This is a genomic window from Priestia megaterium (assembly GCF_023824195.1).
Taxonomy (GTDB): domain Bacteria; phylum Bacillota; class Bacilli; order Bacillales; family Bacillaceae_H; genus Priestia; species Priestia megaterium_D.
Map to the genome: position 1 here is coordinate 640,687 of NZ_CP085442.1, position 57,671 is coordinate 698,357.

Sequence of the window (57,671 nt, forward strand, 5' to 3'; positions counted from 1 at the left end):
GAAGTTGCGTCACTGCTTGCTTTATTTTCAAAATGTTCATGCTGCTTTAGCTGGAACTTCGTTCTGTATTGGAAAGGAAGGTGAGAATAGTGAATAACATCTTCGTCCATCACCAAGTTCATTGCACCTTCAATAATGTGTTCTAATTCCCGTACGTTCCCTGGCCAGTCATAAGAGAGAAAAGAAGACATGACTTGGTGATCTACGGTTTTTACATTCATCTGAAACAAATCATTGTATTTTTTGATGAAAAACTTTGTTAATTCAATAATATCTTCTTTTCGTTCACGAAGAGGAGGAATAAAAAGCGTCACGACGCCAAGTCGATAATATAAGTCTTTGCGTAATCGGTTTTCTGCAATTGCATCGATTGGATCTTCATTCATGTTCGCGATCACTCGAACGTTAACCGGTTTGTCCACTGTATCCCCAATTCTTCGTACGGTTTTTTCCTGCAGCACTCGAAGAAGCTTAGCCTGAAGATTTGGGTTTAACGAGTTGATTTCATCTAGCAGTAATGTGCCTCCTTGCGCTTGTTCGAAAAGACCAGGATTATCCATTGCACCTGTAAAAGCTCCGCGTTTCGTACCGAACAAAAGGCTTTCAATTAAATTATCCGGTAGCGCAGCACAGTTTTGTGAAATAAAAGGAGCAGAAGAGCGGCTGCTGCCATTATGTATGCTTTGAGCAAACAGTTCTTTTCCCGTGCCTGTTTCTCCAATAATTAAGACATAAGAAGGAGTTCTAGTAGCGCGCTTGGCGTCTTCAATCACATCGTGAACCGCTTGACTGTTTCCGATGATGCTATCAAACGTAAAGCGTGTATTTCCTTTTTGCCTAATGTTTTGCCGGATTAGACGCTCTAGTTTCGTCACGTCCTGAGCAATTTCAACCGCTCCTTGAATGACCCCGTCTTTTAAAATAGGGAAGGTATTATTAATCGTCGTGATTTCTTGTCCTTGATTGTTGAAATACGTTTGCTTGACGTTAACCGTTTCTTTTCCTTTTTGCAGCGCCTGTACAAGTGTGCTTTGCTGATTTTCTTTGAACATAAACACATCTAACAAGTTTTTATGTAAAACGTCTTGTTCATCCATCAGCTCCATCTTTGTCATCTTTTCATTATAAATAATAGTTTTTCCTGTTTCATCGACCGCATGGATACCGGCATCGACTTTATTTAAAATGGTTTCATATATATGTTTAAGAGTGCTTAATGTATCGGTCATTCAAATACTCTCCTTTAGCGGTGTTCATATCTCTATTTAAACAAAAATAACTGAATTCTGATAGTGTTTCCACATAAAAATAAATGAATGACCGAAGAGAAATGTTATCCGTTTACAATGGATCCCCCATTAATGTGCAGAACTTGCCCGGACATATAAGAAGAATCAGAGCTTGCCAAGTATACATAGGCCGGTCCGAGCTCAGAAGGCTGTCCTGCCCGTTTCATAGGTGTATTAGACCCAAATGTCGCAACTTGCTGTTCGTCGAACGTAGACGGAATAAGAGGTGTCCAAATGGGTCCCGGAGCTACGCCGTTTACGCGAATGCCTTTTGTTGCGAGCGAAGCTGATAAAGAACGTGTAAAAGCAACGATAGCACCTTTGGTTGAAGAGTAATCAATCAGCTGATCATGCCCATGGTAAGCTGTCACAGACGTTGTATTAATAATAGCGCTTCCTTGTTTTAAATGAGGCAATGCAGCTTTGGTGAGATGAAAAATTGAAAAAATATTCGTTTGAAACGTACGAGTAAGCTGTTCAGTCGTAATATCCGTAATACTTTTTTGAGGATGCTGTTCAGCTGCATTATTGACTAAGATGTCTATTTTTCCGAAAGTCTGAATGGCCTTTGAGACGACTTCTTGACAAAAATGCTCATCTCCTATATCACCAGCAAGCAATAAACAAGAAGCTTCCATCCGTTCAACTTGTTTTTTGGTTTCATTTGCATCATCATGTTCATTAAGATAGGTTATGACAACATTTGCGCCTTCTTTAGCGTAATGATAAGCGACGGAACGTCCAATGCCGCTGTCTCCTCCGGTGATAATGGCTACTTTGTTCTGTAATTTTCCGCTTGCCTTATAGTCTGGAGCGATAGAGGTAGGGATTGGATGCATATCTTTCTCAATACCTGGCTGAGTTTGCTGATGCTGAGGAAGGAAGTTTTGTTTTTGATTTTGATTCATTGGTATACACTCCTTAATTAATATGAGTATGTAAGCGTATACTAGTATTTGTTAAGAAAGTGTATCTATGCATAGGAATAAGCCTGAACGAATAAAAAAAGGCTTTAAAAGAAAAAATGAATGCCGGGGCATCCATTTTTTTAGCGGTAATTAATAAATTGTACGTCAATAGGTAAATCAGCGCTGCGAATAGCTGAAATAATTTGCTGCAGGTCATCACGATTTTTACCGCTTACGCGAAGCTGATCATCTTGGATCTGGCTTTTTACTTTTAAACCAGTATTTTTAATAATTGTATTTAGCTTTTTAGCGTTGTCTTTGTCGATACCTTGAATTAGCTTGGCGCGTTGTCTAACCGTTCCTCCAGAGGCGTTCTCAATTTTTCCATATGAGATATTGCGTGTAGGTACGCCGCGTTTAATAAGCTTAGAGATCAGTACGTCTTTTAACTGTTCAAGCTTAAATTCATCATCAGAAATAAGAACAAGCTCTTCGTTTTCAAGCGAGATTTCGCTTTTACTACCTTTAAAATCGTAGCGGGTTTTAATTTCTTTTGTTGCCATGGTAATGCCGTTTGTTACCTCTGATAAATCGACTTGTGACACAATGTCAAATGAACTATCTTTAGCCATAATAACCTCCATATGTAAAGAGTTTGTTCTTTTATTATAAATAAAACACAAACTGTATACAACTGATATTGAATAGAGAGCCGGTAATTGATACAATACAAGTTATGCTTTTTGTTGTAAGCTATAGAAGCAGCTTTTTTAAACAATGCATGCATTTAAGTTGATTTGAAATTTAAAATGCTGTTCGATGCAAAGTGAGAAGGTATGTGGTGACGGAATAGTCACTACTAATTTATATAAAGGATGGATAGAACGATGAATGTAGAAGCTGGGATGAAAGCGTATTTAACAGTAAACCGGGAAACGCCGATTGGTTATATGTTAGCAGAAGGTGAAGAAGAAATTTTGCTACATAAAAATGAAACAACAAGAGAACTTGCTGAAGGAGAAGAAGTAGAAGTTTTTCTATACCTTGATCAGCATGACCGTTTAACGGCAACGATGCACTTACCTCTTGTTGAAGAAGGTGTTTATGAGTGGGTCGAGGTCGTAGATGTTAATCCAGGTTTGGGCGTGTTTGTAAATATCGGCATGAACAAAGATATGTTAATTGGTTCAACAGACTTACCTGCGCTAGAAGATCTGTGGCCAGAAGTCGGAAACAAGGTTTACTGTACAATGAAGATTTCAAAGCGCGGTAAGATGTACGGAAAAATTGCTACAGACGATGTGATGAAAGCAATGGCATTAGATGCTCCGCCCGAACTTTTTAATCGTGAAGTGAGCGGATACATCTATCGCGTACTGCGCGTAGGTTCATTTATTATGACAGATGAAGGATATGTTGGATTTATTCATGAAAGCGAGAGACGCAAAGAACCAAAGCTTGGTACGTATGTAACAGGCCGCGTAATTAATGTAAAAGAAGACGGAACGCTAAACGTATCGCTTCTTCCGCGCAAGCAAGAAAGCATGGATGAAGATGCACAAGTACTATACGATTACATGGAAAGCCGCGGTGGCGTTATGCCATTTTGGGATAAAAGCTATCCGGAAGATATTCGTGAGCGCTTTAATATGAGTAAAGCTGCGTTCAAACGTGCGCTTGGTAAACTGATGAAAGAAGGAAAAGTTTATCAAGAAGAAGGATGGACATATTTTAAAAAAGAAGAAAACTAAAAGGAGAAGCCGCTGAAAATTCAGCGGCTTCTTTTTATAAGTGATCAGTTTTTTTAGAAAATGAATGTTTTCCAAGCTCACGGTTATGCTTAGCTTGCAGATTCTTTTCGTGAAGCTTTGCGTTATTATCTTTTGCTTTTTTATCGTTATCGCTCGTTTTTGGCATTGTGATACACCCCTTTTTGATCGTACCTTTAGAATGCCCTGACCTCTTTAAATTATTCGATGGTTTCGTTCAAAAAGAAGACTGCAATCGTCCCTGGGCCAGAGTGAGAACCTATGGCTGCACCAATAATATTAATAATAAAATGTTTGGTCCCAAAACGTTCTTGAATCATCTCTTTCAGCTGAAGAGCTGTTTCTAAATCATCTCCATGGCTAATTCCAATGATTTGAGAAGAGAGGTTTTTTCCTCGCTCTTCCATTACATCAAGCATGCGCTTAAATACTTTTTTACGGCCGCGGATTTTTTCGATTGGAATCAATTTTCCATCTTCCACATGAAGCAGCGGCTTAATATTAAGCAGACCTCCTACAAAAGCAGAAGCTTTGCTCACGCGTCCTCCTTGAGCAAGAAAATCTAAGTCATCGACCGTAAAAATATGTTCCATATGCAGCGCGTATTGTTTTATTTTTTCTGTCATCTCTACTAGTGAGAGGTTTTGTTGTAGTAATTGTGCTGCATAATAAGTAACTACTCCCTGGCCAAGAGATGCACATTTCGTATCGATTATCTCTAATTGGAAATCGGGATACTTTTCTAGGAGTTCTTCTCGAATCATCATTGCTGTTTGATATGTACCGGATAATTCTGAAGAAAAAGCTAAATAAACGCACGAATCACCTGATTTAGCTATGTCCTCAAAGACTTCATACATAGTAGTTGGAGCCGCTTGAGATGTTTTTGGCATCTTGCCTTTACGGATGGCTTCGTAGACAGAAGCTGGCTCAATCGTTTGTAGATCTAAAAATTCTTGATTATCCAGGCTTACGCGAAGCGGTAAAAAACCAACGTTATTTTCTTGAAAAAAGGATAAAGGCAAATCGCTTGCACTATCGGTTAAAAGTTTAATTGACATAAATGTCACCTTCCTAATTGCATTTATAAAATATTAAATGAATTTGATGTATAAACATTGAGAAGCGTTATATACGACATAGTATTAGTGTATAAGCACTTTGAGGAAAATACAATTTTTGAATAAGTTTTTTTAATTCTGCCAAATCGTACATACTATATGTACTAACTATTTTAAAGATGCTGACTTTATTCATTTTATAAATGGGTATAGGAGAGTAAGAAGTTTTAAAAAAGCGGAGGTCGGTCATTTGAATATGTGGCTTGAAACAAAAAAAGCGATAGTCGTCTTGGTAGGAGCATTATTGAATGCGCTTGCGCTCAACTTGTTTTTGATACCTGCTAATGTATATTCGAGCGGCTTTACAGGAGTAGCGCAGCTTGTTTCGAGTATCGTGACAGATTACACCCCTTTTACTATTTCCACTGGAGTGCTGCTGTTGTTGTTAAATATTCCTGTAACTATTTTAGGGTGGAAAAAAGTTGGGAAGTCATTTACTGTTTACAGCTTTATCAGCGTTGCTGCAACAACTTTGTTTCTTGGAATTATTCCTATTCAAGCACTTTCTAAAGACATCATCCTTAACGCAGTTTTTGGAGGCGTTATTTTAGCGGTAGGGGTAGGAATTACGTTAAAATTTGGAGCTTCAACTGGTGGGCTCGATATTATTGCCCTGATTTTGTCTCGAGTAAAAGACCGACCAATTGGCACTTATATGTTCATATTAAATGCAATTATTATCGTGCTAGCAGGTCTTTTATATGGTGCTGAGAAGTCACTCTATACGCTTGTGACGCTTTATACGACCACTCGCGTCATTGATGTTATTCATACGCGTCATGTCAAACTCACAGCAATGATCGTAACGAAAAAAGGAGTGGAGCTAAGAAAGGCAATTCACGCCAAACTCGTGCGAGGGATTACGGCGGTACCGGCTAAAGGCGGCTTTACAAACGAAGATAAAGAAATGCTAATGATTGTTTTGACTAGATATGAATTATTTGACTTGGAACGAGTAATTAAAGAGGTAGATCCTAAGGCATTTACCAATATCGTTCAGACAACGGGAATCTTTGGTTTATTTCGCAAGGATTAAAAAAGGTCCAGGTATTAATTACCTGGACCCTTTGTATTAATGTGTACCTTTTAAGTCCTTAGAAAGCTCTTGAAGCTGAGCTTGTTCTTCAGGTGAAGCATTTTGCTGCGCATGAGATAGCATATCAGCTGCAATGTTTTCATCAGAAGCTGCAGACGTATGAGCCTGAGAGGGCTGCTGATTTTGACCAGCAGCTCCCAATGTATTCTGAAGCTGCTGAAGCTGATTTTGTTCTTCAGGTGAAGCATTTTGCTGTGCATGAGACAATATATCAGCTGCAACGCTCTCACTGGACGTGTGAGCTTCACCGTGATCGTGAGAATGACCGCCTTCTAAAGTGTTTTGAAGCTGTTCTAGCTGAGCCTTCTCTTCTGGAGAAGCATTCTGAACGATATGAGACAGCGTATCCGACGTAATATCTGCGCTTTTCTCTTGTGAATGTGATTCTCCATCTGTATCATACGCTTGATGTAATGAATTTTGGAATTGCTTCAGCTGTTCTTGCTCCTCTGGAGAAGCGTTAGAAGCAATACTATTTAATACGCCTTCTGAAATATCAAGCTCACCATTGCTGTGCTTTTGACGGTGAAGCTGATCTTCTGAATGGCCGGATACTGCATTTCGAATCGCATCTTTTACTTGGCCAAAAAGTGAATTTTTCATAAGTTACTGTCCTCCATGAGGAGTTTGGCGCTGCTGAGCTTGAAATGCTTCTGCCTCCGCCATAGTCATATGATAAGGAATTCGTTCATCATGTTTTTGAACTGCGTCTGCACCTTGTTTCACAAAACGTTTTGATCGATTGCCTCTGCCCATCATAAATTCCTCCTCGTAATATAAATAAAACCGACACCTTAAGAAGTGTCGGTTATAGTGTGTGCTAAATAAAAAAAATGATAGCGATAAAAATTTACCTTGCTTTTCAAAAAAAGCTAAGTTATAAATTTAACGTTTTTTCCAAATAATAAGCAATACCATCATTTTCATTCGATTTTGTTACTTCACGCGCTAGCTGTTTTAATTCGCTAATACCATTTTCCATGGCGATACCGTGACCTGCAAATTTAATCATTTCAAAATCATTATCTTCATCTCCAAACGCAATAATTCGTTCGCGTGGAATTTGATAATGATTAGCTACGCGCTCAAGACCTACCGCTTTATTAAGTCCTTTTTTTACAATTTCAACAACATGCCAAGGTGCTCCCCAGCGTCTGTGCTCTAGTACTTCTGCATGAACATCTGAAAGGTGAGAGCGTATATCTTGTACATGTTCTTCATCTGCATGAATTAAAATAGACGTTGGATCGTGCTGCAGCGTGTGTCGCAAATCACCTGTTTGTAATTTAGGATCCCCTAGGCTAAGTACATCCATTAATTTTCGATCTTCAAAATGAAGATACACATCATCTTGTACTTCCGCCATGATGTTGTTGATGCGATAGTCTTGCATAGCCGTCACAATCTCGTGAACAGTGTTTCGGTTTAAAGGTTCGTGATGCGTGCCAAAATTAGGCTGAAGGGGATGATGGACAAGCGCTCCATTAAAGTTTACGATAGGCGTGGATAAATCTAATTCGCTGTAGTACATAGCACTGGAACGATATGGCCTTCCAGTCGCAATCATCACAACATGGCCTTTTTGTTTGGCTTTTTCTAATACTCGTTTTGTTTTAGGTGAAATGGTTTTTTCATTCGTTAATAATGTTCCATCTAGATCTAATGCAATTAAGTGCTGATCGTTTCTCATATAGGCTCCTTTTAAATTGAAGTAGTTATACGATTATATTGAATTCTACCAATATTCATGCTTCTATTCCCATATTTTACACAACTTTTCCTTATGAGAAAAGCAGAACGATTGACATGTAAAAACGGTCTTGTTACGGTGTAAGTCATAGTTATTATTGATTGCTTATGATAAATTGCTTCAGGGTATATTTAATACGTGAAGATAATTACGGAAGTAAAAGAAAGGAGAATGAATGTGGAGAAACAGTTAGAAGATAAAATCATGGAATCACTAGAAGAAGTGATTGATCCAGAGCTTGGCGTTGATATCGTAAATTTAGGCTTAGTGTACGGTGTAGAAATGGAAGAGAACAACACGGTCATCGTTACGATGACGTTAACTTCCATCGGCTGCCCGCTAGCTGGTGTGATTGGCGAACAAGTGAAAAAACAATTAATTTCGCTTGAAGAAGTAGAAAATGTAGAAGTGAATATCACATTTAATCCGCCATGGGATAAAGATCGCATGACGCGCTACGCTAAAATTGCATTAGGTGTTCAATAAGAAAAAAGCCATCAACGATGGCTTTTTTCTTATTCAATTCTGCACAATTCTACAGGGCAGTCCTCGCAGTCTATTTCTTTCTTTAAGAAAGAGAGCTTATGAATGATAATTTTTCCATCTGCCATTGAAATTACTTCATTTTTTCGCAACTCAGCGAGCATGCGATTGACCACTTCTCGGGATGTTCCGCATAGATTAGCGATTTCTTGATTGGTCAAAGTTACGTTTAATAAAATACCATTTGGCTTCATTACCCCAAAACTATTGGACATGCGAATAAGAGTGGAATAGAGAGCTCCTTTTTTTCCATTTAGAATCAAGTCTCTAAATTTTGTCTGCATTCGCTTAATTTGTAGTCCCATCCACTTCATGTACTCCATAGAAAGAGCAGGGTATTGTGCTAGTTCGTTTTCTAACACCCGTTTTTGAATACTGATTGCCGTACAAGGTTCAATAGCTTTTGCTTGAAGCATATGGGGAGTAGATCCGCAAAACAGCATGACTTCCCCGACTAAGTCTCCTGAACTCGCCAGCTGAAGCGTCAGCTCGCGTCCTTCCGGCGTCACTTTACCTACTTGCACGGCCCCTGACGTAATAAAAAATAAATGAGTTGAAGTCGAACCTTCTTGAAAGAGAAAGTCACCTTTTTTAAACGAAATTTTATGATCAAAGTTCATAAAAAATTGCTGCAGCTCATTTGAAAAAGAATCCGTTGTGATGTTCATCATGTTATCACCTTTTAATTAAAATTTTTGCGACTGTTACTTATTAATCTATTAAGTTAGAACAGTCTGTATATGCTGTACGTCCACTAGCCGTATGAAAAAAATCATACGGATGATTTTTATCGATATTCTCATTATACACAAAAACAACCAGTGTTTTCCAAAACTATCTGTGAACAATTTCTAAACAAAAATAGAAAGGTAGTTATAAAAATAAAAACTTATGAATAAATAAAAATGTTTAAAAATATAGAATAAAGTGTTGGATTTTTTAAATATTCATTTGATTTTATTTTTATACGGTATTATAATGATAAATAATTCAATAGATACGTGGAAAAGGAGTTTTAAAATGAAAGAATATAAGGTAGGAATTGTTGGAGCAACAGGGTATGGAGGAGTAGAACTGATTCGTTTGTTAGCGAATCACCCACATTTTCATGTTTATGCAGTTTATTCATCCTCCCAGGATGGGATGGAACTAGCAGAAGTTTATCCTCACCTTTCTAATACTGTATATACACTGCAAGATATAAACCCTAAGAACATGGCTGAAGAATTAGATTTAGTGTTTACAGCAACTCCGTCCGGTGTTTCTAGCAAACTTGTACCTCAATTAATAGAAGAAGGAATAAAAGTGGTAGATCTATCTGGAGATTTTAGATTAAAAACAGAAACGCTTTATGAAAAATGGTACAAAAAGCCTGCTGCAGCCGAAGCGTTTTTACAACAGTCTGTGTATGGATTATCAGAATGGTTTGCAGACGAAGTCGAAAGCAGTACGTTCGTTGCGAACCCGGGTTGTTATCCAACAGCTACACTGCTTGGGCTAGCTCCCCTTGTTAGTAAACAAATGGTGAAATCAAACTCTATTATCATTGATGCAAAGTCCGGAATTTCAGGAGCAGGACGCGGTCTTTCGCAAATGGCTCATTACGCTGAAATCAATGAAAATATGAAAATATACAAAGTTAATCAACATCAGCATATCCCAGAAATCGAATCTATTTTAGAAAAGTGGGATGAGGAAATTGGCTATGTTACGTTCAGTACGCACTTAGTTCCAATGACGCGGGGGATTATGAGTACGATATACGCTGAACTTTCTGAAGAGAGCTCAGTACAAGAGCTTCATCAGCTATATGTAGGTACATATCAAAACTCCCCGTTCGTTCGCGTTCGAAAAGCTGGTGAATTTCCGTCTACTAAAGAAGTAAGTGCATCAAATTATTGCGATATTGGTATTGCATTTGACGAACGAACAAAGCGTGTCACGATTGTTTCTGTCATTGATAACTTAGTTAAAGGGGCAGCCGGTCAGGCCATTCAAAATGCCAATATCATGATGGGATTTGAACAGCAAACGGGTATTGGACTACTGCCTGTCTTCCCATAAAAACACAGCATCACTAATCACGATAAAAGCAGGAGGGAACGTATAGTGATTACGGTTAAACAAACGAAAGAAAAGATAAAGAAAATAGAGAACGGTACGATTGTAACGCCGCTAGGTTTTTCAGCAGATGGCGTTCACGCTGGTTTACGTTATGCTAAAAAAGATTTAGGAGTTATTGTAAGCGATGTGCCAGCTAATTGCGCAGCTGTTTACACGCTTAATGCCTTTCAAGCAGCGCCTTTAGCTGTTACAAAAGAAAGTGTAGCGGTGGAGCAGAAGCTGCAAGCGATCGTTGTGAACAGCGCATGTGCAAATGCATGTACTGGAGAACAAGGATTAAAAGATGCATACCAAATGCGAAATACATGTGCAGAAAAGCTTAATATCCTACCTCATCATGTAGCGGTAGCTTCTACAGGTGTAATTGGAGAGCTTCTAGATATGGAAAAAATCGTGAAAGGCATTGGGTTATTAAGTCCTTCGTCGAACAAAGAAAAAGCAGAAGAATTTCAAACGGCTATTTTAACAACAGATACAGTGATGAAGTCAGCTTGCTATGAAACAAAAATTGACGGCAAAACGGTTACAATTGGCGGCACAGCGAAAGGATCAGGCATGATTCACCCAAATATGGCTACGATGCTTAGCTTTATAACAACGGATGCTAAAGTTGAAGCTTCAGTGCTACAAGATGCGCTGGGTTCTATTACAAATAAAAGCTTTAATCAAATTACAGTGGATGGTGATACGTCAACCAACGATATGGTCGTTGTTTTAGCAAATGGCAAAGCTGATCACAAATCGCTTACACCAGTTCATCCTGAATGGAATTCGTTTTATGAAGCACTGCGCTTGACGTGTGAAGATTTAGCCAAACAAATTGCACGCGACGGTGAAGGAGCAACAAAACTAATTGAAGTAAACGTATCTGGTGCTCATACAAACGAAGAAGCAAATGTGATTGCTAAACAAATTGTGGGCTCGAACCTAGTGAAAACGGCAATGTATGGAGCCGATGCTAATTGGGGACGAATTATTTGTTCAGTTGGGTACAGCGGAGTAGCGCTTAATCCAGAAACAGTGAATGTTTCGTTAGGCAATATCCAGATGTTAGAAAACAGTCAGCCTGTTTCATTTAGTGAAGAAGAAGCAAAGGCTTATTTAGAAAATGATACGGTCGAAGTCTATGTTGACTTGCAGCAGGGAAGTGGAATTGGCAAGGCGTGGGGCTGCGATTTGACTTACGATTATGTCAAAATCAACGCCAGTTATCGAACGTAAGGAGAGAGTGAAATGAGCAATGAAAAAATCGTCGTTGTAAAATGCGGAGGCAGCATTGTCAATCAGTTAAAAAGCGCTTTTTTTGAAAGTATTCAGCAGTTAAAAGCGAGTGGATATCAGATCATTGTTGTGCACGGAGGCGGGCCTGATATTCAAGATACGCTTACCAAACTTCACATTGAAACGGAATTTGTAGATGGGCTTCGAAAAACGTCCAAAGAAGCATTAGAAGTTGTGACTATGGTATTAGCAGGCAAGGTTAATAAGCAGCTTGTAAAAGATCTACAAAAAGCGAATTTAAAAGCGGTAGGACTATCAGGAATTGATGGATTATTGCTTAAAGCAGAGGCTATTGATGTGGAACGTCTAGGTTACGTTGGAGAAGTAAAAGGCGTAAACGATACATTATTAAAACAACTAACTGACAGTCAGTATATTCCAGTTATTTCTTCCATTGGAGCAGATGAAGAAGGTAATAGCTATAATATTAACGCTGACGTGGCAGCCGGAGCCGTTGCACAAGCAGTAAATGCTGAAAAGCTGATGTTTGTAACGGATGTAAAAGGAGTGCTAAAGGATGGAACATTGCTTCCTGAACTTACAAAGTCAGAGATTGATGGACTTATTGAAAAAAAAGTAATTTACGGCGGAATGATTCCGAAAGTGACATCAGCGGTAAATGCGTTATCTCCTTTACTTGAAGAAGTTCATATTATTAGCGGAATTGACGGATTTTTAGACAAGGAAGGAAAGATGATTGGTACAGCAATTAAATATAGTGGAAAAGGTGGAGAAGGTAGCGATGAGTGCATTGTTTCCAACATATCAACGGTTTGATATTCATGTGGAAGAGGCGCAAGGAACAAAATTAATAGATAACAAAGGAAATGAGTATTTAGATTTTATTTCAGGTATCGCTGTTTGTAACGTAGGTCATCGTCATCCTGATGTTCAAAAAGCGGTCGAAGAGCAGTTAAATAAAGTATGGCACGTGTCAAATTTATTTCATCAATCGATTCAAGAAGACGTAGCAGGTAAGCTTGTGGAACATTCAAATGGTGATGCAGTATTTTTTTGTAACAGCGGTGCAGAAGCCAACGAAGCGGCGATTAAATTAGCGCGCAAGTACACGCAAAAACATAAAATCATTACGTTTACAAAATCATTTCATGGACGTACATTTGCTACAATGACAGCTACAGGGCAGGCAAAAATTCATGATGGCTTCGGTCCTCTTGTTAATGAGTTTGTTTATGTGCCATACAATGATGAAGAAGCATTAAAACAGGAAATGGATGACAGCGTAGCAGCAATTATGGTTGAAGTCATTCAAGGAGAAGGCGGAGTGGTTCCAGGAACCGAAGCATTTTTATTAACCATTCAAGAGCTGTGTAAAAAGCACGAAGCACTGTTTATAGTCGATGAAGTGCAAACTGGAATCGGCAGAACAGGAAAACCGTTCGCTTATCAGCATTTTAACCTGTCACCAGATATTATTACAGCAGCCAAAGGGTTAGGAAGCGGAATGCCGGTTGGTGCGATGATTGGAAAAGGCTATCTCAAAGAAGCGTTTGGACCTGGTACTCACGGAACAACCTTTGGAGGAAACCCAATTGCATTAGCTTCAGCCAAAGCAACCTTAAACATTATTTTTAATGAAGCATTTTTGGCAGAGGTTACAGAAAAAAGCCTTTATTTTACCAATGCTTTGAAAAATAGCGTAGCAGATTATTCATTTGTAACGGATGTTCGCGGAAAAGGTTTTATGATTGGAATTGAATGCGGAGAACATCAGTCGGCATTGCTTGCAGCTATGCGTGAAAAAGGGTTGCTAGCACTGGGAGCAGGACCGCATGTAGTACGATTGCTGCCGCCTTTAACTGTAACCAGAGAAGAGTTGGACCAAGCGATTCATATCATTGAAGAAGCGTTTAGCCAAACAAAAATTACTTCATAATACAAATTTTTTTGAATATGTTTGTATAAAAATTCTGTTTTATAAATAATTATTCGAAGAGGGATGCACAATGAACGGATATTTACACTTAGCAAACGGCGATTCGTTTGCCGGACACATTGAACATACAGCAACGCACCAGGCAGAAGGAGAAATTGTTTTCTTTACTGGAATGACTGGTTATCAAGAAGTTGTGACTGATCCATCTTACAAAGATCAAATTATCGTCTTTACGTACCCTTTGATTGGGAACTATGGTATCAATGAAAAAGATTATGAGAGCAAAAAGCCTCACGTAGCAGGCGTTGTCGTATACGAATGTTCAGATGAAGGGTTCCATTACGAAGCGATGTACAGCTTTAAACAATATTTAAAGAAATGGAACATTCCGCTTATTACACATGTGGATACGAGAGCGGTCGTAAAACGAATTCGAAAAGAAGGTACGATGCAATCTGCCTTTTCGGCATCTGCTGAGCCGCCAGCGTTTACTGCTGAATGCGATGGATATGTAGTAAAAGAAGTATCAACAAAAGAACCTGTTACTTATGGTAACGGTGAGAAACACGTTGTATTAATGGACTTTGGCTATAAAAAATCAATTTTACAAGAGCTGTTAAATCGAGAGTGCAAAGTAACGGTTGTTCCTTATTCTACAAGCCCTTCAAAAGTAAAAGAGCTGCAGCCGGATGGCATTGTCTTATCAAACGGACCTGGAGATCCAACTCAAGTGAGCAGTCAGCTGGATGAATTAAAAGAAATTATTTCAGCTTATCCAACTTTGGGAATTTGCTTTGGCCATCAGTTAATTGGGCTCGCTTTTGGAGCACAAACCAAAAAGCTGGCGTTCGGTCACCGAGGAGCTAATCAGCCTGTAATTGATTTAACGACTAACAAAGTGTGTATGACGTCTCAAAACCATAGCTATGTAGTAGACGAACAGACGATTGCGTCTACGCCTTTAAGCGTTCGGTTTAAAAATGTGAATGACGGATCGGTTGAAGGTTTAATGCATAAAGATCTTCCTGTTATGTCGGTTCAATATCATCCAGAAGCACATCCTGGACCAAGTGACAGCACGTATATCTTTGATGAATTTATGACGAAAGTACAGCAAGTAGGGAGCGGAAAAGTATATGCCTAAAGACCAAACGTTAAAAAAGATTTTAGTAATCGGATCAGGACCAATCGTAATTGGGCAAGCAGCAGAATTTGATTATTCAGGAACTCAGGCATGCTTGTCATTAAAAGAAGAAGGTTATGAAGTTATCTTAATCAATAATAATCCAGCTACGATTATGACAGACACTCACGTAGCAGATCGAATCTATTTTGAACCATTAACAGTAGACTGCGTAGAGAAAATTATTGCAAAAGAAAAGCCGGATGGTTTGTTAGCCACATTAGGCGGACAGACGGGTTTAAACTTAGCTCTTGAGCTTCACGAACAGAACATTTTACCAAAATACGATGTGAAACTTTTAGGAACACCGATTGAATCAATCAAAAAAGGTGAAAGCCGTGAAGAGTTCCGCGCATTGATGAATGAACTGAATGAACCGGTGCCGGAAAGTGAAGTTGTCACAAAAGTAGAAGAAGCGTTAGCTTTTGCCAAGAAAATTGGTTTTCCTGTTATTGTACGTCCGGCTTATACGTTAGGCGGAACGGGCGGAGGAATTGCTCATTCTATGGAAGAGCTTGAAAAACTTTCGGCGTCAGGTTTGCGTGAAAGTGCTATTACTCAATGCTTAATTGAAAAAAGTATCGCCGGATTTAAAGAAGTTGAGTACGAGGTTATGCGTGACGTAAACAATACGTGCATTACCATTTGTAATATGGAAAACATTGATCCGGTAGGTGTTCATACTGGAGATTCGGTAGTTGTTGCGCCTTCTCAAACGTTAACAGACGTGGAATATCAAATGCTTCGTTCTGCTTCAGTTAAAATTATTTCATCGCTTGGCATTATTGGGGGTTGCAACATTCAGTTTGCGCTTGATCCAAAAAGCAAGCAATACTATTTAATTGAAGTAAATCCACGTGTGAGCCGTTCGTCTGCTCTTGCATCAAAAGCAACTGGCTATCCGATTGCTAAAATTGCTGCAAAGCTATCGGTAGGCTACACGCTTCATGAGTTATTAAATCCTGTGACAGGAGACACATATGCAAGCTTTGAACCAGCTCTTGACTATGTAGTAGTGAAATTTCCAAGATGGCCGTTTGACAAGTTTTTCTACGCTGAGAGAACGCTTGGTACACAAATGAAAGCAACTGGAGAAGTAATGGCTATTGACCGTAACTTTACACGTAGCTTCCAAAAAGCATTGTCTTCTTTAGAAATTGACTTACAGGGATTAGAAGTAGAAGAGCTGCAAGAACTTTCAACGGATGAATTAAAAAGCAAGCTTGGCGAACAGAGCGATGAGCGTATTTTTGTTATCTTTGAGCTTTTACGCCGCGGCACAACACCTGAGTATATTCATGAAGTAACGCAAATTGATTATTTCTATTTAACACACTTTACACAGTTGATTAAAATGGAAGCCTCTTTGAAGGAAGTACGTTTTGATTCCATTACAGCTGAACAATTCAAGCAAGTGAAGGAGCATGGGTTTACAGATGCTTATCTAGCACACGTATGGCATGTGCCGGAGCTTGACGTAAGAGCGAAACGTAAAGCACTACATATTACGCCGAGTTATAAAATGGTGGATACATGTGCAGCGGAGTTTGAATCTTCTACGGCTTATTTCTATTCCAGTTATTACGGGGAGAGCGAAATTGAACCATCAACAAATAAAAAAGTTGCTATTATCGGTTCCGGACCAATTCGTATCGGGCAAGGAGTAGAATTTGACTACAGCTCTGTACACGGTGTGCTTGCTCTTGAAAAAGAAGGGTACGAAACGATTTTAATTAACAACAATCCAGAAACGGTAAGTACGGACTTTGAAGTAGCAGACCGCTTATATTTTGAACCTGTAACAGTAGAAGATGTATTAAATGTTCTTGATGCTGAAAATGTGACGGATGTAATTGTTCAATACGGAGGTCAAACGGCTATTTCGCTTGTTAAAGGTCTAGAAGAAGCTGGCGTTAATTTATTAGGTATTACAAATGATGTCATTGATGCACTTGAAGATCGTGACCTGTTTTATAAGCTCTTAGATGACTGTGATATTCCGCATATCCCAGGTGAAATGGCAAAAGATGAGCAAGAACTTGTACAAAAAGCAAAAGATATGGGCTTCCCATTACTTATTCGTCCTTCTTACGTGATTGGCGGAAAAGGAATGCTGACAATTCAAAACGAAACGGAGCTGCAGGCTTGTTTACCGGCTATTAAAGCCTCCCATTTTCCAATGCTTATTGATGCTTACTTACCTGGAAAAGAAGCAGAAATTGATGTTGTAGCAGATGGAAAAGATGTGTTGATTCCGACAATCGTTGAACATATTGAAAAAGCCGGCGTTCATTCAGGAGACAGCTATGCGCTTTTACCAGCAAAAACAGTAGAAAAAGCACATAAAGAAAAAATGGTGAGCTACGCTCAAAAAATTGTAAACAAACTTCAATATAAAGGGATTATGAATATCCAATATGTTATTTATAACGATGAAGTCTACATGCTGGAAGTTAATCCGCGTGCCAGCCGTACAGTGCCTGTAGTAAGCAAAGTGTGCAACACACCGCTTGTTTCGATATCAACTCAAATATTGCTTGGGAAATCATTGTCGGAAATTAGTGAAAAGCTAGGTTTATTGCCAGATCCAGCTTACACAACCATTAAGTTTCCAGTATTTTCGACAAGTAAATTATCAGGAGTCGATCCTCTTGTTGGACCAGAAATGAAGTCAACTGGTGAAGGAATTGCGATTTCTTCAACGATTGAAGAAGCAGCAAAAAAAGTATTCCATCAGTATGTGTTAAGTAAAAAAGGTGCCGCGGAAGTGTATATCAACGGAGAAGCGCAAGGTCTTGAAGCACTTGTGCAAAGCGCGGGCTTAACTCTTGTTAAAGGTAAAGAAGTTAGTGAATGGGTGAAAACGAAAGAAGCTTTATTATACGTAAGCTTACAGCCTGAAGATAAAGAAAGCCGTATGTCAGCATTAAAACACGGTTTGATGGTCATGACGGAGGCAGAAACGGCTTCGCTATTTTTCCAATCGTTCCAAGTCGATGAATATCAGGTTTCATCACTACAAGAATGGTTTCAAAAAACTAAAAAGGAAGTGACAGTATCATGAGTACGGTATCGGTAAATACCAATTTAAAAGGAAAAGATTTGCTTACGCTTAAAGATTTATCATCAGACGATATTATGTCACTTTTGGAGAGCGCCATCGAGCTGAAAGAAAAGCATAAAAATGGTGAAATCGTAACATCGTTAAAAGGAAAAACGCTGGGGCTCATTTTTGAAAAATCTTCAACAAGAACAAGAGTCTCATTTGAAGCAGGAATGATGCAGCTTGGAGGAAACGCCCTCTTTTTAAGCAGCCAAGATTTACAGATTGGACGCGGAGAAACGATTGCTGATACAGCACGCGTACTATCTGAATTCATCGATGCTATAATGATTCGTACGTTTGAACATAGCAAGATCGAAGAGCTTGCAGATTACGCATCCATTCCCGTTATTAATGGTTTGACAGATGATTATCATCCTTGTCAGGCTCTAGCTGATTTATTAACGATTTACGAGCACAAGAAATCATTTGAAGGGCTAAAAGTAGCTTATGTTGGAGACGGAAATAATGTAGCGCATTCGTTAATGATTGCATGTGCAAAAATGGGGATAGATATTTCAATTGGATGCCCTGATGGTTATGAGCCAAAAGACTTTGTAACAGCTTATGTTAATGAAATAGCTGCTACAACAGGTGCGAAGATTACGATTACAAAAGATCCTGTAGAGGCTGTAAAAAATGCTGATGCTATTTATGCAGACGTATGGACAAGTATGGGACAGGAAGAAGAAGCACAGCAGCGCTTGAAAATATTTGCTCCTTATCAAGTAAATGAAGAACTAGTTGCTTATGCTAAGTCAGACTATTTATTTCTGCACTGTTTGCCTGCGCATCGTGAAGAAGAAGTAACAGCAAGCATTATTGACGGACCAAATTCTGTTGTCTTTCAGCAGGCTGGAAATCGTATGCATGTACAAAAAGCTTTGCTGCAAGCCATTTTAGCTTAAGAGAAAAACCCTTTCTGAGAATATCAGAAGGGGTTTTTTGTTTAAAGGGAATTAATTGAGGGAACACCCATTGTATACTAAACAGAACGAAAGGTGATTTATGATGAAAGTATTAGTTGTTGGAGCAAACGGAACAACGGGAAAACAAGTGGTAGAAAAAGTTGCAAACAGCAAACAGCACGAAGCTTATGCGATGATTCGCGACGAAAAGCAAGCAGACGCGTTAAAGAAGCTAGGTGCCAACGTTGTGCTTGCTGACTTGGAGCAAGATGTTTCAGATGCTTTAAGAGGTATGGACGCTGTCATATTTGCAGCAGGTTCTGGAGGACATACCGGAGACGAAAAGACAATCGCTGTAGATCAAAATGGTGCTAAAAATATCATTGATGAAGCAAAAAACCAAGGTGTAAAGCGTTTTGTTATGTTAAGTTCAATGGGAACAGACGCACCTGAACAAGGACCAGAAGGCTTACAGCTTTACCTCCGTGCTAAAGCGATAGCGGATGAATACCTAAAGCAGTCTAATCTACAGTATACAATTGTACGACCAGGAACTTTATCGAATGATCAAGCTACTGGGAAAATTGATATCAATAATGATATTCAAGATAAATCTCAGACAATTCCCCGAGCAGATGTAGCAACCGTGCTTGTAGAATGTCTAAACGAAGAAGCTACGATAGGAAAAATGTTTGAAATGTTAGCTGGAGAAACTGAAATCGAACAAGCTATTAAATTTACTCATTAATATAAAAGGGCGGATCTAAAGGTCTGCTCTTTTTCTCTGCCTAATATGAAAACATCTCCATTATGAAACAGAAATCTTAAGGGAATAGTATAGGAGAACATTTCATTTCAGGAATGAGGAGGCAGGACAATGGGACAAAATCGTCATTTCACACCGGGTCAAAAAGCTCCTAATAACGGAGTGTATATTGAAATTGGTGAAACAGGAAGCAACGTAAATAATCCTCAAAAGGTTAAATTAAAAGCAGGAGAGCGTTTTCCAGAGACGGCCAACGATGATCGCCACTGGACGTACATGCGCAAGCCTTAAATAGTAAAAAATAAAGAAGCCATTCTAAATTGAATGGCTTTACTTGTTTTCCTATTGCTGGGTATAATGAAATAAAGGTCAATAAAGGTCAAATGTATCGAAGGAGGATGTTCAATGGATATAAATAAAATGACCCAAAAATTGCAAGAAGGCGTGATGGAAGCGCAGTCCGAAGCTATTAAACGAAATCAGCAGGAAGTGGATATTGCTCATTTGCTTTATACGCTCATTCATCAGCAAGATGGTATTGCTCCTCGCATATTAGATCATTTACATATAGATCATCAATCTTTTCAGCAGCAGGTAAATCAATTGCTTGCGAAAAAACCAGCCGTTACAGGAAGTGGTGCTGAAGCAGGGAAGGTTTATATTACGAATAAACTTCAGCAGCTGTTTGTTAAAGCTCAAGAAGAAGCATCTCGTCTGCAAGATGATTATGTTTCAGTTGAGCACATCTTTTTAGCATTAGCACAGGAACCGTCTTCTAGTGAATATGGCAAGTTATTTTCAAGTCACGGTATCACAAAAAAGGCTCTGCAAGATGTGCTTACCAGCCTTCGAGGAAATCAGCGGATTACAAGTCAAAATCCGGAAGTCACATATGAAGCGTTAGCTAAATATGGAAGAGACTTAGTAGCAGAAGTACGAGCAGGGAACATTGATCCAGTCATTGGACGAGACGGAGAAATTCGCCGCGTTATCCGCATTTTATCGCGAAAAACAAAAAACAATCCAGTTTTGATCGGAGAACCTGGCGTTGGTAAAACAGCGATTGTTGAAGGTCTAGCACAGCGGATTGTTCGTCGAGATGTGCCTGAAGGATTAAAAGATAAAACCATCTTTTCATTAGATATGGGAGCTTTAGTAGCAGGAGCGAAGTTCAGGGGAGAATTTGAAGAGCGTTTAAAAGCTGTTCTTCAAGAAGTTAAGAAAAGCAACGGTCAAATTCTTTTATTCATTGACGAGCTTCATACAATCGTTGGAGCAGGCCGTACGGACGGAGCGATGGATGCAGGGAATATTTTAAAACCAATGCTTGCTAGAGGAGAACTTCACTGTATAGGAGCTACAACTCTTGATGAGTACCGTCAGTATATTGAAAAAGATCCAGCGCTTGAAAGACGTTTTCAACAGGTGCTGGTTGAAGAACCTTCAGTAGAAGATACAATCTCTATTTTACGTGGTTTAAAAGAACGATTTGAAATTCATCACGGTGTAAACATTCATGACCGAGCGATTGTTTCAGCAGCGGTTATGTCTGATCGTTATATCTCAGATCGCTTTTTACCTGATAAAGCAATTGATTTGATTGATGAAGCATGCGCAACCATTCGAACAGAAATTGATTCGATGCCATCAGAATTAGATGAAGTAACACGACGTGTCATGCAGCTTGAAATTGAAGAAGCGGCATTAAGTAAAGAAACAGATCAAGCAAGCATCACAAGGTTAGAGGCAATTCGAAAAGAAGTCTCTGATTTAAAAGAACGTGCAGATACAATGAAGCTGCAGTGGGAAAAAGAAAAGCAGTCGATTCAAACGGTGCAAGATGTCCGGGAGCAGCTTGAAAAAGCGAAGCGAGACCTAGAAGAAGCTGAAGGGAAATATGATTTAAATAAAGCAGCTGAACTTCGCCATGGACGCATTCCAGCTCTTGAAAAAGAACTAAAACAGCTGGAAGAAACAGCTGCTGAAAAAGCACAAGAAAACCGTTTGTTAAGAGAAGAAGTAACAGAAGAAGAAATTGCTGAAATTGTAGGAAGATGGACGGGAATTCCGGTATCAAAACTAGTTGAAGGGGAAAGAGAAAAGCTGTTGAAGCTTGAGTCAATTTTACAGCAGCGTGTGATTGGACAAGACGAAGCCGTATCCTTAGTGACGGATGCTGTGATTCGCGCACGGGCAGGCATTAAAGACCCGAACCGTCCGATTGGATCATTTATTTTCCTAGGACCTACCGGAGTAGGAAAAACGGAGCTAGCCAAAACGTTGGCACATTCTTTATTTGACAGTGAAGAACAAATGGTTCGTATTGATATGTCTGAGTACATGGAAAAGCATGCGGTCTCTAGGCTTATAGGAGCGCCTCCTGGCTATGTAGGATATGAAGAAGGCGGCCAGCTAACAGAAGCGGTGAGACGCAAGCCTTATTCAGTCGTTTTGTTGGATGAAATTGAAAAAGCCCATCCCGAAGTATTTAATGTGCTCCTTCAAATACTAGATGATGGAAGAGCAACAGATTCAAAAGGAAAAGTCATTGATTTTAAAAATACAGTCATTATTATGACGTCGAATATCGGTTCTCAATTTTTATTAGACGGTTTAACAAGTGAAGGCGAGATTACTGAAAAAGCCAGAGAGCAAGTGATGGCTCAATTAAGACAGCATTTTCGCCCAGAATTCTTAAATCGAGTAGACGACACGATTTTATTCAAACCGCTAACTGTTCATGAAGCAAAAGGGATTATTGATAAGCTATTGCTTCAGCTTGAAAAGCGTTTATCCGATCGTCATATTTCGTTAACGTTAACAGAAGAAGCAAAAAATTATATTGCAGCCTCCGGGTTTGATCCGGTATACGGAGCTCGCCCTTTAAAAAGGTTTATTCAAAAATATATTGAAACAAAAATTGCCAGAGAATTAATTGCAGGGCAAATTGAAGATTATAGTCAAGTGACAGTTGATGTAAAAGATGATGAGTTTGTTGTCAGCGTATAAGTTTTCTAAAAAGGCCATTCATGATAAATTGAATGGTCTTTTTTTGCTATTAAAAGCAGCTCTCTTTTTAAAATAAATAAAAAGAAATGAAAGAAAATACGTGAGAGCTAAGCGTAAAAACTTATACAGTTTTAGGTTGTAGAATATATCTAATTCATTTATGATAATACAAAATGGGCAAAGGAGCATGAATGAGCACATGAAGGACCGTATAGAGCTTATATATGACGAAGCATACGATTTTATAGATCAGGCATTAACTAAAATAAGAGCGCTGGATAAAAATGATCTTCAAGCTGAAAATGAAGAAGTGCAGGAAAAGGCAGAACGGACAGAGTTTGCACTTCAAGCTGCACGAGATATTTTAGAAAATATGATTATCCCGGGTAAAAAATTGACTTTTATTTACGAAAAAGGTTCTGTGGTAGTAGAAATTCCCGATAAAAAATAAAAACGACTTCCTTTTATGGAAGTCGTTTTTATTTTGGCAATGCAAAGTGCTCATCAATGGATGCATCACTTTTTCGATACTGCCCGGGTGTCATATTGGTTGTTTTGCGAAATACTTTTGTTAAATAATTGGCATTTGCATAGCCGACGTTTTCAGCAATTTCTTCGATTGAATACTTGGTTTGATGCAATAGCTCGGCCGCTTTTTGAATGCGAAGCTTCGTTAAATATTGAATCGGAGTAATCCCAGTTGTTTGTTTGAATAACCGGCTAAAATGATAGCGTGATAAATGAGCTGCATCTGCCATTTCATCCGGACCGATTTCTTCATGATAATGATTACGGGCAAATAAAATAGAGCTAATGATACTTTCAGGCCAATCTTCTGTAAAACTGTCCATGCTTTTAATATATTGATACAGCTCCATTACAAAGCGGTAAGATAAGCTTGAGGCATGAAATGGATCTGCTATATGTTTTTCACTTGCCCGCTTATATATTTGAGCAAGCAGCTGAACAGGTGCTGATTCAGGATGAAACCTAATTACAGGGGAGTGGGTTGACTGAATATAATCCCAGCATTTTTGTACTTCATCTCCGTATAATGTAAGAAAAATAAACTCCCAGTTTTCACTTTCCTTTGGTAAGTAATAGCGATAATTTCCAGGTATATTGACGATGAATGCTTTACCAGCATCCACTTTATATTCTTGTCCATCTATTTCAATCATCCCGTACCCAGAAACCGTGTATTGAAAAATATATTTCCCTACGTCTTTTCGCTGATTTCCGCTCCAGTTATAAAGGGGAGAGAAAACTTCATCCCACCCAACCGACCATAGCTGCGCAACTTCGTTTGTGCGGGATTCTAAAAACCTGTATGCGTACGTTGAATATTCTTGAGCTTGGAAATGTGAGAGCAAATTTTCACCTTCTTTTTGAAATAAAGTAGTACTTAATTCTTACTTTAACGTAATCGCTTTCATTTTTCTATAATTTTTTGAAAATATCGTGATTATTTTTAGGGAATGTCTCTAGATCTATTATTTTCTTATAATTTGCAAGTCACGGCTCACATGAAGATAACACCCTTTTGGCGCAAGAGTAGTTCATCGTCAATTCAAAAGAATCATTTTTAAAGTGATAAGCAAAAAAGTACCGATTATTGATAGTAATTTTACCATTGAGGCAAGGGAAATTGGACTTTACAATGTACATATGAATCCGTTTCCAAAAAACTACTTAAAATAGGTGATAATAAATGCTGGAAAAATTAATCGAAGAGTTCAAACAAATATTTCATTCGTCAGAAGCTATTCGCTGCTTTTTTGCGCCAGGACGTGTCAATTTAATTGGAGAACATACTGATTATAACGGAGGGCATGTTTTTCCTTGTTCATTGAGTATAGGAACGTATGCGGTAGTACAAAAACGTCATGATCGAAAAATACGTATGTACTCTAAAAACTTCTCTGAAGCAGGCGTTATTGAATCTTCTTTAGAGCAATTAACGTACAAAACCGAGGATGATTGGGCTAATTATCCAAAAGGAGTAATGGACACCTTTAAAAAGCACGGATATGATCTTCCTTTTGGTTTTGATATCTTGTTTTTTGGCAACATTCCTAACGGAGCAGGGCTTTCATCGTCGGCATCAATTGAGTTAGTCACATGCGTACTTTTAAATAAAATTCTTGAATTGAATATTGATATGATGGACCTTGTAAAAATGGCGCAGCAAGCTGAAAATGAATTTATCGGCGTAAGCTGCGGGATTATGGATCAGTTTGCAATTGGAATGGGAAAGGAAAATCAAGCCGTATTGTTAAACTGTCAAACTCTTGAATACCAGTATAGCCCGCTGCAATTAACAGATGCTGTGCTCGTTATTTCTAATACAAATAAGCGAAGAGGGCTGGCAGACTCAAAATATAATGAACGCCGAATGGAGTGTGAAAGAGCGCTGTCAGATTTGCAAACTTCACTTTCCATTAATTCGCTTGGTGATTTAACCAAAGAGCAATTTGAAAAGCACAAATCTTTGATACAAAACGAAGTAGATTGTAAGCGCGCTAAACATGCGGTATATGAAAATGAACGCACAAAAGAAGCGGTTGCTAAATTGCAAAACGGTGATTTAAAAGGGTTTGGTCAATTGATGAATGAATCGCACTGCTCACTGCGAGATGACTATGAAGTAAGTGGGAAAGAACTAGATGCTCTTGTAGAAGCAGCTTGGCTGCAAGAAGGTGTGATTGGATCACGCATGACGGGTGCAGGCTTTGGCGGCTGTACAATTAGCATCGTACAAAAAGCGCAGGTTGATAGGTTTGTTGAAAAAGTAAGGAATACCTATTATGAGAAAACGAGTTTAGAAGCTGAATTTTATGTGGTTACGGTTGGAGAAGGAGCGCGTGAACTCACATTAGAAGCAGTATAAGAGAAAACAGATAGAGAAAGGAACGAGTGTATGTCAGTCAACATTCATGAAGAAATCACCCGACTTATTCAATATGGTTTACAAAAGAATCTATTAACAAAATGGGATATAGATGTGGTGAGAAATAAACTGCTGGAAGTGTTAAGGCTCGACGAATGTATTATGGTAGAAGTCAAAGAAGAACGTCTGGAACATCCAGCTGCTATTTTAGACAACATGCTTGATTGGGCTGCAGAAAACAATCGAATCGCCGAGAATTCTATCACGTATAGAGATTTATTCGATACCGAAATAATGGGATGCTTTGCAAGCATGCCTTCAGAGGTTAATCGGACATTTTATGATCACTATCAGCAAAGCCCTCAAAAAGCCACAAGCTATTATTATAAGCTGTCAAAAGACATTCACTATATTCGCAGAGATCGAATTGCTAAAAACGAAAGATGGGTAACAAACACTGACTTTGGAGAACTTGAAATTACCATCAACTTATCAAAGCCGGAAAAAGATCCAAAAGCAATTGCAGCAAGCAAATCATTGAAGGAAAGCAACTATCCGCTGTGCCTTCTCTGTAAAGAAAATGCTGGTTATGCAGGTCGCATTAACCACCCAGCTCGTCAAAATCACAGAATTATTCCTGTGGAATTGCAGGAAGAGCTGTGGTACATGCAGTTTTCACCTTATGTTTATTATAATGAACATGCCATTGTTTTTGCGAGTGAACATACACCCATGCATATTTCAAAGCAAACGTTTAAGCGGCTGCTTGCCTTCGTTGAACAATTTCCACATTATTTTTTAGGATCAAATGCAGATCTACCCATCGTAGGAGGATCTATTTTAACTCATGACCACTTTCAAGGCGGCTATCATGATTTTCCTATGGCTAAAGCAAAAATAAATAAATTGTTCTCTCTTAAAGCATATCCAGACGTGAAAGCTGGAATTGTTCATTGGCCGATGTCGGTCGTTCGTCTTCAAAGTTCGCGCCTTGCACCATTAGTGGAAGCAGCGGATTTCATTTTGAAGAAATGGAAATCATATAGTGATCAAAGTGCTGATATTTTAGCTTTTACAGATCAAACTCCTCACAACACGGTCACGCCTATTGCTCGAAAAAGAGGAGATTTGTATGAATTAGATTTAGTACTGCGAAACAATCGAACAAACGGCAAACATCCAGATGGCATTTATCATCCGCATGCAGAAGTTCATCATATAAAAAAAGAGAACATAGGTTTAATCGAAGTAATGGGGCTTGCGGTTTTACCTGGTCGTTTGAAAGACGAAATGAGTCTAGTGTCCAAAGGGTTAGTTCAGAATAACCTGAGCGAGTTAGCCAGCAGACATGATCAAGTGAAAAAACACGTGAAGTGGGCCGAACAAATCAAGAAAAAATATCCACATATTGAAGCGGAAAATGTCCAAAGCATTCTCCAACAAGAGCTCGGTTTGGTCTTTGCAACTATTTTAGAACATGCAGGTGTGTTTAAACAAAATACTGAAGGGCAGCTCGCATTCAGTCGTTTTATGAATTCGTTAAATGAAGCGTAAATCATTAATAAAAACAGGCAGCTCGTAATGAGCTGCCTGTTTTTATACAGTTAGGGCATGCTGTTTCAAAAGGATATACAGAGCCTGTGTTCCTTTATTATCATCGCCTTGTTTTTCGAGCTGTTCATAAAGCGATTTTGCTAATTTTAGCCCTGGTGTATACAGCTCCATTTCTTCAGCTGATTCAATGGCAATCTTCATATCTTTAATGAAGTGTTTAATATAAAAACCTGGTTCGAAGTCTCCTTTAATCATGCGAGGAGCTAAATTACTTAACGACCAGCTTCCCGCTGCGCCTGTTTCAATACTTTTTAGAACGGTATTCGGATCTAATCCGGCTTTTTCAGCATAAAGTATAGCTTCGCATACACCCATCATATTAGAGGCAATAGCAATTTGATTGCACATTTTTGTATGTTGACCAGCACCAGCGCTTCCTTGAAGAACGATATTTGTCCCCATTTTTTTTAGTATAGGTGTAACGGCAGAGAATGCTTCAGAATCGCCTCCTACCATAATCGCTAAGGTTGCTTTCTGAGCCCCAATATCTCCTCCTGAAACAGGAGCGTCAAGCGCATGAATGTGCTTCTCTTTTGCTGCTTGATAAATCTCACGAGCAAGTATAGGGCTCGATGTCGTCATATCAATTGTATAGCAGCCTTTCTTTGCATTATGTATAATGCCGTCTTTTCCTAAATAAATCTCTTTTACATCGTGAGGGTAGCCTACCATGGTGATAATAACATCAGATTGTTCGGCCACTTCTGGAACGGTTTCTTTCCATTTGGCCCCTTTTTCAAGTAGTGCTTGAGCACGATTTTTTGTTCGTGTATAAACAAGGACTTCATATCCTGCGTCAATTAAATGCCCGGCCATGCTTTGACCCATAACGCCTGTTCCGATAAAACCAATTTTTTCTTTAGTCACAGCAGTATTCACTCCTAAAGTTAATAGTTTGATTATTCTAAAATTATATAGTTAAAGTTTGGGATAATCAATGATTCCGACTATATATAAATATAGAAAAGTACTCTCAGTCCTGTGTCTTGAATACGAGGTAAGGAAAGAAAGTACTGAGAAGAGCCTATGCCAAAAGATAAAAAAAGCGCTGGCTTTACAGCCAACACTTTTTAGTGGTGATTATTTGCTGGTTTATTCGGTACACCCAGTTCTCCAATCAAAATTACAACTAGCGTGAAAACTACTCCAAGGATGGAAGCGGTTGCGAAACTGTAAGTACCGCCCGTCATTGCAGAGATTACGTACACTGCCATATTCATTAGTAAAAAGCCCCAAACAAAAGCCATTACGACACGCATTCTATTCACCTCGTTTACAGTACAGTTTGATTTCATTTTAGCATATAGCAGTCAAATAAGAAATTGAATTTTTTATGAATAAATAAAGGGCGTGTTCCCATATAGAAACAAAAGAGCAATAAGTCAGAAATAGGCATTATTCTAGTGCGCTTTTTGATGGTTCTATCATACACTGTATGGAACAACTAGTAAGTTACGGAGGAAGAGCTATGATACATCGACGCTTTTTTAGCTTAGATACGCAATGGAATGTCGTACATGTCCCTGAACGACCGAATGGTTTCGGTGTGTTAGTATTGGGTGATAAAGATCATTTTGTTGAAAGTTCAACTAGCTTATGGATTCAGCACGGCGGAAGGTCACAGCTGTTGCAATGTTTACAAGATGAAGGATACACAGTATTTTATTCCAATTTATATGGCCGGCATTGGGGGTCTCCTGAAGCATATCACCTTGCAAAACAACTTTATCATTTAGTAATGAAACAAGAAATTTTAAATAAACGAATTCATATTTTAGCTGAAGGAATGGGGGCTCTGTTAGCGCTGCAGCTAATGGAAAACGACGGGAATACGTTCATTCGATCAGCTGGTTTACTAAATCCATGTATTGATCTTCATACGCATGCAGAACATGAAAAAAACAATAAATTCTTTTATAAACAATTCACGAAGGACTTGACTCAAGCTTATAAAGTGGAGCGGAAGCAAGTATCAAAGCTAATTAAGGAGTACCCTTCTGTTACAGAATTAAAATCAACGCTGCCCGTGAAGATATGGACCGCGCCTAATGCCTCTACTCATTATCCAATTGCACACAGTAAAAAATATGAACTACATCGTGAAGAACTTCACTCTCCGATTATGCTTTCACTTTATTTACCGGAAAAAAACTATTTGTTTGAACGGTCCCTTCTCCAATTTTATAAACAGCATGAAAAAGTGTTATAAGCAAAGCTTCTATGATTATACATATCATAGGGGCTTTTTATATAAGAGATAAAAGGAAAAAAAGAGTTGATGATGCTTTCACAGATGAACTTCTTTGAAATAAGGAATGAGTACGCTCTATAACTATAGGGCTTTAAGCTTTTTGTTGAATAAATGATGAATGAAGAATTGGAGGAAGCGATATGGGAAATGTAGTAGTAATAGGGGCAAACCGCTTTATTGGTTTTCATTTATGTATGGCTTTTTTAGACGAAGGTACAGAAGTAAAAGGATATACACATTCTGCTCATAAAGAAGAAGATGATTTGCAGGAAGAGATGAAATTTTTCTTAGGGCGAAACGCTAATTATGTATCAACTGAAGTAGGAGATTCATTAGATATGATTACCTCAGAAACGGATATTGTCTACTTCACGTATTTCGATGGAGGAGATTTTTATCATCCTGATTTTTTAAGACAGGAAATGCAAAAAGCGCAGCAAGTGCTCATTCAAGCGCTTAACAAATGCCGTCAATTCAACATTCGATTTGTGTTTGTTTCTACCATGCGCGTATTTGGAGACCAGCAGCGAAAGATTGAAGAAACAACGATTCCAGAACCGGACAGTAGTGAAGGAAGGCTATACGTTCATTTTGAGCGAATGGTAGAAAAATATAAAGATGATGGATGGCCCATTATAATTGTCAGAACGCCGACTCTTTACGGACCTTGGCAGCCTTTGTCAATGTGCTATTCTAAAAATATTGCCGGGTACGAAGAGGCTTTTAACATTATGGAAGGCACGGATTTTATTATTTATATTGAAGATGCCGTCAGTGCACTTAGACGCTGTAAAACTGCTGCATATTCATATGAAGTGGTTCATTTAGTTGAAGAAAAGTTACAGCCTTGGAGCGCAGGAGCAAACATTACTCATATGGAGGTGAAGGAAGAAGCGGCTCAAGAAAAATATGAAATCAGCAGGAAAGCGAAAGAACTGCTGCATTTTTCTTCAAGAGTAACGGCTAAAGAAGGCATTTATCTGCAAAAAAAACATATGAGAACATTCTTTTTACCTCTTCATTAAAAGGAGAAAGTTGTACTTATAGAATAGATTCGCTAATATAAGGAAGAATAAATGTTTTTAATAAAGGAGATTTCACTATGGAAGAGCAAAATATGCAATTCATGCAAATTGCAATGAAGTACTTGCCAGAAGCAAAGCAGATCTTAGATGAAACAGGCGTTGAGCTATCAATGGAACACGTACAGCCGGTATTGACATTACTAACAAAAGTAATGAACGACGCCTATGAGCTTGGCAAGCAAGATGCATTAGCCGAAAATGAAAACAACTAAAGAAAACAGCTCGGTAGAATCCGAGCTGTTATTTTTGTTTGGAAAATAAATCGACTAAAGGGGCAAACTGTTTAAGAAGAGGAGCTAGTTCTTCGACGGCGAGTACAATTTCATCGATTTGTTTAAATAATCTTTCCCACTCCTCTCGCTCTCTTTCTTCTCTTGATTTTCTGCGCCCAGCTCCAAACATAAAATCAGAAAAAGCTTCATTTCTTTGTCTTCTTGCCATGATACTCATTCCTTTCACTATTTTAATGGTGGGTAAGTTCTTACCTAATGTCCCATACTAGAGTAAGAGGGTCCCGTATGATTACTATATGTAGCATGATAGATACCTGAGTAGGACGAACACCTATATAGACAAAAAATAAAAAATGAAGTAAAATTAGTACCAACTCATAATAATTGATTATATAATCGATAAATGAAATGACGGATATAGGTTTTATAGGAATATAAGCCTTTTATTTAAAGGAGAGGTTGATATGAACGCTGGTGTTCTAGGAATTGGACGTTATGTACCAGAGAAAGTTGTAACAAATTTAGATCTTGAAAAAGTAATGGATACATCAGATGAGTGGATTCGTACGCGCACAGGTATTCAAGAGCGCCGAATTGCAGCCGATAACGAGGACACATCTGATTTAGCTTATAAAGCAGCAGTTGAAGCTTTACATAAAGCTAACGTCGAGGCAGAAGATATTGACATGATCATTGTTGCTACGGTAACGCCAGATCAACCGTTTCCTACAGTATCATGTATGCTACAAGAAAAATTGGGAGCAAAAAAAGCAGCTTCTTACGATGTGAGTGCCGCATGTGCAGGATTTATGTACGGCATGATTACAGCTAAGCAATTTATTGAAACCAATGCTTACAAGCATATATTAGTGGTCGGTGTAGAAAAGCTTTCTAAGATTACAGATTGGGACGACCGTAACACGGCTGTTTTATTCGGAGACGGAGCAGGTGCAGTTGTAATGGGACCTGTATCAGAAGGACGAGGTATTTTATCCTTTGAACTAGGGTCCGACGGTACGGGAGGCAAGCACTTGTATCAAAACGAGCTTGATCATATTGTCATGAACGGACGTGAAGTATTTAAGTTTGCTGTTCGACAAATGGGGGAATCTGCTGTTAATGTAATTGAAAAAGCAGGTTTAACAAAAGAGGATGTTGATTTTCTTGTACCTCATCAAGCGAATATTCGTATTATGGAAGCTGCAAGACAGCGATTAGACTTGCCTGAAGAAAAAATGTCGAAAACAATCCAATACTACGGCAATACATCAGCAGCATCGATTCCAATTTCAATTGTTCATGAGCTTGAAGCAGGGAAAATTCAAGATGATGATTTAATTGTAATGGTTGGCTTCGGAGGCGGCTTAACATGGGGAGCTATTGCTATTAGATGGGGAAAATAACACTACATTTTTAAAGCAACTGAAGGAGATGAATGTACGATGAATAAAAAACGTGTAGTTGTAACAGGACTTGGTGGGCTTACACCAATTGGAAATGACGTAGAAACAGCTTGGAAAAACGCAGTAGCAGGCGTGTCTGGCGTTGGTCCTTTAACAAGGCTAGATGCAGATGAATTCCCGGCTAAAGTAGCGGCTGAAGTAAAAGATTTTAACGTGGAAGATTTTATTGACCGCAAAGAGGCTCGTAAGATGGATCGCTTTACTCAATATGCGATGGTAGCTGCATTGGCGGCTGTTAAAGATGCAGATTTGACTATTACAGAAGAAATTGCTCCAAACGTCGGCGTTTGGATTGGTTCTGGAATTGGCGGTATGGAAACGTTTGAAAACCAATATTCAACGTTATTAGAAAAAGGTGCCCGCCGTGTAAGTCCATTCTTCATTCCGATGATGATTCCTGATATGGCAACAGGACAAGTTTCTATTGCTTTAGGGGCGAAAGGCGTGAATTCTTGTACGGTAACGGCATGTGCAACAGGTACAAACTCTATTGGTGATGCGTTTAAAGTAATTCAACGCGGAGATGCAGACGTGATGGTGACGGGCGGTACGGAAGCGCCAATCACGCGTTTATCTATTGCTGGTTTCTGTGCGAATAAAGCACTTTCTACAAATCCAGATCCTGCAACGGCATCTCGTCCGTTTGATAAAGACCGTGACGGCTTCGTTATGGGAGAAGGTGCGGGTGTTATTGTGCTTGAAGAGCTTGAACATGCACTAGCGCGCGGCGCACGTATTTATGCTGAAATTGTGGGCTATGGTTCAACAGGAGATGCTCATCATATCACAGCGCCAGCTCCAGGAGGAGAAGGCGGCGTTCGTGCAATGCGCCATGCGATTGAAGATGCAGGCCTACAGCCAAGTGATATTGATTACATCAATGCTCACGGTACAAGTACAGGCTACAATGATAAATTTGAAACAATGGCTATTAAAGAAGTATTTGGTGATCACGCTCAAAAAGTAGCAATTAGTTCAACAAAGTCAATGACTGGCCACTTGTTAGGAGCTGCTGGCGGAGTGGAAGCTATTTTTAGTGTGAAGGCAATTCAAGACGGTATTCTTCCTCCAACAATTAACTATCAAACACCTGATGAAGAGTGCGACTTAGACTACATTCCAAACAAAGCACGCAAGCAAGAAGTAAAAGCGGTGCTAAGCAACTCACTTGGATTTGGCGGTCACAATGCAACAATCATCTTTAAAAAATACGAAGCATAATGAAAAATTCTAGGCTGATGCCTAGAATTTTTTTTATTTTTAATAACCAAAAGAGTAGCTGTGAACATATCATGAAACAAAAGGATGAAGAAAGTGAGGGGAAAACATGCCGATTGTTTCAACTTCTACTTGGACGGAGCCGAAAGAAATAAGCCGTTATCTTGCGCGCTATTTTAAGAAATTAAAAGAAAAAGAATATATGGAATTACTTTTTAACTATGGAATGTGTCCGCCTTCTTTAATGTTTATAAAAGAATTAGAAGAAATGAAGAAAAGACAGGTTTGGAAGAAAGTTAAAGCACATTACGAGAAGCTTAAAAAAGCATGGAATGGGCCGGATGTAGCGGTGCTAGTGCTTCCAAGCAATCCTAGAAATCGAAAAATGCAGCGTGAATTTAACGGAAGAGCAGGTGTCGCTTTTACCGATAAATTATTTGTGTTTATGACAAGTCATACATCCGATGAAGAAATGTTAGCGGTACTTACCCATGAATACCATCACGTTTGCAGGCTAAAAGCCATTAATAAATCTGATGAGACGATTACTTTGTTAGACGCTATGATGATGGAGGGGTTAGCTGAAAGAGCTGTAGAGGAGTATTGTGGTAAAAAATATTTAGCTCCTTGGACAAATTATTATACCATTGAAGAAGCTAAAAAAATGTGGGAAAAGCATGTTAAACCTTATTACAATCTGCGCGCTGACGAAAAGAAATATGATCAACTGTTATTTGGCCAAAATTGGTATCCAGAAATGATGGGCTACAATATTGGTTATCATCTTGTTACTTCATGTATGAAGCCTCACACTTTAACAACTACCGAGCTGCTTCCTCTTAGCACCAATACTATCTTAAAAAAATCTGCGTTCCAACTGTAAAAAAACAAGTTCTATATACCTAAAGTTGAAAATAGTAAATTTTATCCTATTTTCAACAAAAAATTAGGATGTTTATGCGTTAAAGTGCCGAAGAGATATTCAGAAATCATTATTTTAAAAATAAAAAATATAATTAATTTTCAAAATATATTGATTTTGTAATTAAATTGTAATAATATCTTATTCAAATATAACAATTTTTAGAAAAATGAGGTGTGCACTATAAATGGATAAAAAGCCCGTCGAATCAACACCTTTATTAGAAGTGAAAAATTTACAAACTGCTTTTTCCATTAATGATTCCTGGCATAATGCTGTGGACGACGTGTCGTTTCAAGTCGGACGAAAGCGAATTGTAGGAGTTGTAGGAGAATCTGGCTGTGGAAAAAGCGTATTGTCTTTATCCGTTATTGGGCTATTACCTAAAGTAAATAGTCAAATTAGAAGCGGAAGCGTTTTATTTAACGGAAAGAATCTTACGCACTTATCAGAAGATGAGATGAATGATGTTCGGGGGAAAGACATCTCAATGATTTTCCAAGAACCGATGACATCCCTTAATCCTGTGTTAACCATTGGGTATCAGCTGCAGGAAGTATTGTTTAACCATATGAATATATCGAAAGCGGAAGCGCGTGAAAAAAGCATTGCGCTTTTAAAAGGCGTTGGTATTTCGAGATCCGAAAAGCTCATCGATGAATATCCGCATCAGCTGTCAGGAGGAATGAGGCAGCGTGTCATGATTGCCATAGCGGTAGCTTGTCAGCCTAAACTTTTAATTGCTGATGAGCCGACAACGGCCCTAGATGTTACGGTTCAAGCTCAAATTTTAGAATTGCTAAAAGAAATTCAAGAAAGCAATGATATGTCTATTATTATGATTACACATGATTTAGGAGTAGTTGCTGAGATGTGTGACGAAGTGATTGTCATGTATGGCGGAAAAATTGTTGAGCATACAGATGTTGATACGTTATTTTATGCCCCAAAACATCCGTACACGAAAGCGCTTCTTCACTCAATTCCACGCATGGAAGATGATGTAGAAGTATTAAATACGATCAAAGGAATTGTGCCTTCTCTTGTAAACATGCCGCGGACAGGCTGTCGTTTCGTTAACCGATGTCCTCATGCAATGGAAGACTGCAGTTCCGTTACGCCTGTTCTTCGCCAGGAGTCAAAGGGGCATGAGGTCGCATGCCTGCTGTATAAAAATAGCTATCCGTCAAAAGGAGTGAAGACAAGCTAATGACTAAAGCGGTGAAAGATGTATTGCTAGAAGTTCAGCATTTAAAAACCTACTATCCTATTCACGGCGGATTTTTTCGAAAGAAAATTGGTGATGTAAAAGCAGTTGACGGTATTTCTTTTGCTATTCGAAAAGGAGAAACACTCGGTCTAGTAGGAGAATCTGGCTGTGGAAAATCCACGGCAGGAAGAACGATTCTAAGACTGTTGGAACCAACTAGCGGAAAAATTATTTTCGATGGTAAAGATATCACAGAAGTAAAAGGAACTTCTCTCCGTAAAATTAGACAAGATTTCCAAATGGTTTTTCAAGATCCCTATGCTTCCCTCAATCCAATGCAAATGGTTGGAGATGTTATTTCTGAACCAATTCGGAATTTTACAGGAAAATCAACCAATCAATTAAAATCAGAAGTTATGAATCTACTTACAAAAGTAGGGTTACCGGAAGATGCATACTATAAATATCCTCACGAATTTTCCGGTGGACAGCGTCAGCGTATTGGAATTGCACGTGCACTTGCACTTCGTCCAAAACTTATTATTGCTGATGAACCGGTATCGGCACTTGACGTTTCTGTCCAATCACAAGTTTTAAACCTTCTTAAAGAACTTCAACAAGAATTCGACCTAACCTTTTTATTTATTGCCCATGATTTGAGTGTTGTTAAACATATGAGTGACCGTATCGGTGTTATGTACCTAGGCGGTTTAGTGGAAATTGCTGATAAGAAAAGTCTATACGCAGAGCCATTGCATCCTTATACGCAAGCGCTTGTATCGGCTATACCTGAACCAGATCCACGAAAGAAAAAACAGCGTATTATTTTACAGGGAGATGTGCCAAGTCCAATTGATCCGCCAAAAGGCTGTGCGTTTCATCCTCGCTGTATACATGCAATGGCAGAGTGCAGCCAAACGAAACCTGCCTTAAAGGAGGTGAGATCTGGCCATCAAGTAGCTTGCCATTTATATAACTCGTAAAAGCTACATACGAACAGATTATTAGTTAAATAGGGGGAACGTCATGATGAAAAAGAAATCGTTTTTATCACTTGTTTCCATTTTGCTTGTGCTATCGCTTATTCTAGCGGCATGCAGCGGTGGAAGCAGTTCTTCATCTTCTAGTAAAGAAGGCGGAGAAACAAAAACTGAAGGTGCAAAAACAGACAAGCCAAAAGATGGCGGAACGATTACGTATGGGATTGACGGAGCGCCGGAAGGGCTTTTTGAGTACGCATTGTATGGTAGTGCATATGATAGCCAAATCTTAGAATTTATCAATGAAGGTCTCTTTACTTATGATAAGAAATTAAAGATTAAATCTGACTTAGCTACTTGGGACGTGAGTGGTGATAAACTAACTTACACGTTTAAATTAAAGAAGGGCATTAAGTGGCATAACGGAGATCCATTAACTGCAGATGATTTTAAATATACGTATGAAACGATTGCCGATAAAGACTATACAGGTCCACGCTATGTAAACGTTGAGCATATTAAAGGCGCTCAAGAATATCACGACGGCAAAACGGATTCTATTTCTGGAGTTGAAGTAGTAGATCCGCAAACATTTAAAGTAACGTTTAAAGAAGTTCGTGTAAATAACTTAGACAATCTATGGCCGTATCCAATGCCGAAAAAGTACTATGAAGGAATTGCTGTAAAAGATCTTGCAGAGTCCAAACAAGTTCGTAAAGAGCCTATTGGTGTTGGACCGTTTAAAGTGAAAAAAGTGGTAGCAAGTGAATATGTCCAAATGGAGCGTAATGATGATTATTGGAAAGGTAAACCTCATCTCGATGGTGTTGTTGTAAAAGTACTGGATCCATCTGTTTCCGCCGGAGCATTGAAAAAAGGCGATGTCGACATTATGGATGTTCGTCCAGCTGATTTAGGGCAAGTTGAAAAAGCAGAAAACTTAGACTTTTTGGAAGGGAAATCAACTAGTTATTCGTATATTGGTCTACGATTTGGACATCGTGATCAAAAGGCCGGTAAAAACGTAGATGATTACGAAAAGTTCAAAGATCTAAAACTTCGTCAAGCATTGCTTTATGCAATAGATAGAAAAGCAATGGTAAAAGCATTTATGAACGACAAAGCGGTTGTTTCTAATACAGTTATTCCGTCTGTATTCTGGATTGCTGCTGACCAAAAAGATTTAACAAAGTACAAGTATAGTCCAGAAAAAGCTAAAAAATTATTAGCTGAAGCTGGTTATAAAGACAAGAATAATGACGGTTTTGTAGAAGATCCAAATGGAAAACCACTTACGATCTCATTCGGTCACTATGCTGGTCCAGCCAACTTCGAGGGTCGTGCGAAGGCTATTATGCAAGCATGGAATGATATTGGTATTAAAACAAAATTAGCAACGGGTTCACTTGTTGAATTTAACTTGTACAATGAAATGAAAGATAACGACGATAAGGCGTTAGAAGCGTTCTTTGGTTCTTGGGACACTGGTTCAGATCCAGATCCTACAGGATTATGGAGCTCTAATGCTGAATGGAACTATGGACGTTGGGGAAATAAGGAATCTGACGAAATGCTTAAAGACGGTTTGAGTGAAAAATCATTTGATGATAAATACCGTAAAGATGTATATGTAAAATGGCAAAAATTCTTTAATGAGCAGCTGCCAGCACTTCCTTTATGGGAAAATATCAATATTTATGCTGTGAATAAGCGTGTGAAAAACGTAACTCTAGATCCATCAACGGTAGTTGTAGATCCGGAGAAATGGTCTGTAACGGAATAAGTATTTTACATGTAAAGGAGAGTCAACGATGCTGCAATACTCACTAAGACGTATTTTAGGGATGATCCCAATGTTGATTCTGATCTCCTTTGTTGTGTTTTCCCTGGCAAAAATGATGCCAGGGGACCCTTTTGGGGGAGAAATCAACCCTAGTAATACAGATCCAAAATACATTGAGGAAATGCGTGATAAGCTAGGATATAACGATCCTATCTACGTTCAATATTGGAACTGGGTAAAGGGAGTGGCACAAGGAGATTTAGGAAAGTCAACAACTCATAAGTTACCGACATTAGATATTATTTTAGAGCGTATGCCTAATACTATCTTTTTAGCTTTGACTTCGCTTTTGATTACGTATGTGTTTGCATTTATTTTAGGTATGTATGCAGGAAGAAAACCGTATACCTTAGCAGATAACTTTATTGCAGGATATAATTATTTTGCATTAGCGGTTCCATCGTTTATCGCAGGGATCGTAGGCATTTATTTATTTTCCTTTCAGTTAGGTTGGTTTCCATTTAGCGGTTCTGTTGAAGTAGGATTGATAGAGGGGTCATGGGAATTTATTCAAAGTAGAATTCATCACGTTATATTACCCGCGCTGATTCTTGGCTTAATGTCGACCGCGCAGTATACCCAATTTTTGCGCAATGATATTATTGAAAACAGTCGCAAAGATTTTGTACGCACAGCTAGAGCAAAAGGGACAAAAGAATCTAAAATTTATAATGTTCATATCTTACGCAACTCAATGATTCCGCTTATTACGTTTTTAGGGTTTGATCTTGTAACAATCATTAGCGGTTCTATCATTACAGAGACGATCTTTACGTATCCAGGAATCGGAAAGTTGTTTGTTGACTCTGTAGCAACTCGTGACTACTCAGTTATGATGTCGCTTACAATGTTGTTTTCAATTTTAACACTGGTTGGGAATCTAGTTGCTGATTTGTTATACGGCGTAGCGGATCCGCGTATTCGTTTGGATTAGGAGGAGAAAGTATGGAAATTGTAACGAAAAAAGATGTACAGCCAGAAGTGAATATGAAAGCTCCTAAAAACCTTTCTCCATGGGCGATTGCGCGAAAGAAGTTTGTTAAAAATAAACTAGCCATGATAAGTTTAACTTTCATGATTGTGATTACGCTTCTTGCCATTTTTGCACCGCTGCTTACAAAAGCAGATATTACACGTATCGACTATATGGCGATGAACGCAGCGCCTTCTAGTGAGCATTGGTTTGGAACGGATACAAATGGGCGAGACGTATTTGCACGTACATTGTATGGAGGAAGAACTTCGTTACTGATTGGAGTTGCCTGTACAACACTCGTTATTTTAATCGGAACTTTTATTGGTTCGATTGCGGGTTATTACGGAGGCAAAGTGGATCAATTCTTAATGCGTTTTACAGACTTTGTATTAAACTTTCCGCTAATTGTTTTCGTTGTAGTGTTAAATACAATCCTAATTGGAAAGATCTCAGGCGTTTGGACGCTCATCCTAGTTGTTAGTTTCTTAAGCTGGGGAAGTACGGCCCGGCTGGTGCGAAGCAAAGTTTTGGCTGAAAAAGAAAATGAATATGTACTTTCAGCTGTTTCCATTGGTTGCAGCCCGTTTAAAATCATCTTTAAACATTTGCTGCCAAATGTGTTTTCAACGATTGTGGTTCAAGCCAGTTTGCAGATGGCCATCCTTATTGTGTTTGAGTCAGCGATTAGCTTTATCGGTTTTGGCGTGCCGGCTGATACGCCGAGCTGGGGAAATATGCTGACAGAAGCAAGGGAATCAGATGTGCTGCAGAATAAGCCTTGGATGTGGGTTCCGCCAGGTTTAGCTATTACATTTACGATCCTAGCTATCAACTTCATTGGTGAAGGATTAAAAGATGCTTTAAATCCAAAATCTCTTCGTTAAAAATCTATCACAAAAGTGTGATAGATTTTTTTAGGTTTGTCAGACCTCCTGACAAACCTATTACTATAGAAGAAACGCGGATTTTTTTCTGCTTATAGGGGTGGATATAGTTCATGAAGCCTTTAGCAATCATTAGCACTGGCGTTATGTCTGAGCTTCGAAATCAGTGCATTTGAATAATAGCCAAAAACGAAGGTATTTTACAATTAATTTTTAGAAAAATAACATCATTTGGAATAAAAATTCCTTTCTCTGCCTATACTGATGGATAACAAACAGATAGTAAGTGAGGGGTAAATTATGCTATATCTTCATGATGTATGGGTTAATTGGTTTGAAGGCGAAGAAAACGGTTATAATGTGTGTCATTTCCATGAGTGGAGAAAAGACGATTGTGTAGAACTGCTCGATCAAGCACCATTATTAAAAGTAAATCCGCTTTTATTTCATTACATTGAAAATGATCTTTCCGAGCTACCTCAACAACTACTACAAGATGTCTATCAGAAAGCATACATTCGGAAAAATCATGAACGCACGCAGGTTGAATATTGTTTTATCGTTACAGATGGAACGAATATTTTAGCAATCGATACGATGGGATATCATATTCCGATTCGAAAAAGCCGCTTAATTCCAAGACAAGAACAGTTAGTCTATGAGATGATTGCGGATCAAGAAGAGCTAGAATATAAGTTCAGTGAAGACGAGCTGAATAAAAAAGAGCATCATATTCTTTCGCCGTCTCCTGAAACGATGAGAGGACTAACACGTAAAGAACGTCAGCTAAAACAGCTGTTATTTATGGCACTTGATCAGCTACATACAACAAAAAATACAGCTCAAATCCGCTACTGGTACACAGAGTGGAATCCAACGAAATACGAAGACATTCAAGAGATGTCGTTTCAAGACGTATGGAATCAGCTATACGATGAAACGAAGTCAGGGTGGTCACCGAAACATAAATTATTATGCGAGCGCTTAGTAAAAGGACAACCTTTCTTTGAAAAACTTTGGGAAATTGAACAAGAGCCAAAAGTTAATTAAAAAAAACGACTGCATAGCAGTCGTTTTTTTTAACGTTTACGGCCAATTCCCATTGCGTTTCGCATTTTGCGAAGCATTTTATTAGCCGTTGCATTTGCTTTATCGGCACCTTGATCTAAAATATCATCTAGCTCGCTAGAATCAACTAATTCATAATATCTTTCTTGAATTGGAGCGAGTGCTTCAGCTACCACTTTAGCTGTGTCAGCTTTAAAGTCACCATAACCTTTGCCTTCGTACATTGCTTCAATGTCTTCGATCGATTTATTGGCTAGGATTGAATAAATACTTAATAAGTTTGAAATACCTGGCTTATTTTCTTTATCGTAGCGAACAATACCTTCTGAATCCGTTACGGCACTTTTGATTTTCTTTTCAATTGTTTTAGCGTCATCCAAAAGCGTAATGAAAGCTTTTTGGTTTGGATCGGACTTGCTCATTTTTTTCGTAGGATCTTGAAGAGACATGACGCGTGCGCCCACTTTTGGAATACGTACTTCAGGAATAGTGAAGATATCATTGTATTTTTTGTTAAAGCGCTCAGCTAAGTCACGTGTTAATTCTAAATGCTGCTTTTGATCTTCACCAACTGGAACCAAATCTGTGTTGTATAAAAGAATATCAGCTGCCATTAATGGAGGATAAGTTAGTAATCCTGCTGATACTGCTTCTTTTCCAGCGGACTTATCTTTAAACTGAGTCATACGTTCAAGTTCACCGATATACGCTACGCACTGTAACATCCATCCCGCTTCTGTGTGGGCAGGCACTTCCGATTGAATAAATAAAGTCGATTTTGCTGGATCAATTCCTACTGCTACATACAGAGCAGCAAGGCTGCGAATGTTTTTACGAAGTGCTAAACGATCTTGAGGCGTTGTAATCGCATGCTGATCTACAATACAAAAATGACAGTTATAGTCATTTTGAAGTTCAACAAATTGCTTCATCGCTCCAATGTAGTTACCTAAAGTGATTGTACCGCTTGGTTGAATACCTGAAAAAATTGTTTTCATCAAATCTTCCTTTCATCTGCACATATATGATGCTAATTTACGGATACAACATAAAAAGGCCCATCCGCTCCTAGCATAAGCTAGGGGCGAATGGACCGCGTTGCCACCCTAATTAGCACACATAATTGTGAACTATCTTTATTCATGTAACGTTGAGGTCAACGTTCAAGCTTTGCACTTGAAAGCTCCAAAGTCCATTCTGCAGGTTTCAGTGTTTGTTCTCACCAGCCACAAACTCTCTAAAAATGAAAATTCTGCATACTACTCTTTTTCACAGCTTTAATTATATAGTTATTCGTTATTATAACGCGAAAAAGCAGGAATTTAAACATCTTATCGCTAAAAAGTTTTATAAGACAATTTACTGGAATTTTTCAGCGGCAAAAAAAGACAAGAACCTTTTAATTAAAGCATTTCTTGATGAAAATTTGGTGGAGGATTTGGTAAAAATCTTTTATTTAGTATTTCTAATGGCTTTGTAATACTATTGTAATACCTATACTACAAAAAAGATTTTAGAAGTCTGACAAGTAGGCACAATCCTTATAAGATAAGGTTTTTTCCCTCATGACAAAAAAATACCATTAAATAATAGTATTGCAATAAATTTTTAAAATATTTATAATAGGCGTAACAAACATATTTTTTACAAAGGTATTACAATTTCTTAATTTTTCAGAAAAAACAAAATAGACAATGTTTTGTTTCAATTAGCGAATTTTGTAATGAATGAGTCTTCTACATATTAAGCGCATACATTGGATTTACAGCATGTAAACAATTGATGACAGTTTCATAGAGTAGAAGAATAATTTTGCAGTGAGGTCTTTAATGCTCTACTATGCGAAAAAATAACTGATTATTTTGTATTGAAAGAGGATTAAGAAATTAGTACATATCAAAAAAATATGGTTGCCACACAAACAAAATTTAATAGGGGGTAACACGCAATGAAGAAAAGGTTGTCGATTCTTTTCAGTTTGCTGCTTGTAATGAGCTTGTTTTTAGCTGCATGTGGATTTAACAAAGAATCTGGTGGCAGTGAAAATGCTAGCAGTGATGGCGGCGACAAGAAAAAAGAGCAAGAGCTTCGCGTAAACATTAAAACTGAGCCTTTTTCACTAAACCCAGGCTTAGCTAATGATTCAACGTCATCAAACGTATTATTACAAACATTTGAAGGTTTAACTCGTATCGGTAAAGATGGAAAACCTGAAAATGCAATGGCAAAAGATGTGAAGGTCAGCGATGATCAAACTAAATATACGTTTACTATTCGCGACGATGCAAAATGGTCAAACGGTGACCCTGTAACAGCAAAAGATTTCGAATATGCATGGAAATGGGCGTTAGATCCTAAAAATGAATCTCAATATGCATATCAATTATACTATGTTAAAAATGCACAAGCTGCCAATGAAGGAAAAGGTTCATTAGATGATGTTGCCGTTAAAGCAACAGATGATAAAACGCTTGAAGTAACATTAGAAAACCCAACGCCATATTTCTTAGAATTAACAGCTTTCTATACGTACTTCCCAGTGAATACGAAAATTGCTGAATCAAATGAAAAATGGTACACAAATGCGGGCGAAAACTATACGTCAAACGGTCCTTTCAAGCTTAAAACTTGGAAACATAATGACAAAATCGAGTTAGTTCCTAATGAAAACTATTGGGATAAAGATGCTGTAAAACTTAAAAAAGTTGAAATGTACATGATCAATGATAACAACACTGAACTTTCAATGTTCAAAAACGGGGAATTAGACTGGGCAGGTATGCCTACTGGTCAATTACCAGCTGATGCACTTCCTGAATTAAAGAAAGACGGTTCATTAAACATTCAAGAGATTGCAGGTACTTACTGGTACAAGTTTAATACAGAACAAAAACCTTTAGACAATGTGAACATTCGTAAAGCATTAGCTTATGCAATTGATCGTAAAGGTATTACAGAACAAATTACAAAAGACGGTTCAGTTCCAGCGATGGCGGCTGTACCACCAACAATGTTTGAAGATAACAAAAAAGGCTACTTCAAAGACAATGATGTGAAAAAAGCAAAAGAATATTTAGAAAAAGGCTTGAAAGAAATGGGCCTTAAAGATGCTTCAGAACTACCAGCAATTAAGGTTTCATACAACACGGATGAAAAACATGCAAAAATTGCACAAGCTGTTCAAGATATGTGGAAGAAAAACCTTGGTATTAAAGTACAGTTAGACAACTCTGAGTGGGCTGTTTACATTGAAAAATTACACCAAGGAGATTATCAAGTTGGACGTATGGGCTGGTTAGGAGATTTTAACGATCCAATCAACTTCTTAGAATTATTCCGTGACAAAAAAGGCGGAAACAATGATACAAACTGGGAAAATCCAGAATATAAAAAGTTATTAATTGACTCTCAAAAAGAAACAGATCCTAAAAAACGTCTGGAAATGTTGAAAAAAGCAGAAGGTATCTTTATGGATGAAATGCCAGTGGCACCAATCTACTTCTACACAAACGCTTGGGTACAAGACAAGCAGCTGAAAGATGTTGTGATGTCTGGACTTGGAGACATTCAGATTAAGTGGGCTCATTTTGAGTAAGTAACATCAATTGTGACAAAGGGTATATGGGGCCTGGTGCTCCATATACTTTTCTTTCTTGTGCGCGAATTTTGTAAAAATATGGAGGTGTGTCAGGGTGTTCAAATATATAGGAAAACGACTTATTTATATGTTTCTATCATTATGGTTGATCGTAACAGCGACCTTTTTCTTAATGCGTGCTGTTCCAGGAGGGCCATTCACATCAGAAAAGCAGCTTCCCCCTGAAATTCAGAAAAATCTAAATCAGTATTACGGTTTAGACCAGCCTTGGTACCATCAGTACTTTGATTATTTAACATCAATTTTAAAGTGGGATTTTGGTCCATCTTTCAAATATAAAGGCCAAACGGTAAATGATTTGATTAACGGCGGATTCCCTGTTTCATTCATGCTAGGGATGGAAGCTATTTTAATAGCAATTGCTATTGGTGTAGTACTTGGTGTTATTGCTGCTTTAAAACATAATAAGTGGCAAGATTACACGGCGATGGTTATTGCAGTTCTAGGAATCTCAGTTCCGAGTTTTATCATGGCAGCGGTATTACAATACGTTCTGGCTATGAAACTACAAATTTTTCCGGTTGCACGCTGGGAATCTTGGGCACACACGGTGTTACCAGCTCTCGCGCTTGCTTCAACCCCTATGGCGTTTATCGCAAGATTAACTCGTTCGAGTATGCTTGAAGTATTAAGCAATGATTATATTCGTACAGCGAAAGCAAAAGGTTTAAGCAGAGGCGTTATTACAGTTAAGCACGCCATGCGAAATGCGATGCTTCCAGTCGTATCCTATATGGGACCTTTAGTAGCAGGGATTTTAACGGGTAGCTTTGTTATTGAAAAAATATTTGGTATCCCGGGATTAGGTTCACACTTTGTACTCAGTATCTCAAACCGAGATTATACAACGATTATGGGCGTAACGGTGTTCTACAGTATTTTACTACTTTTTTGTATCTTGCTTGTAGATATTGCATACGGCTTCATTGACCCTCGAATTAAACTTACAGGTGCTAAGAAAGGAGAGTAACTATGCAGCAACTTCCGAAAATTCCTAAAGAAATGTTTGAAACAGCAGGGATTGACCGCGCTCAGGCAGAAAAGATTGAAAAACCGAGTCTTTCATTCTGGCAAGATGTTTTTATTCGTTTTCGCAAAAATAAGCTTGCTATGTTTGGTGTAGTACTAATGGTTCTCCTTGTTTTTATGGCTATATTTGGTCCATTGATGGTGAAATATGATTATGCAACCAATGATTTACTGAATGCTAATCAGGCTCCATCTTCTGAGCACTGGTTCGGTACAGATGAATTAGGGCGTGATGTTTTTGCTCGTACGTGGGAAGGCGCTCGTATTTCATTATTTATCGGGTTAGCAGCAGCTTTAATTGATTTATTCATCGGCGTAGTTTGGGGAAGCATCTCTGGATACCGCGGCGGCCGTACGGATGAAACAATGATGCGTGTTGCGGATATCTTATATGGTGTTCCTTACCTTTTACTGGTTATTATTTTAATGGTTATGCTTGGCCAAGGGTTAGGCACGATGATTTTGGCGATGACCATTACCGGCTGGATTAACATGGCCCGTATTGTGCGTGGACAGGTATTGCAGTTGAAAAACCAAGAGTACGTAATGGCTTCACAAACATTAGGAGCAACAACAAAACGTATTTTATTTAAACATCTTATTCCTAATGCAACAGGCCCAATTTTAGTAACAATGACACTAACGATTCCTTCAGCAATCTTTACAGAAGCATTTTTAAGCTACTTGGGACTAGGCGTTCCGGCACCGCTTGCAAGCTGGGGAACAATGGCTTCAGAAGGCTTACCTGCTTTGGAATACTATCCTTGGCGCTTATTTTTCCCAGGTTTGTTTATCTGTTTAACAATCTTAGCGTTCAACGTAATTGGTGATGGATTACGAGATGCGTTAGATCCAAAACTACGTAAGTAAGGAAGTGAACTCATATGTCACGTTTATTAGAAGTAAAGAATTTAGCTGTATCATTTAAAACATATGGCGGAGAAGTTCAAGCTGTTCGCGGCGTTAACTTCCACTTAAATAAAGGTGAAACTTTAGCAATTGTTGGTGAGTCAGGATCTGGTAAAAGTGTAACTTCACAAACAATCATGCGCCTTATTCCGATGCCTCCTGGCCAAATTAAAAGCGGTGAAATGCTGTTTGACGGCATTGATTTAGCTAAGAAAACGGATAAAGAAATGGAAGCTATTCGCGGTAAAGATATCGGTATGATCTTCCAAGATCCGATGACTTCCTTAAATCCCACGATGAAAGTTGGGGCTCAAATTGGTGAAGTTGTAATCAAGCATTCCAAAGTGTCTAAAACAGAAGCGAAAAAACGGGCAGTCGAGTTATTAACGCTTGTAGGAATTCCTTTTCCCGAACAGCGTGTGAATCAATATCCGCATGAATTCAGCGGCGGGATGAGACAGCGTGTTGTCATTGCGATGGCTCTTGCTTCTAATCCGAAGCTATTGATCGCTGATGAACCAACAACGGCGCTTGATGTAACAATTCAAGCTCAAATTTTAGAGTTGATGAAAGACATTCAGAAAAAAACGGATACATCTATTATTTTTATTACCCATGATCTTGGTGTAGTAGCAAATGTAGCAGATCGAGTAGCCGTTATGTACGCTGGTCAAATTGTTGAAATGGGCACAGTGGATGAAGTGTTTTACGATCCGAAACATCCGTATACGTGGGGACTGCTAGCTTCTATGCCAAGCTTAGATAACGAGGCAGAAGAAGAGCTGGCTGCTATTCCTGGAACGCCGCCAGATTTAACTAATCCTCCAAAGGGAGATGCATTTGCAGCGCGAAATCCATACGCAATGAAAATTGATTTTGAGCAAGAACCTCCAATGTTCAAAATATCTGATACGCACTATGCGAAAACATGGCTGTTACATCCCGATGCACCAAAAGTAGAGCCGCCTGCTTCAGTTCAGCGCCGCATGCGTAAAGTTGATAATGTATACAGTACACCTGTACTCGTAGCGAAGGATGGTGAATAACATGACAGATAAATTATTAGAGATTAAAGGCTTAAAACAACATTTTTTCACAAGTAAAGGAACAATTAAAGCAGTTGATGGTCTGACGTTTGACATCTTCCGCGGAGAAACATTAGGGCTTGTAGGTGAATCCGGTTGCGGAAAGTCAACGACAGGCAGAACAATTATTCGTTTATACGACGCTACTAGCGGTGAGGTGCTATTTAATGGCGAAAATGTACATGGTCGCAAATCTCGCTCAGAGCTTAAAAAATTCAATCGTAAAATGCAAATGATTTTCCAAGATCCATATGCGTCGCTTAACCCTCGTATGACCGTAGCAGATATCATAGCAGAAGGCATTGACATTCACGGTTTAGCTAAGACGAGAAAGGAGCGTATGGCAAAGGTTCACGAGCTTCTTGAAACAGTGGGGCTTAACAAAGAACATGCAAATCGCTATCCACATGAGTTTAGTGGCGGCCAGCGTCAGCGTATCGGTATCGCAAGAGCACTGGCAGTAGAACCTGATTTTATCATCGCAGATGAACCAATCTCAGCTTTGGACGTATCTATACAAGCTCAAGTTGTTAACTTAATGAAGAAGTTACAGCGTGAACGTGGACTAACATATTTATTTATCGCCCATGATTTGTCAATGGTAAAATACATCAGTGACCGCATCGGCGTTATGTACAGAGGTAAGATTGTAGAGCTTGCACCAAGTGATGAACTTTATCGAAACCCTGTTCATCCATATACAAAAGCGTTACTTTCAGCTATTCCGCTTCCCGATCCTGACAGTGAAAAAACGCGTCAACGCAAAATTTATGATCCAAGTATACATGACTATAACGGTGAAGAACCGGAGCTTAGAGAAGTATCTCCAGGTCACTACGTGTCTTGTTCTCAAGCTGAGTTTGCCACATATACAACATAACAAAAACGATCTCACAACGAGGTCGTTTTTTATTTAGTTATCAAAGAACACTAAGCTTCAAGTTGCAAAAACATGTAAGAACAAGTAACATTAGCGCTTTACAGGTATTATACAGTAAAGGATTGAAAAATACTATTGAAAATTTTCAGAATTTTATATTTAAGACAAAATATCTATGTATAAACCTTATAACTAAAGGAATATAAGTGATTAATAATGTTGTATGTTGAATAATAATTCAAAAAATATAGAAAGAAGGTAGACATGCGTCTACCTTCTTTTTATAAATCTGCTAAGATATCGCCGTCTTTACGATTCTTATCAATTTTTAGTACTTGATCTGCTGGCTGATAAGACGCACCGTATATTTCTTTGTCTTTGTACGTATGAATTAACTCGTACGTTTTTTTCATTTTATTTAAAATGCTTTCCTCTGTTTCAGAGGTAGGAGACCAATATAGAATTTCCATCTGGTTAATTTCATTTGTAGCTAATGACCGGCGGTTATAGCCAATTGTTTGAGCATGCTTAAAGTCTGCACGTTTATAAAAATGCAGTCGTTTTGCCGAGTCTGAATCTTTATAGTCTACAGGCTCTACTTCTAAGATAATTGGTTTGTTATGCTGTTTTAACTCATCAATTAGTTTACCGCCAAGTCCTTGACCTCGGGCGTCTTTTGAAACAAAGAGGTAATCAATAAAGATAAATTGGTCTGTTTCCACGTACATTAATACGTGATGAGGTCCTTCATTTTTATGATAAATATCGCTGCGTTCTTGTAAAAGCGTTTCGATATGCTTCTTTGATTTCATTTCTTCAATGGGAAAATATTGACTTAGTTTTTCATACCAATTCATAGCACCCTCCTACTGATCTTTTCATGATGATGTTCATAATAGTGTTTAAACAGTTATCTTATCTTTACCCTTTTTAGGGAAAAGTAAGCATCTATAATTGAAAATATAGAAGAATAATTGATCGATTATTCTTAATAATTAGATAATTATAGCGAAATAAGAACATATAATGGAAAAAATGATTTTTATTATATTTTAACTGTAAGTTTATTTGTGAAAATCACAAAAAACTATCGCATTTTTTGTGATTTTTGATAAAATGAACAAAGTGAAGTTTTTTTAATATTGTATTTTATAGATGTGATAGCGGTAAAAGTGCAGGTGCGGAACTTGCAGGATTAGATTTTTAGTACATACAATCTCTAGAATCATTTGGCTAAAAATAAGGTAATGCTACACCATTAGCCGCTATTAAATGAAATGGATATGTTAGGAGAGAGAATTATGCAAGGGAACACGCAAGAAAAAGAATTAAGCCGTGGACTTGAGGAAAGACATATTAGCTTAATGTCTTTAGGTGCAGCTATCGGAGTTGGACTGTTTTTAGGTTCTGCATCCGCTATTCGGTTAGCGGGTCCTGGTATTCTTATCATGTATGGAATCAGTGGTCTTATTATGTTTTTTATTATGAGAGCCCTAGGTGAAATGGCAGTACGAAATCCAGTAGCCGGTTCTTTTAGTAAGTATGCTAACGATTATTTAGGGCCACTTGCTGGTTATTTAACAGGCTGGAACTACTGGTTTATGTGGATCATTACATGTATGGCTGAAATTACAGCTGTTGGAGTATATATGGAGTTTTGGTTCCCGGGTGTACCTCAGTGGATATGGGCACTTGCAGCACTCGTTATCATGACAGGGGTTAACTTTTTAGCTGTAAAAGCATATGGCGAACTAGAGTTTTGGTTTTCTCTTATTAAAGTAGTAACGATTATCCTTATGATTGTGCTTGGACTAGGCATGATTATCTTTGGAATTGGAAATGGCGGTATTGCAACAGGAATCAGTAATTTATGGAGTCACGGGGGCTTTTTCCCGAATGGTATGAAAGGTGTTCTTTTATCACTTCAAATGGTTATGTTTGCTTACCTTGGTATTGAAATGATTGGGGTAACAGCAGGAGAGGTGAAAAATCCGGAAAAGACGTTAACAAAAGCAATTGATAATGTACTGTGGAGAATTTTGATTTTTTACATCGGAGCTTTGTTTGTTATTATGTCTATTTATCCTTGGCCAGAAATCGGAACACAAGGAAGTCCGTTTGTTTTAACATTTGATAAAGCTGGAATTCCCGCTGCAGCAGGGATTATAAACTTTGTAGTGTTAACAGCGGCTTTATCTTCTTGTAACAGTGGAATTTTTAGTACAGGCCGTATGTTATTTAATTTAGCTCAGCACGGGGAAGCACCAAAACGCTATGCCAACTTAACAAAAGGCGGCGTGCCTGGTGCAGCAGTTATTGCTTCAGCTATTGTACTGCTAATCGGAGTTGGCTTAAACTATGTTGTTCCTGATAAGGTGTTCACGTGGGTAACGAGTATTGCGACTATTGGAGCGATTTGGACATGGGGAATTATTTTACTTTCTCAAATTCGCTTCCGCAGAGGATTAAGCAGTCAGCAAGTAAGTGATTTAAAATACAAGCTTCCGTTTTTCCCGTATACGTCGTATCTCTCTCTTGCTTTCTTAGCAGGAGTAGTAGTGGTGATGGGTTTTTCCTCTGATACAAGAATAGCCCTTATTGTAGGTCCGATATGGTTTGTTTTATTGGTTGTTGTCTACTATTCAAAAGGTTTTCATAAAAGATAAAAAATGAGGCTCGGACAAAAGTAGTTTCGTTGAAGGAAAATCCGAACGAGTTGAATTCTTGATTAAGAATCCAACTCGTTCGGATTTTTTTATGGTGATAGGGAACGTAGGTTTACTGTATGTAGGAGCTTCTAGCTGTTGATTAGAGGGCAAGGCGAAGACTCCTGCGGGAAAAGCGAGACAGGTGAGACCCCGCAGGAGCGGAAGCAACGAGGAGGCTCACCGGCGGCCCGCGGAAAGCGAAGTCTTGCATGGAAATCAACAGCGGTGTAACAAGCGCGATTCATACGAGCTCGTATATCCCATTTGTCCATCTTTAGATTAATGTAGTTATGTCCCAGTCTCATTTTTTTCCAAAAGAAAATGAAGGATTTATTATTTCACTTTTTGCTTTAGTGTGCTAATATATTATATTGTTAAACAAATGAAGAGATAAATGAAGAAACAAATAATTTTTACGTGTTAATAGATTAGCATCGAGCTTTCTATGTCAAAAGTTTAAGCTTTTAGAAAGCAAAAGGAGACACAGCAAATGAAAGATAAAAAATGGGGACTTTGGTTTTTAACAGCCTTTGTAGTTGGTAATATGGTAGGCGGCGGAGTATTTATGCTTCCTTCTAATTTAGCAAACGTATCAAGTCCAATCGGTTCAACGCTTGCTTGGGTTGCAACAGGTCTTGGCGTGTTCATGATTGCTCTTGTATTCGGAAACTTAGTCATGAGAAAGCCTGAATTAAAAGGAGGGCCTCAAAGTTATGCAGCCAATCTTTTTTCATCGCCTAAAGCAGGTAAAGTAGCAGGATATAGCATGGCTTGGGGCTACTGGGCAGCAAACTGGGCTGCAACAGCATCTGTCATCATATCGTTTGCGGGATATTTAACAACGTTCTTTCCAGTAATGGAGAGTAAGGATATTTTATTTTCAGTCGGAGATTTTCAATTAGAAGCTGGAAAATTTATTACGTTTTTAGTATGTTCTATTGTACTATGGGGAATTCAAGCTATTTTGCAGCGAGATATCAATAGCGCCGGTAATATTAACTTTATCACAACGGCGGCTAAAATTATTGGATTCGGTTTATTTATTGTTGTGGCGCTATCGCTATTTAGCGCATCCAACCTGGTCAGTACAGAATTTGTTAATTCAAAGGGTATAAATGTAGGGTTAGGAAGTCAGGTCAATGGGGCAGCCATTGCTACGCTGTGGGCGTTTATCGGAATTGAATCAGCTGTACTATTATCTAATCGTGCAAAATCACAAAAAGTAGTAAAGAAAGCAACGCTGCTTGGATTATTAATTTCAATGGTTATCTATGTAGGAATTACGCTTCTAGCTATGGGGATTCTTTCAACAGCTCAGCTGCAGCAGTCTCAAAAGCCTTTGGTAGATACGTTAGAAATGGTTATTGGACATAAAGGTGCTTACGTAATGGCCATTTTAGCACTTATTTCTTTATTAGGTTCTACTGTTGGATGGATTGTTGTTAGTGCAGAAGTTCCTTATCAAGCAGCAAAATCAGGGTTGTTTCCACAGTGGTTTGCTAAAACGAATCAGAACAATAGTCCAGCCCGCTCACTAACATTAACAAATGGCTTAACACAGTTGTTTTTGTTTGCGACTATTTCAGGTACAGTTTCGCAAGCCTATAATTTTGCTATCGTGGTAGCTACTCTCGCTTATTTAGTTCCTTATTTCGTGACGACAGTTTATCAATTAAAGCTTATTGTGACGGGTGAGACGTACGATATCATTAAAGGATCGCGAGTAAAAGACGGAATTATTGCCTCATTAGCACTTATTTATTCGCTTTGGGTGATTAAGACAGGGACAGCTGATTTAAAAACATTTTTCTTAGGTATTGGCTTATTTGTAATCGGGCTGTTGCTGTATCCTATCTTAATGAGACGAGGAAAAGCACATCAGCTATTAAATAAATAAGAGGTTATCTCAAAAGCTTTGCAGAAAAGTCATTTCTTCTGCAAGGCTTTTTTAGTGACTGAAAAATTTGAGGAATTTGTGAAAGAAAAAAATAATAAAAAAATGAAACTAATCTACAGGTTTATTCGTAATAATAGTGTGGTAAATAAATAATGAAGAAAATCGGCAATGAAAATAATGACAGTGAAGGAACGAACTAATGTACTAGTTCACTTTAAAAAGTATATCATTCCGATGAAGTTTATAGTATAATGCAAATAGATATTATTTTTTAAAAGTAATTATAAAGTAGTATCGATTTTCATTATCAGTCATTAAATATTTACACTCGTTGAAGTTTGTATAAAACAACATGATTTACAGTTCATGTTTTAAATGTTATGACCGATTATGATAGAAGGAGTGAAGGAGTAAATGGTTACATTATATACATCACCAAGTTGTACATCTTGTCGTAAAGCGAAAGCTTGGTTAGAGGAAAATGATATTGGATATACAGAGCGTAATATCTTTTCAGAGCCGTTATCAATCGATGAGATTAAAGAAATTTTACGTATGACAGAAGATGGAACAGATGAAATCATTTCAACACGTTCGAAAACTTTCCAAAAACTAGACGTTCAGGTAGACGCTATGCCTTTGCAAGATTTGTATGAATTAATTCAGCAAAATCCTGGCTTATTGCGCCGTCCGATTATCATTGATGAAAAACGTCTACAAGTTGGTTATAATGAAGACGAGATCCGTCGTTTCTTACCACGTAAAGTGCGTACTTTCCAACTTCGCGAAGCTCAAAGACTTGTGAATGGTTAATTTTTATATTTGTCTGTTTAAGATTTAAATAAGAAACCAACCAAGTAACGTTTGCTTGAAGTTGGTATATAAAAAATAAGCAGCAGGGAGCCAAATGGCCTCTGCTGCTTATTTTTTGTCGAAATAGCAGGGAAAATGAAGTATATATGTAATTAGTAAAGAAAGAGAGTATTTAAACATATAAAAGTGGTGGTGAACGGATTGGAGCTTTTACAGCTAAAATATTTCCAAGTAGTTGCTAGATTAGAACATATCAGTAAAGCGGCCGAAGAGCTATACGTATCTCAGCCTGCGCTCAGCAAAACGATTTCACAGTTGGAAAAAGAGCTAGGCATTCGTTTGTTTGATCGAAGCGGTAAATACATTAAATTAAATCGGTATGGTAAAGCATTCTGTGCCAAAGTAGAACTTGCTTTAAAAACATTGGAAGACGCAAAGCACGAGCTAAAGGATATGTCGAACGATCCATGTGAAGAAATTCGCCTTGTTGTATTAGCTAGTTCACATTTGCTTCCAGAGCTATTAAGCAGGTTTCGTGAGCAATATCCTCAGGTGCGTTTTCGACTGATGCAGCATTTGACTAATTCCAATTCCCAGCCTGATTTTGATTTATGTATTTCAGCTTTTCCATTAACAACCCGTCAGATCGAACATACTCCTTTACTTTGTGAATCGATTTTGCTTGCAGTGCCTCTTGATCATCCTTTAGCCAAGCAATCACGTGTAAAGTTAAATGAACTTAAAAATGAGAAATTCATTGTGCTAAAGAAAGGGAAAGAGCTAAGGAAAATAACGGATGTAATTTGTAAGAAACAGAATTTTGTACCTCAAATTACGTTTGAAAGCGATGATCCAGCAACAGTGAGAGGTTTGATTAGAGCGAAGCAAGGAATAGGTTTTATTCCTGAAGTAACTTGGGGAGGTTCTACAGGAAAAGATGTAAAACTGCTGAAAATTGAAGAGGAAACATTTGAACGTACTATCTTTTTAGCTTGGAACAATGGAGGCTACGTGACGGATTTACAACAAATCTTCAGGCAGTTTGTGATTGATTATTTTAAACATTTACCCTCCGGTATGCTTCATGAATACATATAAGAATCATGACTAAATGTCATGATTTTTATTTCTTTTTCGAATAAATCTAAAGTGAACAGTAGAGAAAAACTGCATTATGTCATTTTTGATATAAGTATATAACTAAAAATGCATAGGTTATTCAACTTTTTTCCTTTACACTATTTTTAAACCGTAAAGTAAACGCTTTCAATAATGGGTTGGGGAGGAAGTAATATGATAATTTTCGGTGTAGCACTGCTGTCTATTTGCATGTTGATAGGGGTAATTGTAGGGGACGCATTAGGAGGGCTGATGGGAGTAGAAGCCAACGTTGGGGGAGTAGGGGTATCTATGCTTCTTCTTGTACTAGCGGTAGATTATTTAAAGAAGAAAAATAAGCTCCAAGTAAAATCCGAAGAAGGCATTGCTTTTTGGGGAGGTATTTATATTCCTATCGTGGTAGCAATGTCTGCACAGCAAAATGTTGTAGCTGCTCTTGATGGAGGAGGCATGGCGCTTCTTGCAGGGGTGGTAGTAGTCGTAGTAGGCTTTTTATCCATACCATTTATCAGCAGAATAGGAGAGAAAGCGAAGGTGAACGAACAAGAAATAGAGCTTTCTATTTTACCTAAGGAGCAGATAAAATGATGAATATGATCAAAGAAGGATTAGAAAATAACGGGCTGATTACAGCATTTGCTATTATTGGGATTGTCATGTATATTGCTTATTTTTTATCAGATAAATTAACAAAAGGAAGAGTTCACGGATCTGCTATTGCTATTATGTTTGGATTAATCCTTGCATATATCGGTGGAGTGAACACAGGAGGAGAGAAAGGAATTTCTGATATACAGTTATTTTCAGGAATTGGTTTAATGGGCGGAGGGATGCTGCGAGATTTTGCCATTATTGCTACTGCGTTCGGCGCCAGTTTTAGCGAAGTCAAAAAAACGGGAATCAGTGGGATTACGGCCTTGTTCTTTGGGGTTTTCTATTCCTTTGTAATAGGTGTAGTTATTGCTCTTTGTTTTGGATATAGAGATCCCGTTGCTTTAACCACAATCGGAGGAGGAGCGGTGACCTATATTGTGGGGCCGGTTTCTGGAACTGCGATTGGAGCCTCTTCTGATATTATTGCGTTAAGTATAGCTATAGGATTAATTAAATCCATTTCAGTTATGATTTTGACACCGATATTCGCTAAGAAAATCAAATTAAACAACCCTCGTACAGCAATGATCTATGGAGGAGTTATGGGGACGACGAGCGGTGTAGCAGCTGGTTTAGCCGCGACAGATGTAAAACTTGTACCCTACGGAGCCATGACAGCTACATTTTATACAGGTCTTGGTTGCTTACTCGTACCATCTATCCTTTTTTTACTCACAGAGATTATTTTTTAAGTGTACAAAGTGTTTTATGAATAAAAGACTGCTGTGCTCATTAAACTAAAGAAAAGGCCATACTAAATAAAAATGTTTAGTATGGCCTTTTCTTAATCATTTTGTTGAACGAAAGCTATTAACAACCATGCCGCTTATCAGCACAACAGCAATTATTATAAACGGAATAAATGTTCCTAGAGATGTATGGTCTGCAAAGAATGAATGTAAGTTCTTTTCATGTCCAATCATATTTCCAGCAGTATAAGCTAAAATAGCTGCTCCACCATAAACGAGCAGGGGAAATCGTTCCATCAAATACAAAATGAGCTTGCTTCCCCAAACAATAATGGGGACGGATACGAGTAATCCTGTGACAACCAAGATAATATTTCCATGAGCTGCGCCTGCTACAGCTATTACATTATCTAGGCCCATTACAATATCAGCAAATACAATCGTTCTTACAGCGGCGCCCAATGTCACACCTGCACGGATTGAAGATGCATCATCACCTTCTGATACAAGAAGCTTAAAGGCAATGATCACTAATAAAAAACCGCCAATGAGCTGCAAGTAAGGAATAGTTAGTAAATAAACAGCTAAAATAGTAAGTACTATGCGAACTATCACTGCTAAGCCAGTCCCTAAAAAAATAGCTTTATTTCGCTGATATTCAGGTAAGTTGCGGCTTGCTAAGGCAATAACAATAGCGTTGTCTCCACCTAATACAATATCGATACCGATAATAAGAAGAATGGAGGTTATTAATTCTAAATCCAATAGTCTTCCCTCCCAATATGTAAGGATAAGTAGCTCATATTGCTTTATCTGTGTTCATTTTTAACAAAAAGCGTTCATAGG

The 57,671-nt window shown here is 38.3% G+C and carries 56 protein-coding genes and 1 other annotated feature (1 of these 57 running past the window's edge); of the genes, 40 read left to right on the forward strand and 16 right to left on the reverse strand.

Translation table 11 applies throughout. The annotated features are described in order from the left end of the window. From LIS78_RS03410 to LIS78_RS03420, 3 genes are all read right to left on the reverse strand, one after another. Positions 1–1,229: the 5' portion of a sigma-54 interaction domain-containing protein gene (locus tag LIS78_RS03410; protein WP_209150956.1), read on the reverse strand. The gene continues 184 nt to the left of window position 1, outside the view; only the first 1,229 of its 1,413 coding nucleotides appear in the window; its start codon is at positions 1,227–1,229; its stop codon lies off the left edge, out of view. A gap of 104 nt (positions 1,230–1,333) precedes the next feature. Then, positions 1,334–2,197, reverse strand: coding sequence for an SDR family oxidoreductase (locus LIS78_RS03415; RefSeq protein ID WP_209150957.1), 864 nt, complete (start codon positions 2,195–2,197; stop codon positions 1,334–1,336). 140 nt (positions 2,198–2,337) lie between these two features. Beyond that, entirely contained in the window at positions 2,338–2,829 is a 492-nt protein-coding gene (locus tag LIS78_RS03420) for a YajQ family cyclic di-GMP-binding protein (RefSeq protein WP_013055376.1), read from the reverse strand. A 255-nt stretch (positions 2,830–3,084) separates the two neighbouring features. Between LIS78_RS03420 and LIS78_RS03425 the strand changes: the two genes are divergently transcribed. Further along, the gene (locus tag LIS78_RS03425; RefSeq protein WP_013055377.1) at positions 3,085–3,948 is read left to right on the forward strand and encodes a CvfB family protein; all 864 of its coding nucleotides are present in this window, start codon (positions 3,085–3,087) and stop codon (positions 3,946–3,948) included. A gap of 34 nt (positions 3,949–3,982) precedes the next feature. Here the strand turns inward: LIS78_RS03425 and LIS78_RS03430 are convergent, their stop codons facing one another. Further along, positions 3,983–4,114, reverse strand: coding sequence for a DUF3941 domain-containing protein (locus LIS78_RS03430; protein WP_013055378.1), 132 nt, complete (start codon positions 4,112–4,114; stop codon positions 3,983–3,985). Positions 4,115–4,166: 52 nt separating this feature from the next. Continuing rightward, on the reverse strand, positions 4,167–5,027 hold the full coding sequence (locus LIS78_RS03435; protein ID WP_029324708.1) for a DegV family protein: 861 nt from the start codon (positions 5,025–5,027) through the stop codon (positions 4,167–4,169). A gap of 256 nt (positions 5,028–5,283) precedes the next feature. Here LIS78_RS03435 and LIS78_RS03440 point away from each other — a divergent pair, with 256 nt between their 5' ends. Next, positions 5,284–6,123: a YitT family protein gene (locus LIS78_RS03440; protein WP_025749916.1), complete on the forward strand. Its 840-nt coding sequence runs from the start codon at positions 5,284–5,286 to the stop codon at positions 6,121–6,123. Positions 6,124–6,159: 36 nt separating this feature from the next. Here LIS78_RS03440 and LIS78_RS03445 read toward each other — a convergent pair whose 3' ends face one another. The 3 genes from LIS78_RS03445 to LIS78_RS03455 all read right to left on the reverse strand — a co-directional run bounded on the left by LIS78_RS03445 (position 6,160) and on the right by LIS78_RS03455 (position 7,873). Further along, complete coding sequence (locus LIS78_RS03445; protein ID WP_252284647.1) at positions 6,160–6,786, reverse strand: DUF3813 family protein; 627 nt, start codon at positions 6,784–6,786, stop codon at positions 6,160–6,162. A gap of 3 nt (positions 6,787–6,789) precedes the next feature. Then, positions 6,790–6,939, reverse strand: coding sequence for a hypothetical protein (locus tag LIS78_RS03450; RefSeq protein WP_013081728.1), 150 nt, complete (start codon positions 6,937–6,939; stop codon positions 6,790–6,792). A gap of 121 nt (positions 6,940–7,060) precedes the next feature. Next, complete coding sequence (locus LIS78_RS03455) at positions 7,061–7,873, reverse strand: Cof-type HAD-IIB family hydrolase (protein ID WP_116076811.1); 813 nt, start codon at positions 7,871–7,873, stop codon at positions 7,061–7,063. Positions 7,874–8,110: 237 nt separating this feature from the next. Between LIS78_RS03455 and LIS78_RS03460 the strand changes: the two genes are divergently transcribed. Next, positions 8,111–8,419 (forward strand): metal-sulfur cluster assembly factor, encoded by a 309-nt coding sequence (locus tag LIS78_RS03460; RefSeq protein WP_013081729.1) that lies wholly within the window; start codon positions 8,111–8,113, stop codon positions 8,417–8,419. 29 nt (positions 8,420–8,448) lie between these two features. On the opposite strand, the gene LIS78_RS03465 is transcribed toward LIS78_RS03460, so the two are convergent. Next, entirely contained in the window at positions 8,449–9,147 is a 699-nt protein-coding gene (locus LIS78_RS03465) for a Crp/Fnr family transcriptional regulator (RefSeq protein WP_053486823.1), read from the reverse strand. A 349-nt stretch (positions 9,148–9,496) separates the two neighbouring features. Here LIS78_RS03465 and argC point away from each other — a divergent pair, with 349 nt between their 5' ends. The 11 genes from argC to LIS78_RS03520 all read left to right on the forward strand — a co-directional run bounded on the left by argC (position 9,497) and on the right by LIS78_RS03520 (position 23,198). Then, positions 9,497–10,540 carry an N-acetyl-gamma-glutamyl-phosphate reductase gene (gene argC, locus LIS78_RS03470; RefSeq protein WP_209150959.1) on the forward strand — a complete coding sequence of 348 codons (1,044 nt, stop codon included), beginning with the start codon at positions 9,497–9,499 and terminating at the stop codon, positions 10,538–10,540. Positions 10,541–10,585: 45 nt separating this feature from the next. Continuing rightward, positions 10,586–11,821: a bifunctional ornithine acetyltransferase/N-acetylglutamate synthase gene (gene argJ / locus LIS78_RS03475; protein WP_209150960.1), complete on the forward strand. Its 1,236-nt coding sequence runs from the start codon at positions 10,586–10,588 to the stop codon at positions 11,819–11,821. Between the two features lie 12 nt (positions 11,822–11,833). Continuing rightward, positions 11,834–12,658 (forward strand): acetylglutamate kinase, encoded by an 825-nt coding sequence (gene argB / locus LIS78_RS03480; protein WP_252284648.1) that lies wholly within the window; start codon positions 11,834–11,836, stop codon positions 12,656–12,658. After that, positions 12,624–13,778, forward strand: coding sequence for an acetylornithine transaminase (gene argD, locus LIS78_RS03485; RefSeq protein WP_252284649.1), 1,155 nt, complete (start codon positions 12,624–12,626; stop codon positions 13,776–13,778). Before argB ends, argD begins: the two co-directional genes overlap by 35 nt. A 70-nt stretch (positions 13,779–13,848) precedes the next feature. Further along, on the forward strand, positions 13,849–14,922 hold the full coding sequence (locus LIS78_RS03490; RefSeq protein WP_195781204.1) for a carbamoyl phosphate synthase small subunit: 1,074 nt from the start codon (positions 13,849–13,851) through the stop codon (positions 14,920–14,922). Next, a complete protein-coding gene (gene carB / locus LIS78_RS03495; protein WP_252284650.1) occupies positions 14,915–18,025 on the forward strand; it encodes a carbamoyl-phosphate synthase (glutamine-hydrolyzing) large subunit in 3,111 nt (1,036 codons plus the stop codon). Before LIS78_RS03490 ends, carB begins: the two co-directional genes overlap by 8 nt. After that, the gene (argF, locus tag LIS78_RS03500; protein ID WP_195781202.1) at positions 18,022–18,972 is read left to right on the forward strand and encodes an ornithine carbamoyltransferase; all 951 of its coding nucleotides are present in this window, start codon (positions 18,022–18,024) and stop codon (positions 18,970–18,972) included. The genes carB and argF overlap by 4 nt, the downstream gene beginning before the upstream one ends. Before the next feature lie 103 nt (positions 18,973–19,075). Then, positions 19,076–19,720 (forward strand): SDR family oxidoreductase, encoded by a 645-nt coding sequence (locus tag LIS78_RS03505; RefSeq protein WP_195781201.1) that lies wholly within the window; start codon positions 19,076–19,078, stop codon positions 19,718–19,720. Positions 19,721–19,849: 129 nt separating this feature from the next. Then, a complete protein-coding gene (locus LIS78_RS03510; protein WP_013055394.1) occupies positions 19,850–20,029 on the forward strand; it encodes a YjzC family protein in 180 nt (59 codons plus the stop codon). Positions 20,030–20,143: 114 nt separating this feature from the next. After that, a complete protein-coding gene (gene clpB, locus LIS78_RS03515) occupies positions 20,144–22,747 on the forward strand; it encodes an ATP-dependent chaperone ClpB (RefSeq protein ID WP_252284651.1) in 2,604 nt (867 codons plus the stop codon). A gap of 199 nt (positions 22,748–22,946) precedes the next feature. After that, positions 22,947–23,198 carry a hypothetical protein gene (locus LIS78_RS03520; RefSeq protein ID WP_014461601.1) on the forward strand — a complete coding sequence of 84 codons (252 nt, stop codon included), beginning with the start codon at positions 22,947–22,949 and terminating at the stop codon, positions 23,196–23,198. Between the two features lie 28 nt (positions 23,199–23,226). On the opposite strand, the gene LIS78_RS03525 is transcribed toward LIS78_RS03520, so the two are convergent. Beyond that, positions 23,227–24,120, reverse strand: coding sequence for a helix-turn-helix domain-containing protein (locus LIS78_RS03525; RefSeq protein ID WP_013081740.1), 894 nt, complete (start codon positions 24,118–24,120; stop codon positions 23,227–23,229). A 338-nt stretch (positions 24,121–24,458) separates the two neighbouring features. Here LIS78_RS03525 and LIS78_RS03530 point away from each other — a divergent pair, with 338 nt between their 5' ends. Beyond that, complete coding sequence (locus tag LIS78_RS03530) at positions 24,459–25,637, forward strand: galactokinase (protein ID WP_013055397.1); 1,179 nt, start codon at positions 24,459–24,461, stop codon at positions 25,635–25,637. Positions 25,638–25,667: 30 nt separating this feature from the next. Next, a complete protein-coding gene (gene galT, locus LIS78_RS03535) occupies positions 25,668–27,191 on the forward strand; it encodes a UDP-glucose--hexose-1-phosphate uridylyltransferase (RefSeq protein WP_195781199.1) in 1,524 nt (507 codons plus the stop codon). A 42-nt stretch (positions 27,192–27,233) separates the two neighbouring features. On the opposite strand, the gene LIS78_RS03540 is transcribed toward galT, so the two are convergent. Both LIS78_RS03540 and LIS78_RS03545 read right to left on the reverse strand, forming a co-directional pair. After that, positions 27,234–28,118, reverse strand: a complete 885-nt coding sequence (locus tag LIS78_RS03540; protein WP_195781198.1) for an NAD(P)-dependent oxidoreductase — start codon at positions 28,116–28,118, stop codon at positions 27,234–27,236. Positions 28,119–28,321: 203 nt separating this feature from the next. Continuing rightward, positions 28,322–28,510, reverse strand: coding sequence for a YjzD family protein (locus tag LIS78_RS03545; RefSeq protein WP_013055400.1), 189 nt, complete (start codon positions 28,508–28,510; stop codon positions 28,322–28,324). Between the two features lie 209 nt (positions 28,511–28,719). On the opposite strand from LIS78_RS03545, the gene LIS78_RS03550 reads away from it, so the two are divergent. The 3 genes from LIS78_RS03550 (at position 28,720) to LIS78_RS03560 (ending at position 30,799) form a co-directional block, all read left to right on the forward strand. Further along, positions 28,720–29,460 carry a hypothetical protein gene (locus tag LIS78_RS03550; protein WP_013055401.1) on the forward strand — a complete coding sequence of 247 codons (741 nt, stop codon included), beginning with the start codon at positions 28,720–28,722 and terminating at the stop codon, positions 29,458–29,460. Between the two features lie 182 nt (positions 29,461–29,642). Beyond that, positions 29,643–30,527, forward strand: coding sequence for an NAD-dependent epimerase/dehydratase family protein (locus LIS78_RS03555; protein ID WP_252284652.1), 885 nt, complete (start codon positions 29,643–29,645; stop codon positions 30,525–30,527). A gap of 77 nt (positions 30,528–30,604) precedes the next feature. Further along, the gene (locus LIS78_RS03560) at positions 30,605–30,799 is read left to right on the forward strand and encodes a ComZ family protein (RefSeq protein ID WP_013081746.1); all 195 of its coding nucleotides are present in this window, start codon (positions 30,605–30,607) and stop codon (positions 30,797–30,799) included. A gap of 28 nt (positions 30,800–30,827) precedes the next feature. Here LIS78_RS03560 and LIS78_RS03565 read toward each other — a convergent pair whose 3' ends face one another. Next, entirely contained in the window at positions 30,828–31,028 is a 201-nt protein-coding gene (locus tag LIS78_RS03565) for a hypothetical protein (RefSeq protein WP_045291919.1), read from the reverse strand. 256 nt (positions 31,029–31,284) lie between these two features. Between LIS78_RS03565 and LIS78_RS03570 the strand changes: the two genes are divergently transcribed. From LIS78_RS03570 to LIS78_RS03610, 9 genes are all read left to right on the forward strand, one after another. Next, positions 31,285–32,223, forward strand: coding sequence for a beta-ketoacyl-ACP synthase III (locus tag LIS78_RS03570; RefSeq protein ID WP_013081747.1), 939 nt, complete (start codon positions 31,285–31,287; stop codon positions 32,221–32,223). Positions 32,224–32,262: 39 nt separating this feature from the next. Beyond that, complete coding sequence (fabF, locus tag LIS78_RS03575) at positions 32,263–33,504, forward strand: beta-ketoacyl-ACP synthase II (protein ID WP_013055405.1); 1,242 nt, start codon at positions 32,263–32,265, stop codon at positions 33,502–33,504. A gap of 106 nt (positions 33,505–33,610) precedes the next feature. Continuing rightward, on the forward strand, positions 33,611–34,384 hold the full coding sequence (locus LIS78_RS03580; RefSeq protein WP_060746425.1) for a DUF2268 domain-containing putative Zn-dependent protease: 774 nt from the start codon (positions 33,611–33,613) through the stop codon (positions 34,382–34,384). Between the two features lie 226 nt (positions 34,385–34,610). Next, on the forward strand, positions 34,611–35,633 hold the full coding sequence (locus tag LIS78_RS03585; RefSeq protein ID WP_252284653.1) for an ABC transporter ATP-binding protein: 1,023 nt from the start codon (positions 34,611–34,613) through the stop codon (positions 35,631–35,633). Beyond that, entirely contained in the window at positions 35,633–36,616 is a 984-nt protein-coding gene (locus tag LIS78_RS03590; RefSeq protein WP_014461591.1) for an ABC transporter ATP-binding protein, read from the forward strand. The genes LIS78_RS03585 and LIS78_RS03590 overlap by 1 nt, the downstream gene beginning before the upstream one ends. 43 nt (positions 36,617–36,659) lie before the next feature. Next, on the forward strand, positions 36,660–38,396 hold the full coding sequence (gene opp4A / locus LIS78_RS03595) for an oligopeptide ABC transporter substrate-binding protein (protein WP_195781195.1): 1,737 nt from the start codon (positions 36,660–36,662) through the stop codon (positions 38,394–38,396). A gap of 28 nt (positions 38,397–38,424) precedes the next feature. Then, positions 38,425–39,390 (forward strand): oligopeptide ABC transporter permease, encoded by a 966-nt coding sequence (gene opp4B / locus LIS78_RS03600; protein ID WP_252284654.1) that lies wholly within the window; start codon positions 38,425–38,427, stop codon positions 39,388–39,390. 11 nt (positions 39,391–39,401) lie between these two features. Then, positions 39,402–40,316, forward strand: coding sequence for an oligopeptide ABC transporter permease (gene opp4C / locus LIS78_RS03605; protein ID WP_195781194.1), 915 nt, complete (start codon positions 39,402–39,404; stop codon positions 40,314–40,316). 300 nt (positions 40,317–40,616) lie between these two features. Then, positions 40,617–41,366 (forward strand): YjbA family protein, encoded by a 750-nt coding sequence (locus tag LIS78_RS03610; protein WP_013055412.1) that lies wholly within the window; start codon positions 40,617–40,619, stop codon positions 41,364–41,366. Between the two features lie 29 nt (positions 41,367–41,395). Here the strand turns inward: LIS78_RS03610 and trpS are convergent, their stop codons facing one another. Then, a complete protein-coding gene (trpS, locus tag LIS78_RS03615) occupies positions 41,396–42,382 on the reverse strand; it encodes a tryptophan--tRNA ligase (RefSeq protein ID WP_042992329.1) in 987 nt (328 codons plus the stop codon). Positions 42,383–42,461: 79 nt separating this feature from the next. Next, positions 42,462–42,666: a binding site (T-box leader), on the reverse strand. 666 nt (positions 42,667–43,332) lie between these two features. Between trpS and LIS78_RS03620 the strand changes: the two genes are divergently transcribed. The 5 genes from LIS78_RS03620 (at position 43,333) to LIS78_RS03640 (ending at position 48,945) form a co-directional block, all read left to right on the forward strand. Continuing rightward, positions 43,333–44,979: a peptide ABC transporter substrate-binding protein gene (locus LIS78_RS03620; RefSeq protein WP_013055414.1), complete on the forward strand. Its 1,647-nt coding sequence runs from the start codon at positions 43,333–43,335 to the stop codon at positions 44,977–44,979. Positions 44,980–45,076: 97 nt separating this feature from the next. After that, positions 45,077–46,012, forward strand: coding sequence for an ABC transporter permease (locus LIS78_RS03625; RefSeq protein WP_013055415.1), 936 nt, complete (start codon positions 45,077–45,079; stop codon positions 46,010–46,012). A gap of 2 nt (positions 46,013–46,014) precedes the next feature. Continuing rightward, positions 46,015–46,941 carry an ABC transporter permease gene (locus LIS78_RS03630; protein ID WP_013055416.1) on the forward strand — a complete coding sequence of 309 codons (927 nt, stop codon included), beginning with the start codon at positions 46,015–46,017 and terminating at the stop codon, positions 46,939–46,941. 14 nt (positions 46,942–46,955) lie between these two features. Next, positions 46,956–48,026 carry an ABC transporter ATP-binding protein gene (locus LIS78_RS03635; RefSeq protein ID WP_195781192.1) on the forward strand — a complete coding sequence of 357 codons (1,071 nt, stop codon included), beginning with the start codon at positions 46,956–46,958 and terminating at the stop codon, positions 48,024–48,026. A gap of 1 nt (position 48,027) precedes the next feature. Then, on the forward strand, positions 48,028–48,945 hold the full coding sequence (locus LIS78_RS03640) for an ABC transporter ATP-binding protein (RefSeq protein WP_029324759.1): 918 nt from the start codon (positions 48,028–48,030) through the stop codon (positions 48,943–48,945). Between the two features lie 281 nt (positions 48,946–49,226). Here LIS78_RS03640 and LIS78_RS03645 read toward each other — a convergent pair whose 3' ends face one another. After that, on the reverse strand, positions 49,227–49,802 hold the full coding sequence (locus LIS78_RS03645) for a GNAT family N-acetyltransferase (RefSeq protein ID WP_013055419.1): 576 nt from the start codon (positions 49,800–49,802) through the stop codon (positions 49,227–49,229). Positions 49,803–50,246: 444 nt separating this feature from the next. Between LIS78_RS03645 and LIS78_RS03650 the strand changes: the two genes are divergently transcribed. The 7 genes from LIS78_RS03650 to madM all read left to right on the forward strand — a co-directional run bounded on the left by LIS78_RS03650 (position 50,247) and on the right by madM (position 56,828). Beyond that, entirely contained in the window at positions 50,247–51,611 is a 1,365-nt protein-coding gene (locus tag LIS78_RS03650) for an amino acid permease (protein WP_209150970.1), read from the forward strand. A 138-nt stretch (positions 51,612–51,749) separates the two neighbouring features. Beyond that, entirely contained in the window at positions 51,750–51,884 is a 135-nt protein-coding gene (locus tag LIS78_RS31245; RefSeq protein WP_268241082.1) for a hypothetical protein, read from the forward strand. Positions 51,885–52,143: 259 nt separating this feature from the next. Next, positions 52,144–53,550: an amino acid permease gene (locus LIS78_RS03655; RefSeq protein WP_195781190.1), complete on the forward strand. Its 1,407-nt coding sequence runs from the start codon at positions 52,144–52,146 to the stop codon at positions 53,548–53,550. Positions 53,551–53,964: 414 nt separating this feature from the next. Continuing rightward, positions 53,965–54,363 carry a transcriptional regulator SpxA gene (gene spxA / locus LIS78_RS03660; RefSeq protein WP_013055422.1) on the forward strand — a complete coding sequence of 133 codons (399 nt, stop codon included), beginning with the start codon at positions 53,965–53,967 and terminating at the stop codon, positions 54,361–54,363. A gap of 201 nt (positions 54,364–54,564) precedes the next feature. Continuing rightward, entirely contained in the window at positions 54,565–55,461 is an 897-nt protein-coding gene (locus LIS78_RS03665; protein WP_209150971.1) for a LysR family transcriptional regulator, read from the forward strand. A gap of 195 nt (positions 55,462–55,656) precedes the next feature. Continuing rightward, complete coding sequence (madL, locus tag LIS78_RS03670; RefSeq protein ID WP_116076734.1) at positions 55,657–56,070, forward strand: malonate transporter subunit MadL; 414 nt, start codon at positions 55,657–55,659, stop codon at positions 56,068–56,070. After that, a complete protein-coding gene (gene madM / locus LIS78_RS03675) occupies positions 56,067–56,828 on the forward strand; it encodes a malonate transporter subunit MadM (RefSeq protein ID WP_252284655.1) in 762 nt (253 codons plus the stop codon). Before madL ends, madM begins: the two co-directional genes overlap by 4 nt. Positions 56,829–56,924: 96 nt before the next feature. Here madM and LIS78_RS03680 read toward each other — a convergent pair whose 3' ends face one another. Continuing rightward, positions 56,925–57,590, reverse strand: coding sequence for a TerC family protein (locus tag LIS78_RS03680; protein WP_209150973.1), 666 nt, complete (start codon positions 57,588–57,590; stop codon positions 56,925–56,927). Positions 57,591–57,671 lie beyond the last annotated feature (81 nt).

Coding starts and splice junctions, on each gene's coding strand:
- LIS78_RS03415 (WP_209150957.1), bottom strand. CDS start 2,197: ATGAATCAAAATCAAAAACAAAACTTCCTTCCTCAGCATCAGCAAACT.
- LIS78_RS03420 (WP_013055376.1), bottom strand. CDS start 2,829: ATGGCTAAAGATAGTTCATTTGACATTGTGTCACAAGTCGATTTATCA.
- LIS78_RS03425 (WP_013055377.1), top strand. CDS start 3,085: ATGAATGTAGAAGCTGGGATGAAAGCGTATTTAACAGTAAACCGGGAA.
- LIS78_RS03430 (WP_013055378.1), bottom strand. CDS start 4,114: ATGCCAAAAACGAGCGATAACGATAAAAAAGCAAAAGATAATAACGCA.
- LIS78_RS03435 (WP_029324708.1), bottom strand. CDS start 5,027: ATGTCAATTAAACTTTTAACCGATAGTGCAAGCGATTTGCCTTTATCC.
- LIS78_RS03440 (WP_025749916.1), top strand. CDS start 5,284: ATGTGGCTTGAAACAAAAAAAGCGATAGTCGTCTTGGTAGGAGCATTA.
- LIS78_RS03445 (WP_252284647.1), bottom strand. CDS start 6,786: ATGAAAAATTCACTTTTTGGCCAAGTAAAAGATGCGATTCGAAATGCA.
- LIS78_RS03450 (WP_013081728.1), bottom strand. CDS start 6,939: ATGGGCAGAGGCAATCGATCAAAACGTTTTGTGAAACAAGGTGCAGAC.
- LIS78_RS03455 (WP_116076811.1), bottom strand. CDS start 7,873: ATGAGAAACGATCAGCACTTAATTGCATTAGATCTAGATGGAACATTA.
- LIS78_RS03465 (WP_053486823.1), bottom strand. CDS start 9,147: ATGATGAACATCACAACGGATTCTTTTTCAAATGAGCTGCAGCAATTT.
- argC (WP_209150959.1), top strand. CDS start 9,497: ATGAAAGAATATAAGGTAGGAATTGTTGGAGCAACAGGGTATGGAGGA.
- argB (WP_252284648.1), top strand. CDS start 11,834: ATGAGCAATGAAAAAATCGTCGTTGTAAAATGCGGAGGCAGCATTGTC.
- argD (WP_252284649.1), top strand. CDS start 12,624: ATGAGTGCATTGTTTCCAACATATCAACGGTTTGATATTCATGTGGAA.
- LIS78_RS03490 (WP_195781204.1), top strand. CDS start 13,849: ATGAACGGATATTTACACTTAGCAAACGGCGATTCGTTTGCCGGACAC.
- carB (WP_252284650.1), top strand. CDS start 14,915: ATGCCTAAAGACCAAACGTTAAAAAAGATTTTAGTAATCGGATCAGGA.
- argF (WP_195781202.1), top strand. CDS start 18,022: ATGAGTACGGTATCGGTAAATACCAATTTAAAAGGAAAAGATTTGCTT.
- LIS78_RS03505 (WP_195781201.1), top strand. CDS start 19,076: ATGAAAGTATTAGTTGTTGGAGCAAACGGAACAACGGGAAAACAAGTG.
- LIS78_RS03510 (WP_013055394.1), top strand. CDS start 19,850: ATGGGACAAAATCGTCATTTCACACCGGGTCAAAAAGCTCCTAATAAC.
- clpB (WP_252284651.1), top strand. CDS start 20,144: ATGGATATAAATAAAATGACCCAAAAATTGCAAGAAGGCGTGATGGAA.
- LIS78_RS03520 (WP_014461601.1), top strand. CDS start 22,947: ATGAAGGACCGTATAGAGCTTATATATGACGAAGCATACGATTTTATA.
- LIS78_RS03530 (WP_013055397.1), top strand. CDS start 24,459: ATGCTGGAAAAATTAATCGAAGAGTTCAAACAAATATTTCATTCGTCA.
- galT (WP_195781199.1), top strand. CDS start 25,668: ATGTCAGTCAACATTCATGAAGAAATCACCCGACTTATTCAATATGGT.
- LIS78_RS03545 (WP_013055400.1), bottom strand. CDS start 28,510: ATGCGTGTCGTAATGGCTTTTGTTTGGGGCTTTTTACTAATGAATATG.
- LIS78_RS03550 (WP_013055401.1), top strand. CDS start 28,720: ATGATACATCGACGCTTTTTTAGCTTAGATACGCAATGGAATGTCGTA.
- LIS78_RS03555 (WP_252284652.1), top strand. CDS start 29,643: ATGGGAAATGTAGTAGTAATAGGGGCAAACCGCTTTATTGGTTTTCAT.
- LIS78_RS03560 (WP_013081746.1), top strand. CDS start 30,605: ATGGAAGAGCAAAATATGCAATTCATGCAAATTGCAATGAAGTACTTG.
- LIS78_RS03565 (WP_045291919.1), bottom strand. CDS start 31,028: ATGGCAAGAAGACAAAGAAATGAAGCTTTTTCTGATTTTATGTTTGGA.
- LIS78_RS03570 (WP_013081747.1), top strand. CDS start 31,285: ATGAACGCTGGTGTTCTAGGAATTGGACGTTATGTACCAGAGAAAGTT.
- fabF (WP_013055405.1), top strand. CDS start 32,263: ATGAATAAAAAACGTGTAGTTGTAACAGGACTTGGTGGGCTTACACCA.
- LIS78_RS03580 (WP_060746425.1), top strand. CDS start 33,611: ATGCCGATTGTTTCAACTTCTACTTGGACGGAGCCGAAAGAAATAAGC.
- LIS78_RS03585 (WP_252284653.1), top strand. CDS start 34,611: ATGGATAAAAAGCCCGTCGAATCAACACCTTTATTAGAAGTGAAAAAT.
- LIS78_RS03590 (WP_014461591.1), top strand. CDS start 35,633: ATGACTAAAGCGGTGAAAGATGTATTGCTAGAAGTTCAGCATTTAAAA.
- opp4A (WP_195781195.1), top strand. CDS start 36,660: ATGATGAAAAAGAAATCGTTTTTATCACTTGTTTCCATTTTGCTTGTG.
- opp4B (WP_252284654.1), top strand. CDS start 38,425: ATGCTGCAATACTCACTAAGACGTATTTTAGGGATGATCCCAATGTTG.
- opp4C (WP_195781194.1), top strand. CDS start 39,402: ATGGAAATTGTAACGAAAAAAGATGTACAGCCAGAAGTGAATATGAAA.
- LIS78_RS03610 (WP_013055412.1), top strand. CDS start 40,617: ATGCTATATCTTCATGATGTATGGGTTAATTGGTTTGAAGGCGAAGAA.
- trpS (WP_042992329.1), bottom strand. CDS start 42,382: ATGAAAACAATTTTTTCAGGTATTCAACCAAGCGGTACAATCACTTTA.
- LIS78_RS03620 (WP_013055414.1), top strand. CDS start 43,333: ATGAAGAAAAGGTTGTCGATTCTTTTCAGTTTGCTGCTTGTAATGAGC.
- LIS78_RS03630 (WP_013055416.1), top strand. CDS start 46,015: ATGCAGCAACTTCCGAAAATTCCTAAAGAAATGTTTGAAACAGCAGGG.
- LIS78_RS03635 (WP_195781192.1), top strand. CDS start 46,956: ATGTCACGTTTATTAGAAGTAAAGAATTTAGCTGTATCATTTAAAACA.
- LIS78_RS03640 (WP_029324759.1), top strand. CDS start 48,028: ATGACAGATAAATTATTAGAGATTAAAGGCTTAAAACAACATTTTTTC.
- LIS78_RS03645 (WP_013055419.1), bottom strand. CDS start 49,802: ATGAATTGGTATGAAAAACTAAGTCAATATTTTCCCATTGAAGAAATG.
- LIS78_RS03650 (WP_209150970.1), top strand. CDS start 50,247: ATGCAAGGGAACACGCAAGAAAAAGAATTAAGCCGTGGACTTGAGGAA.
- LIS78_RS03655 (WP_195781190.1), top strand. CDS start 52,144: ATGAAAGATAAAAAATGGGGACTTTGGTTTTTAACAGCCTTTGTAGTT.
- spxA (WP_013055422.1), top strand. CDS start 53,965: ATGGTTACATTATATACATCACCAAGTTGTACATCTTGTCGTAAAGCG.
- madL (WP_116076734.1), top strand. CDS start 55,657: ATGATAATTTTCGGTGTAGCACTGCTGTCTATTTGCATGTTGATAGGG.
- madM (WP_252284655.1), top strand. CDS start 56,067: ATGATGAATATGATCAAAGAAGGATTAGAAAATAACGGGCTGATTACA.